Origin of the sequence: Vibrio sp. M250220, assembly GCF_036533795.1 — a bacterium.
GTDB lineage: Bacteria > Pseudomonadota > Gammaproteobacteria > Enterobacterales > Vibrionaceae > Vibrio.
The window spans coordinates 1-46,667 of the sequence record NZ_JATABI010000034.1 but is presented as its reverse complement, the minus strand read 5'-3'; the positions used below and the strand labels follow the sequence as shown (position 1 = coordinate 46,667).

The 46,667-nt window shown below is 41.7% G+C and carries 48 protein-coding genes and 3 pseudogenes; 13 read left to right on the top strand and 38 right to left on the bottom strand.

Translation table 11 applies throughout. The annotated features are described in order from the left end of the window. Window positions 1–362, bottom strand: a 362-nt coding sequence (locus QTN94_RS12775; RefSeq protein WP_331427840.1) for a hypothetical protein, incomplete at its 3' end; no start/stop codon positions are given. Continuing rightward, the gene (locus tag QTN94_RS12770) at window positions 305–649 is read right to left on the bottom strand and encodes a four helix bundle protein (RefSeq protein WP_331427839.1); all 345 of its coding nucleotides are present in this window, start codon (window positions 647–649) and stop codon (window positions 305–307) included. The genes QTN94_RS12770 and QTN94_RS12775, both read right to left, overlap by 58 nt. Before the next feature lie 233 nt (window positions 650–882). Between QTN94_RS12770 and pssA the strand changes: the two genes are divergently transcribed. Continuing rightward, entirely contained in the window at window positions 883–2,223 is a 1,341-nt protein-coding gene (gene pssA, locus QTN94_RS12765; RefSeq protein ID WP_331416742.1) for a CDP-diacylglycerol--serine O-phosphatidyltransferase, read from the top strand. Between the two features lie 66 nt (window positions 2,224–2,289). Here pssA and QTN94_RS12760 read toward each other — a convergent pair whose 3' ends face one another. Genes QTN94_RS12760 through galU form a run of 3 tightly spaced genes read right to left on the bottom strand, consistent with a single transcriptional unit; the run spans window position 2,290 to window position 4,751 of the window. Continuing rightward, on the bottom strand, window positions 2,290–2,835 hold the full coding sequence (locus QTN94_RS12760) for a sugar transferase (RefSeq protein WP_331427838.1): 546 nt from the start codon (window positions 2,833–2,835) through the stop codon (window positions 2,290–2,292). Window positions 2,836–2,889: 54 nt separating this feature from the next. Continuing rightward, window positions 2,890–3,834: a UDP-glucose 4-epimerase family protein gene (locus QTN94_RS12755; RefSeq protein WP_331427837.1), complete on the bottom strand. Its 945-nt coding sequence runs from the start codon at window positions 3,832–3,834 to the stop codon at window positions 2,890–2,892. A gap of 50 nt (window positions 3,835–3,884) precedes the next feature. Continuing rightward, window positions 3,885–4,751 carry a UTP--glucose-1-phosphate uridylyltransferase GalU gene (galU, locus tag QTN94_RS12750; RefSeq protein WP_331427836.1) on the bottom strand — a complete coding sequence of 289 codons (867 nt, stop codon included), beginning with the start codon at window positions 4,749–4,751 and terminating at the stop codon, window positions 3,885–3,887. A gap of 184 nt (window positions 4,752–4,935) precedes the next feature. Here galU and QTN94_RS12745 point away from each other — a divergent pair, with 184 nt between their 5' ends. Next, window positions 4,936–6,801 (top strand): polysaccharide biosynthesis protein, encoded by a 1,866-nt coding sequence (locus QTN94_RS12745; protein ID WP_331427835.1) that lies wholly within the window; start codon window positions 4,936–4,938, stop codon window positions 6,799–6,801. A gap of 125 nt (window positions 6,802–6,926) precedes the next feature. On the opposite strand, the gene QTN94_RS12740 is transcribed toward QTN94_RS12745, so the two are convergent. From QTN94_RS12740 to cysD, 13 genes are all read right to left on the bottom strand, one after another. Further along, window positions 6,927–7,826, bottom strand: coding sequence for a sulfotransferase family 2 domain-containing protein (locus tag QTN94_RS12740; RefSeq protein ID WP_331427834.1), 900 nt, complete (start codon window positions 7,824–7,826; stop codon window positions 6,927–6,929). A gap of 8 nt (window positions 7,827–7,834) precedes the next feature. Then, window positions 7,835–8,743: a glycosyltransferase gene (locus QTN94_RS12735; RefSeq protein ID WP_331427832.1), complete on the bottom strand. Its 909-nt coding sequence runs from the start codon at window positions 8,741–8,743 to the stop codon at window positions 7,835–7,837. A 56-nt stretch (window positions 8,744–8,799) separates the two neighbouring features. After that, window positions 8,800–9,966, bottom strand: coding sequence for a UDP-galactopyranose mutase (gene glf, locus QTN94_RS12730; protein ID WP_331427831.1), 1,167 nt, complete (start codon window positions 9,964–9,966; stop codon window positions 8,800–8,802). Continuing rightward, window positions 9,947–10,825, bottom strand: a complete 879-nt coding sequence (locus tag QTN94_RS12725) for a glycosyltransferase family 2 protein (RefSeq protein WP_331427830.1) — start codon at window positions 10,823–10,825, stop codon at window positions 9,947–9,949. Before QTN94_RS12725 ends, glf begins: the two co-directional genes overlap by 20 nt. Next, window positions 10,825–11,718, bottom strand: a complete 894-nt coding sequence (locus tag QTN94_RS12720) for a glycosyltransferase family 2 protein (RefSeq protein ID WP_331427829.1) — start codon at window positions 11,716–11,718, stop codon at window positions 10,825–10,827. Before QTN94_RS12720 ends, QTN94_RS12725 begins: the two co-directional genes overlap by 1 nt. Next, entirely contained in the window at window positions 11,715–12,710 is a 996-nt protein-coding gene (locus QTN94_RS12715; protein WP_331427828.1) for a hypothetical protein, read from the bottom strand. Before QTN94_RS12715 ends, QTN94_RS12720 begins: the two co-directional genes overlap by 4 nt. A gap of 21 nt (window positions 12,711–12,731) precedes the next feature. Continuing rightward, entirely contained in the window at window positions 12,732–13,802 is a 1,071-nt protein-coding gene (locus tag QTN94_RS12710; protein WP_331427827.1) for an ABC transporter ATP-binding protein, read from the bottom strand. Between the two features lie 5 nt (window positions 13,803–13,807). Then, a complete protein-coding gene (locus tag QTN94_RS12705) occupies window positions 13,808–14,584 on the bottom strand; it encodes an ABC transporter permease (protein WP_331427825.1) in 777 nt (258 codons plus the stop codon). 59 nt (window positions 14,585–14,643) lie between these two features. Then, a complete protein-coding gene (gene cysN, locus QTN94_RS12700; RefSeq protein WP_331427824.1) occupies window positions 14,644–16,056 on the bottom strand; it encodes a sulfate adenylyltransferase subunit CysN in 1,413 nt (470 codons plus the stop codon). Between the two features lie 9 nt (window positions 16,057–16,065). Beyond that, on the bottom strand, window positions 16,066–17,031 hold the full coding sequence (locus tag QTN94_RS12695) for a DHH family phosphoesterase (RefSeq protein ID WP_331427823.1): 966 nt from the start codon (window positions 17,029–17,031) through the stop codon (window positions 16,066–16,068). 2 nt (window positions 17,032–17,033) lie between these two features. Continuing rightward, the gene (cysC, locus tag QTN94_RS12690) at window positions 17,034–17,660 is read right to left on the bottom strand and encodes an adenylyl-sulfate kinase (RefSeq protein WP_331427822.1); all 627 of its coding nucleotides are present in this window, start codon (window positions 17,658–17,660) and stop codon (window positions 17,034–17,036) included. An 88-nt stretch (window positions 17,661–17,748) separates the two neighbouring features. After that, window positions 17,749–19,464: an SLC13 family permease gene (locus tag QTN94_RS12685; protein WP_331427821.1), complete on the bottom strand. Its 1,716-nt coding sequence runs from the start codon at window positions 19,462–19,464 to the stop codon at window positions 17,749–17,751. A 34-nt stretch (window positions 19,465–19,498) separates the two neighbouring features. Next, the gene (gene cysD / locus QTN94_RS12680; RefSeq protein ID WP_331427820.1) at window positions 19,499–20,413 is read right to left on the bottom strand and encodes a sulfate adenylyltransferase subunit CysD; all 915 of its coding nucleotides are present in this window, start codon (window positions 20,411–20,413) and stop codon (window positions 19,499–19,501) included. Window positions 20,414–20,694: 281 nt separating this feature from the next. Between cysD and rfaD the strand changes: the two genes are divergently transcribed. Continuing rightward, window positions 20,695–21,636 carry an ADP-glyceromanno-heptose 6-epimerase gene (gene rfaD / locus QTN94_RS12675; RefSeq protein ID WP_331427819.1) on the top strand — a complete coding sequence of 314 codons (942 nt, stop codon included), beginning with the start codon at window positions 20,695–20,697 and terminating at the stop codon, window positions 21,634–21,636. Window positions 21,637–21,722: 86 nt separating this feature from the next. Next, a complete protein-coding gene (gene lpxM / locus QTN94_RS12670) occupies window positions 21,723–22,679 on the top strand; it encodes a lauroyl-Kdo(2)-lipid IV(A) myristoyltransferase (RefSeq protein ID WP_331427818.1) in 957 nt (318 codons plus the stop codon). A 29-nt stretch (window positions 22,680–22,708) separates the two neighbouring features. Here lpxM and QTN94_RS12665 read toward each other — a convergent pair whose 3' ends face one another. The 5 genes from QTN94_RS12665 to QTN94_RS12645 are packed head-to-tail and all read right to left on the bottom strand — an operon-like array spanning window position 22,709 to window position 27,058. Continuing rightward, entirely contained in the window at window positions 22,709–23,677 is a 969-nt protein-coding gene (locus QTN94_RS12665) for a glycosyltransferase (protein WP_331427817.1), read from the bottom strand. A gap of 13 nt (window positions 23,678–23,690) precedes the next feature. Continuing rightward, window positions 23,691–24,173, bottom strand: a complete 483-nt coding sequence (gene coaD / locus QTN94_RS12660; protein ID WP_331427816.1) for a pantetheine-phosphate adenylyltransferase — start codon at window positions 24,171–24,173, stop codon at window positions 23,691–23,693. A gap of 23 nt (window positions 24,174–24,196) precedes the next feature. After that, window positions 24,197–25,249: a glycosyltransferase family 9 protein gene (locus QTN94_RS12655; protein WP_331427815.1), complete on the bottom strand. Its 1,053-nt coding sequence runs from the start codon at window positions 25,247–25,249 to the stop codon at window positions 24,197–24,199. After that, on the bottom strand, window positions 25,243–26,040 hold the full coding sequence (locus QTN94_RS12650; protein WP_331427814.1) for a glycosyltransferase family 2 protein: 798 nt from the start codon (window positions 26,038–26,040) through the stop codon (window positions 25,243–25,245). The genes QTN94_RS12655 and QTN94_RS12650 overlap by 7 nt, the downstream gene beginning before the upstream one ends. A 1-nt stretch (window position 26,041) precedes the next feature. Then, window positions 26,042–27,058 (bottom strand): glycosyltransferase family 9 protein, encoded by a 1,017-nt coding sequence (locus tag QTN94_RS12645; protein WP_331427813.1) that lies wholly within the window; start codon window positions 27,056–27,058, stop codon window positions 26,042–26,044. A 117-nt stretch (window positions 27,059–27,175) separates the two neighbouring features. Here QTN94_RS12645 and QTN94_RS12640 point away from each other — a divergent pair, with 117 nt between their 5' ends. Beyond that, window positions 27,176–27,919 carry a 3-deoxy-D-manno-octulosonic acid kinase gene (locus tag QTN94_RS12640; RefSeq protein WP_331427812.1) on the top strand — a complete coding sequence of 248 codons (744 nt, stop codon included), beginning with the start codon at window positions 27,176–27,178 and terminating at the stop codon, window positions 27,917–27,919. Here QTN94_RS12640 and QTN94_RS12635 read toward each other — a convergent pair. From QTN94_RS12635 to radC, 10 genes are all read right to left on the bottom strand, one after another. Then, window positions 27,906–28,652 (bottom strand): glycosyltransferase family 25 protein, encoded by a 747-nt coding sequence (locus QTN94_RS12635; protein WP_331427811.1) that lies wholly within the window; start codon window positions 28,650–28,652, stop codon window positions 27,906–27,908. The two genes, QTN94_RS12640 and QTN94_RS12635, sit on opposite strands and share 14 nt — an antisense overlap. After that, entirely contained in the window at window positions 28,649–29,947 is a 1,299-nt protein-coding gene (waaA, locus tag QTN94_RS12630) for a lipid IV(A) 3-deoxy-D-manno-octulosonic acid transferase (RefSeq protein WP_331427810.1), read from the bottom strand. Before waaA ends, QTN94_RS12635 begins: the two co-directional genes overlap by 4 nt. Further along, window positions 29,947–30,999, bottom strand: a complete 1,053-nt coding sequence (gene waaF, locus QTN94_RS12625; RefSeq protein WP_331427809.1) for a lipopolysaccharide heptosyltransferase II — start codon at window positions 30,997–30,999, stop codon at window positions 29,947–29,949. The genes waaA and waaF overlap by 1 nt, the downstream gene beginning before the upstream one ends. 3 nt (window positions 31,000–31,002) lie before the next feature. Further along, on the bottom strand, window positions 31,003–31,929 hold the full coding sequence (locus QTN94_RS12620) for a glycosyl transferase family 90 (protein WP_331427808.1): 927 nt from the start codon (window positions 31,927–31,929) through the stop codon (window positions 31,003–31,005). Continuing rightward, a complete protein-coding gene (locus tag QTN94_RS12615; protein ID WP_331427807.1) occupies window positions 31,926–33,137 on the bottom strand; it encodes an O-antigen ligase family protein in 1,212 nt (403 codons plus the stop codon). Before QTN94_RS12615 ends, QTN94_RS12620 begins: the two co-directional genes overlap by 4 nt. 108 nt (window positions 33,138–33,245) lie before the next feature. Further along, complete coding sequence (gene mutM / locus QTN94_RS12610) at window positions 33,246–34,052, bottom strand: bifunctional DNA-formamidopyrimidine glycosylase/DNA-(apurinic or apyrimidinic site) lyase (protein ID WP_331427806.1); 807 nt, start codon at window positions 34,050–34,052, stop codon at window positions 33,246–33,248. A gap of 105 nt (window positions 34,053–34,157) precedes the next feature. Then, the gene (locus QTN94_RS12605) at window positions 34,158–34,646 is read right to left on the bottom strand and encodes a hypothetical protein (protein ID WP_331416705.1); all 489 of its coding nucleotides are present in this window, start codon (window positions 34,644–34,646) and stop codon (window positions 34,158–34,160) included. Between the two features lie 129 nt (window positions 34,647–34,775). Continuing rightward, entirely contained in the window at window positions 34,776–34,946 is a 171-nt protein-coding gene (gene rpmG, locus QTN94_RS12600; RefSeq protein WP_004410866.1) for a 50S ribosomal protein L33, read from the bottom strand. Window positions 34,947–34,959: 13 nt separating this feature from the next. After that, complete coding sequence (rpmB, locus tag QTN94_RS12595) at window positions 34,960–35,196, bottom strand: 50S ribosomal protein L28 (RefSeq protein WP_004743834.1); 237 nt, start codon at window positions 35,194–35,196, stop codon at window positions 34,960–34,962. A gap of 476 nt (window positions 35,197–35,672) precedes the next feature. After that, the gene (gene radC, locus QTN94_RS12590) at window positions 35,673–36,341 is read right to left on the bottom strand and encodes a RadC family protein (protein WP_138972944.1); all 669 of its coding nucleotides are present in this window, start codon (window positions 36,339–36,341) and stop codon (window positions 35,673–35,675) included. 233 nt (window positions 36,342–36,574) lie between these two features. Between radC and coaBC the strand changes: the two genes are divergently transcribed. The 3 genes from coaBC to QTN94_RS12575 all read left to right on the top strand — a co-directional run bounded on the left by coaBC (window position 36,575) and on the right by QTN94_RS12575 (window position 39,444). Continuing rightward, entirely contained in the window at window positions 36,575–37,780 is a 1,206-nt protein-coding gene (coaBC, locus tag QTN94_RS12585; RefSeq protein WP_331427805.1) for a bifunctional phosphopantothenoylcysteine decarboxylase/phosphopantothenate--cysteine ligase CoaBC, read from the top strand. Window positions 37,781–37,894: 114 nt separating this feature from the next. Then, window positions 37,895–38,485 carry a nucleoid occlusion factor SlmA gene (gene slmA / locus QTN94_RS12580; protein ID WP_138972942.1) on the top strand — a complete coding sequence of 197 codons (591 nt, stop codon included), beginning with the start codon at window positions 37,895–37,897 and terminating at the stop codon, window positions 38,483–38,485. 5 nt (window positions 38,486–38,490) lie between these two features. Next, window positions 38,491–39,444 carry a Kdo(2)-lipid IV(A) acyltransferase gene (locus tag QTN94_RS12575; RefSeq protein ID WP_331427804.1) on the top strand — a complete coding sequence of 318 codons (954 nt, stop codon included), beginning with the start codon at window positions 38,491–38,493 and terminating at the stop codon, window positions 39,442–39,444. Window positions 39,445–39,683: 239 nt separating this feature from the next. On the opposite strand, the gene pyrE is transcribed toward QTN94_RS12575, so the two are convergent. Both pyrE and rph read right to left on the bottom strand, forming a co-directional pair. Continuing rightward, window positions 39,684–40,325: an orotate phosphoribosyltransferase gene (gene pyrE / locus QTN94_RS12570; protein WP_138972939.1), complete on the bottom strand. Its 642-nt coding sequence runs from the start codon at window positions 40,323–40,325 to the stop codon at window positions 39,684–39,686. Window positions 40,326–40,389: 64 nt separating this feature from the next. Beyond that, complete coding sequence (gene rph, locus QTN94_RS12565; protein WP_331416701.1) at window positions 40,390–41,106, bottom strand: ribonuclease PH; 717 nt, start codon at window positions 41,104–41,106, stop codon at window positions 40,390–40,392. A gap of 268 nt (window positions 41,107–41,374) precedes the next feature. Here rph and QTN94_RS12560 point away from each other — a divergent pair, with 268 nt between their 5' ends. From QTN94_RS12560 to QTN94_RS12550, 3 genes and pseudogenes are all read left to right on the top strand, one after another. Beyond that, window positions 41,375–42,241, top strand: coding sequence for a YicC/YloC family endoribonuclease (locus QTN94_RS12560; protein WP_138972937.1), 867 nt, complete (start codon window positions 41,375–41,377; stop codon window positions 42,239–42,241). Window positions 42,242–42,443: 202 nt separating this feature from the next. Continuing rightward, window positions 42,444–42,737: pseudogene (locus QTN94_RS12555) on the top strand (Arm DNA-binding domain-containing protein); the annotation flags it as partial. A 1-nt stretch (window position 42,738) separates the two neighbouring features. Further along, complete coding sequence (locus QTN94_RS12550) at window positions 42,739–43,077, top strand: hypothetical protein (RefSeq protein WP_331427803.1); 339 nt, start codon at window positions 42,739–42,741, stop codon at window positions 43,075–43,077. Between the two features lie 209 nt (window positions 43,078–43,286). Here the strand turns inward: QTN94_RS12550 and QTN94_RS12545 are convergent, their stop codons facing one another. After that, window positions 43,287–44,516, bottom strand: a complete 1,230-nt coding sequence (locus QTN94_RS12545; RefSeq protein WP_331427802.1) for a type II toxin-antitoxin system HipA family toxin — start codon at window positions 44,514–44,516, stop codon at window positions 43,287–43,289. Further along, window positions 44,509–44,820, bottom strand: coding sequence for a helix-turn-helix domain-containing protein (locus tag QTN94_RS12540; RefSeq protein WP_331427801.1), 312 nt, complete (start codon window positions 44,818–44,820; stop codon window positions 44,509–44,511). Before QTN94_RS12540 ends, QTN94_RS12545 begins: the two co-directional genes overlap by 8 nt. 760 nt (window positions 44,821–45,580) lie before the next feature. Between QTN94_RS12540 and QTN94_RS12535 the strand changes: the two are divergent. After that, a pseudogene (locus QTN94_RS12535) lies at window positions 45,581–45,769 on the top strand (hypothetical protein); the annotation flags it as partial. Here QTN94_RS12535 and QTN94_RS12530 read toward each other — a convergent pair. Next, a complete protein-coding gene (locus tag QTN94_RS12530) occupies window positions 45,756–46,499 on the bottom strand; it encodes a hypothetical protein (RefSeq protein WP_331427841.1) in 744 nt (247 codons plus the stop codon). The pseudogene QTN94_RS12535 and the gene QTN94_RS12530 overlap by 14 nt on opposite strands. Window positions 46,500–46,518: 19 nt before the next feature. Between QTN94_RS12530 and QTN94_RS12525 the strand changes: the two are divergent. Next, a pseudogene (locus QTN94_RS12525) lies at window positions 46,519–46,667 on the top strand (IS630 family transposase); the annotation flags it as partial.

The window sequence follows — 46,667 nt, the reverse complement described above, 5'->3', positions numbered from 1 at the left end:
GAGTAGCGAGTAGCGAGTAGCGAGTAGCGAGTAGCGAGTAGCGAGTAGCGAGTAGCGAGTAGCGAGTAGCGAGTAGCGAGTAGCGAGTAGCGAGTAGCGAGTAGCGAGTAGCGAGTGACGAGTGACGAGTAGCGAGTGGCGAGTGACGAGTGGCGAGTGGCGAGTGGCGAGTGACGAGTGGCGAGTGACGAGTGACGAGTAGCGAGTGGCGAGTGACGAGTGGCGAGTGGCGAGTGGCGAGTGACGAGTGGCGAGTGACGAGTGACGAGTGGCGAGTGGCGAGTGACGAGTAGCGAGTGGCGAGTTACTTGCTTCGAAGTTTGACTATAAACGCCCCAAGCATGCGACTTAAATGTAAGCACTCTTCGGCCATGTCTTCTCCAACACATTTGGGAATGTATTGGATTTCAATCGCAATAAGAAGCTGAGTTCTTAACTCAGCTAATGAGCCTTTAGCAATAGAAAGAAAGTGCGCCTTTTCTTTGTCAGTGTGCCTTTCCATTCCTTCAGCGATGTTACTGGGTACAGAAAGACCGGAGCGACAAATCTGGTCTTTAAACCCATAATCCCTATGTTGTTTAAAGGATTTGTAGACTAAACAGCTTAAAGAGAAGCTTCTTTGCCATATAGCTAACTGTTCATGTTTCATGACGAATATCGACGAATAGAGTATTTATTTATTGTTATGGTCTTTTCTTATACGAAAAAATGAAAATGGTATTACATTGTGTGACTAAGCTGGGCTTTAGAGGTACAAACCTAGAGTCACCAAGCTCGGGACTAGCAACTCAAAACTCGTCGCTCTTTTAGCTTGATACTCGAAACTTTCAGCTTTGTTTGCTACTATCCCTGTCCACTTTTAGTAAAGGCAATACATCCAACATGATGACTAATAGGAATTTATTCGAACAACTTCCTACTTTGGCGCAAGATCCTGCACGGTTTGAAACCTTGTATTCTGCCAAGGATTTTCGAACTCGCTTGATTGAAGCGATTCGTCAGGCAAGTAAACGAATTTGCCTTGTTGCTCTTTACTTAGAGGATGATGAAGCGGGAAGAGAAATACTATCAGAGCTTTATCAAGCTAAGCAGCGCAACCCTGGTTTAGATATCAGCGTATGCGTTGACTGGCATCGAGCGCAACGTGGTCTAATCGGTGCAGAACCTGGTGAAACCAATGCAGCGATGTATAAAAGCTTTGCTGAAAAGCACCAATACAAAATTCCCGTTTATGGCATTCCAGTTAGAGGCCGAGAAGTCTTTGGCGTGCTGCATCTAAAAGGCTTTATCATCGATGATACGGTTATCTACAGCGGCGCCAGCTTAAACAATATTTACCTAAACTATAAAGATCGCTATCGCTTTGATCGCTACCATGTTCTAGAGAATAAAGCTCTGGCAGATAGTATGGTGAACTTTGTCCAACATGAAATCGTTGCACACCCTGCTGTTAACGATCTTGCCTGCCCGAGCAAGCCTGAGACTAAAGAGATAAAAACTCAGATTCGCCAGCTTCGCGCAGCACTTGCAAAATCGTCTTATCAGTTTGACTCTCAACCAGTTTCCCAAGATCAAGTTGCGGTGACGCCGATTGTTGGCGTAGGCAAAAAACGCAATAAGCTCAATCAGGGTATTAACCAGCTGCTTGCTCAAGCAAAAGATGAGATCTTTATCTGTACGCCTTATTTCAACTTCCCTCGTAGTGTTGCGAAAGAAGTAAGAAAGGCCCTGAGACGCGGCGTGAAGGTGACTATTGTTGTCGGTGATAAAACGGCTAACGACTTTTACATCTCACCAGAAGAAGAGTTTAAAACCATTGGTGGTTTGCCTTACCTTTATGAACGCAATTTACGTCAGTTTGCCAAAGCAAACGAAGCCAATATTGCTAGCCGTAAGCTCTCTATCCACCTATGGAAACACGATGAGAACAGCTTCCACCTTAAAGGCATATGGGTAGATAAGCGCTACATGCTGATCACAGGCAACAACCTCAATCCAAGAGCTTGGAAACTGGACTTAGAGAATGCAATATTCATTCAGGATAACTATCACCACTTAACACCTCAGTTTGAAAAAGAGGTGGAGAACATCCTTCAGCATACTCAGTTAATCTGTACCTACAGACAGCTAGAGAAGTTTGAAGACTATCCAGACGCAGTGCAAAAACTAATGCGTAAGATTACCCGAGTGAAAGCAGATCGGGTGTTGAAGCAGATTTTGTAATAGAGTTTCGAGCGGCGAGTAGCGAGTAGCTGCTCTTGTTAAGTTTAAAAGACTAATAAACATCCTCTATACGCGATCACCAGCACCTTTACCCAGCACAGTCTGAATTATATAAGAAAAGTATGATTTAACCGTCATCGAACTGATCATACGTTCATCCCACTCAGCTAATAGCTCCGGTGTAGACATATCGATTTCATTGACTTGAGCCAAACCTGTTATTCCTGGTCTTACATCAAATACGCCCTTTTCTTGCCTAGCATCAATAAGTTCTTGTTGATTAAACAGGCACGGACGTGGACCCACAAGGCTCATTTCACCCTTAACTACGTTAATCAACTGAGGTAGTTCATCAAGTTTGGTTTTACGAAGAAATCCGCCTAGCTTAGTGACTGAACTAGCACCAACAAGGTGTGTAGCTACTGACTTAGTCTCAACAGGCATAGTGCGGAACTTAATCAGTGTAAAAGGCTGTTGATTTCTCCCTACACGAGTTTGACGGAATACCGGTGAACCAGTGTCAAAATACCCCAAGATGCAAATAACAACAAAAACGGGCCATAGCAACATGAGACCGAATAAAGCAGCAAAGAAATCTATTACACGAATCAACTTAAAACCTTTCAATAATCACTAAAGAGAACCTGAATTACGTTTAAAAACGAGCTATTGGGAATCTAAATAGGCTTGCACCGTTCTTTTTATACCTTGTTCGAAAGTAACAGGAGGATCCCAATCTAGAATCTTTCGAGTATGAGAAATATCAACCTCAAGGCTACCACATAATCGCTGTGATATCTGTGGCTTACCAATAACCTGAGCTGCAAATTCGATAATTGACATGGGGATAGGTATCAAGCGCGCTCTTTTATTCATCGATAGCGCGACAGCTTTGAGCAACTGAGTAGTCGATACATCTTTATCATCAGAGGCTAGGAATGTCTCTCCGGCTGCTTTAGGGTGCTTACAGCAAGTTAGTATTAGATCCACTAGGTTATCAATATATACAAGGCTACGACTGTTATGGATTGCCCCCAGCGGTAGTGGAATTCCTTTCTTTATCCAATGCATCATAGACAAGAAGTTGGCTTTGACACCTGGCCCATAGACTAAAGGCGGACGAATTATCACAACTTCAATACCCGTTTCTTTGGCTAACTCTCTAAGTTGAACTTCAGCTTCGTACTTACTCAACCCATATGGATCATCAGGAACATGCACTAAATCAGGTTGAAACGGATGGCCTGATGGCGAGAACTCCCCATTCACCTTAATTGAGCTAATAAAAATGAATCGTTTAACGCCCGCTTGAGCGGCTTGCCTAGCAAGATTTAACGTACCTAGAGTATTCACCTCTCGATAAGCTTCCAGTGCCTCTATTGCTGACTCGTTCATCTGATGAACACAAGCAGCGCAGTGAACCACGCAATCGACACCATCGAATGCGCCAGCCCAGTCTGTATTTGGATCAATAGAAGAAACAATATAATCTGAGCAAATAGCAGGCTTTGGAGTGCGTACAACGCTAGTGACAGCCCACTCTTGACACTTAATATTTTCAAGTAGCGCAGCTCCTACAAACCCAGTACTACCGGTGACTAAAAGGTTCATACACTCCTCAACTCAGACGATTGTCATCTTACACATAACTTAATTATTACCTAAGCCTTAACTGTGCGTTCTTTACCAATTTCTTGTGCGGGTTTATCAAGGTACTGAGTTTGATAGCAGTAATTAGTAGCATCAATAAAACCTTCAACACTACCGCAATCAAATCGCTTGCCTTTAAACTTATATGCAATAACACAGCCCGATTTAGCCTGTTCCAGAAGCGCATCTGTAATCTGGATTTCCCCCCCCTTACCTGGTTCTGTCTTTTCGATAATGTTAAAAATGTCTGGCGTTAAAATATAACGCCCAATAATAGCTAAGTTACTTGGCGCCATTCCTTGCTCTGGCTTTTCAACCATATCTTCAACACGATAGATATCATCACTAATTTTACTGCCAGCAATCACGCCATACTTATGCGTTTCTGACTCTGGAACTTCTTCTACTGCCACGATCGAGCAACGAAATTGATTAAACAGCTCAACCATTTGTTGTAAGACACCTTTATCTTCATTAACACATAGGTCATCCGCCAACACAACAGCAAATGGTTCATCCCCAATTAACTCACGTCCGGTAAGAATGGCATGACCTAAGCCTTTCATCTCTCGTTGACGAACAAAAGTGAAACTCGCTGCATCAATGATCTTACGAATATCTTCCAATAAACTTTCTTTATTGGTGTCTTTTATTTGGTGCTCTAATTCATAATTTTTATCGAAATGGTCCATTAGAGAATGCTTACCGCGCCCAGTAACAATGCACATATCTTGCATCCCGGCCTGTATCGCCTCATCAACACCATACTCAATTAGTGGCTTGTTAACCACTGGCATCATCTCTTTTGGCATAGACTTAGTCGCCGGAAGAAAACGCGTACCATAACCTGCAGCAGGAAATAAACATTTTTTAATCATTCAAAGATATTCCGTGTTCTTAGTTTAGAGTTGGTGCTGATTGTATACGAGAACCCTAAAATATTGAAGGAAACAGCTAATATCACGGGAAATACAACTAGCTCTATATAGATAAGCAGATTAGAATGCCTGAACTCCACCTTTATCAAGCCGATAGTGTCCATATATTCTTTTGAGGATTACAATGATAACGCCAGTCAAGCTTTTACTAAACGCTAGCCGAAAAAACAAACGGTTAATCAGCATTGGCTACGACACTCTAGCAGTAATCACATCACTCTACTTAGCGATTGCTTTTAGACTCGGCTCTGCAACCTTTGCAGTAGGTTTAGATGAACTAGGCAGCCTAATCGCTACTTTATTTGTTACTATCTATAGTTTTGTCCGTCTCGGAATGTATCGCGCTGTTCTGCGTTACATGATGCTACCTGCAGTTGGACACATTTTTTTAGGGGTGTTTTTTTCAGCGTTAACGCTTGCTCTAAGCGGTTTTTTCTTCCATTCATTTATTCCTAGAAGTGTGCCTTTTATATACGCAGGTCTCGCCATTCTAGCCTTAGGTGGCCCTCGAATTTTTGTCCGCACAGTTTATTACCACTATTACAAACGACAAAAGCCGAACGTATTTATTTATGGTGCTGGCGCAACAGGGCGAGACCTCGCCTACGCACTCATTCAAGGTGATGAGTATCACCCGGTTGCACTACTTGATGATGACACTACTAAGACTGGCCAAATAATGTTTGGAATTAGGGTCTACCATCCTGATGAGTTTCAAAATTTACAAAGCCTTTATCAACCCATCAAGTTATTACTAGCGATGAATAACATTAGTAAAGCTAAAAGGCTGCAGTTAGTTGAAAAGCTCTCTGAATGGCCGATAGAGATTCAATCTGTGCCTTCTGTTGAAGATATTGCGACAGGTAAAGCAGTCGCGACTGAGGTAAAAGATTTAGACGTCGCAGATCTATTGGGCAGAGCACCTGTTGATCCCAATCAGGAATTAATGGCGAAAAATATAACTAACAAAAGCGTAATGGTTACTGGGGCTGGTGGCTCTATTGGATCTGAGCTTTGTCGCCAGATCATATCTCAAAAACCAAAGACACTGGTTTTATTTGAACTCAATGAATACAATTTATACAAAATTGATCAAGAGCTTTCAAATACGATACAAACACTTAAGCTAGGTACTAAACTTGTCGCTGCGCTTGGATCCGTACAAAGACAGAACCGACTCGAAAAGCTTATCACGGCCCACAATGTTGAAACTCTCTATCACGCGGCCGCTTATAAACATGTCCCCCTTGTCGAAGATAATATAGTAGAAGGTGTTCGCAATAACGTTTTTGGTACATTAGCATGTGCTCAGGCTGCTATAACCACCGGAGTCAAAAACTTCACCTTAATCTCGACTGATAAAGCCGTTCGGCCTACCAACGTGATGGGAGCAACTAAGCGTTTGGCGGAATTAGTCTTACAAGCCTTAGCAGAAACAGAAACCACAACAACTTTCACGATGGTCCGTTTTGGTAATGTTCTCGGGTCATCTGGCTCAGTAGTACCGCTATTTAAAAAGCAAATCCGCACTGGCGGCCCTGTCACCGTGACTCACCCGGATATCATTCGTTACTTCATGCTCATACCAGAAGCCGCTCAGCTAGTAATACAAGCGGGAGCAATGGGTGATAACGGACAAGTCTTTGTTTTGGACATGGGGGAACCAGTAAAAATACTAGATCTTGCAAAACGAATGATACATTTGATGGGTATGCGTGAACATATTGAAGGCGTCGCAGCAGCCGGTGATATTGAAATTCGGTTTACAGGGTTACGCCCAGGAGAAAAGCTATTTGAAGAGCTTCTGATTGGGGACAATGTGGAAGGAACTAGCCATCAAAAAATCATGACCGCACAAGAAGATAAGTTAAGCTGGAAAGAGATGAGTGAACTAGTGAACCAACTAGATATATGTTGCCACCATTTTGATGTAGAGTGTATTCGACGCATCTTGCTTGATGCGCCTACTGGATATAATCCTAATAATTAAATCATTTATTACATTTACTGTTTTGACTTTACTAATTTCTGCAATTGGCTGACCTAGCTATTCATGCTTATAGCATCTATAAAACCTTCAACACTGCCCTTTTTGATCATTATTTCGATTTAATGTTAACGACGTAGCTGCCTATACATCTCAATTACCTTCCATGCTTTTGAAGCATAAATTGTATTTAATTTCTCTTCATAGCTCTCTTTTTGCTGAGCTAGCTTATCTTCTAAATCGGTAATAGAGCAATTTTTTTCAAATAATTCTCTTTCGAAATTTATTAGCTCTAAAGATAAACTATCCACTTGCTGCAGTAATTTAGCTGTAGGGCTCTGGCTTCCGTACTCTTCAAATGCACCATCAAAAGATAAACCATGTGGTTGAGACTTAAAATCTCCAATCATTGGATAATTAAAAAGAAGAAAGTCTTTTTCATATAAACGATTAACTATTTCAACGGATTTTTGATTATAAAAATCAATATAAGTCATTATATTATCATTCTGTGACCTATTAACCTGCTTTAACTCACCATCAATGCCTATCAGGCTTTTTATGGTATTAAAGTCGATATCGATCATCTCAATTTTACCAATAAAGTCCGCCAAACATTTTTTACCATTATAAAAAAAATAGTGCTGAGGACAAAAATGGATATAGTTATAATCATAACGAATTTTTATTTCATCTAGTTGTGCAACAAAATCATTAAAGCTCAGATCAACATTTTTCCACTGGCGTGTTTTTTCTAAATAGGCAGAGTAAACTCTTTCATATGGATTACGCACAAAACCAAATACAAAGTTCTCATTATTAACTAAATGCTGATAAAACTCCGTCTTAGCGAGGTCATTTAAAGGAATATGAGGTTTATCGACTACATGATCTATCCCTGTAATATAACCTCTGTGCCAAAAGTAGTTATCAAATGAATCATATTGAGATAAAAACTGTCTAATGCTAGTCCCTGCAACTTTAGGGTTGTGAATAAATACAAAGTTTTTACTACAAGAAATAATCATAATTCACCTTATGGAATATACTTTTCATTCAATCTGAAATTAGATGACATACCATCTTTTAAAGCATCCTGAATTATTTTAATGCCTTTAAAATTACCAGTAATTACACAGTAACAAGATACTAAAAGAGCAAGTAGATATGGTCTATGTCTAACTAACCAATTATTACCAAACTCTTTATGTATTCTAAAAAAGTTACGATATACAAAATAGCTTTTCCAATCTGTTGGTTTATAGTTAGGTTCTGTAGGACGTAAACGTGTCATTTTTGCACTAGGTATACATTTAATATCAAAACCATTACGCAAAGATTTCAGTGAAAAATCAAGATCATCACTAAAGATAAAATAACGCGCATCCGGTATTCCTATTTTTTCAAATATTGAACGTGGAATTAAAGGACCTTCAAATGGTATATTTTGAATATCAAAAGGAGATGTTTCTTCCTCAAATGGTGTCCCCATCACTGAATTACGCTTGTGATTCAAAATACAAATGGTATCCAGATCAATCTTCGTTGCTGATGCCTCTGCATTGCTACCATCCACAGCAAACCGCATTGGCTGCAGAATAGTTTTCTGATCAATGTACGGATTGAGTTGTTCTAAGCAGTCACTGTGAAAAGTGACATCATCATCTGCAAGCCATAAATGAGTAAAATTCTTACTATTTGCTAGGGCTTTTTCACAACCAAAAGCAAAGCCACCAGCACCACCTAGGTTTGCTTTTGTATTATAGTAGTGAACTTCATCAGACACTGAATCTGAAAACTGTTGAACTGTTTCGTATGTATGATCTGAGCTATTATTATCAATAATAAAATAAGTAAGGGGACCTTGATGTTTCAATGATTCAAGGTTCTGCTTTAGCATATCTGCTCGGTTAAAAGTAACCAGTACTATTGCTATTTTATTCATATATAAACAAAATGGCACATAAATGTACCATTTCCTATTATTTGTAATTTATTAGATTAGACTACGTCTACAAAAAATGCCGGTACTACTTCACCTTCCGTCATTGCCTTTAATGATTTTTCAGCCACCGTCATAGCTTCACGGATTGTTACATCCATATCTAAGTAACGATAAGTTCCTAGGCGGCCTACAAAGGTTACTTTTGACTGTTTATGCGCAAGCTCAACATACTTCGACAATTGCTCAATGCCATCACCACCAGCAAAACGAATTGGGTAATATGGGATATCCGTTTCACCCGCTAGGCGACTATATTCTTTATAGATCACACTCTTTTCATGCGATTCCCAAGGAGAAAAGTACTTATGCTCCGTAATGCGAGTGAATGGTACTTCTGCATCACCATAGTTCATTACTGCAGTGCCTTGGTAATCACCATCATGTACTTCTTGTTTGAAGTCTAAAGTTCGATAACCTAAACGACCATGAACATAGTCAAAGTAAGCATCAATAGGGCCTGAATAGAAAATATGCTCAAAGTCATCTTCCATTGCTTTATCAAACTGAGTATTTAACTTCACTTCAATATTTTCATGGTCTAAGATTTTTTCAACAATCTCAGTATAGCCATTAACTGGCATACCTTGGTATTTATGATTGAAGTAATTATCGTCATAGTTAAAGCGCACTGGTAAACGCTTCAAAATACTCGCTGGTAATGTCGAAGGATGAACCCCCCACTGCTTCTGCGTATAACCTTTAAAGAAAGCTTCATAAAAATCTTTACCAACAAAGCGCATAGCTTGTTCTTCAAATGTTTGTGGATTTTCAATCGAAGTATCAGCTTGCGACTCAATAAACTCTTTAGCTTCTGTTGGATTCAGTGTCTTACCAAAGTATTGATTAATTGTATGTAAGTTAATCGGCAGTGAGTACACTGCACCTTGGCTGGTTGTTTTTACACGGTTAATGTATGGTTTAAACTCTACCCACTTATTTACATAGTCCCATACTTCCTTATCATCAGTATGGAAAATGTGTGGCCCATAAGTGTGAACCATGACTTTGGTTTCTTTATCACGCTCAGAATAACAGTTACCCGCTACATGCTCACGAGAGTCTATTACCGTGACTTTGTAGCCTTGCTCTGCAAATTTACGAGCAATAACTGCACAAGAAAAGCCAGCGCCTACAAATAATATTTTATTTTCCTTGGAAGCCATGTAACCACCCTTTTAAAATTGATTTAATCATATTAAAGCTAAAGTCAAAACGAAGCCCTTGGAAAGTAACTTTTAATTGTGACAATAAAAATATAAAGTTAGATAAACGGTCTCCAGAACCAATCTGTTCCATTTGAGAAATATCACGCTTCACTTTAAAGTTATTACGCAATGTATAATACACTCTAAATGGATTCATATTACCGTAACCATAAATCTTCTTTCTGAAGACAGCTGGTTTTACATATAATACATTGGTATAAAAGGATGCTTTAATTCCATATACGGTGTCGTCTTGATAAATAAAATAGTCTTGTTCTGGAAAACCAATTTTTTCGATTAGTTTTGCACTAACTAACATACCTTCAAAACAAGCAACATTAACACAACACCATTCTCTTCCATTTTCAAATGCTCTATTTTTCATATCAAAGAGTCTTGCTGTAAAGGGATCATAAAACTGCTCCCAATACTGTGTTTCACCATTTTCGGTAAATACTTTTGTTGCATTTATACATTCTGACAGTTCTGTATAGCTAAGCTGTACTTCTAATGTTTCAGGTTCTGGTTCAATATCATCATCCATAGTCCAAACCCAATCAGCTCCTCTTTCTATGGCAACTTTCATACCATATGAAAATCCACCAGCACCACCAGTATTTGATTCTAATTTACAATAATGAATTAATGGATTATCTAAATAACCACTTTCTTTTAAAAGTTCATCGGTTCCATCTGTTGAAGCATTATTAACGAGAATAATTTCATCAACATTTCTAGTTTGATTTAACAATCCTGCCAAACACTCCAGTAGCATATTTTTTCGGTTATATGTAACAACAACTGCGGATACTTTCATTATTTTCTGAATAACCTTTTTACTGGAGATAACAGTTTAGTATTAACTAATTTATTTACGACACGAGCAATAACCCAAGTATTTGAAGCTATATCATGTGTTGCTTCACCTAAAGATAGCAAATGGGATATGGAAATATTTTTATTTTCCAAATCATTTCTTAAATGCTTATTTATAATTAAAGATCGATAGAACAAATGCTTATCTTTAGATTGTGTCACTGTATTACCATAATTTGAATTTTGATTTGTTCGGATATGGTAATTAGCAAGTTCTCTCTGCACAACTAAAATATCAAATTTCATTAGAAATCTAATATTAAAGTCCCAATCACCACATACTGGTAAGGATTCATCATAGTAGCCGATATTCTCAAAAACCGCTCTTTCGTATAAAAAAGAAATTGGCATAAACTTATTAATTTCACACGTTTTTTGTAATGAAATAGCAGCTAAATGAGCATCAAATGGCTGAGAATAACCGAATGTAATATTTTCTTCCGTTACTTCTTCAAAAATCTGTGTTGTATGTGTAACAACACCTTTTACACTTGGAATCTGACATTCTTCAAGAGCTGTTGTTGAAATACTTAAAAATTCTTCATTAAGACTATCATCATCATCATGAATTAAAATATACTTTGATTCAGACGCTTTTAAACCAACATTCGATGCCGCTTCCATGCCAAGAGATTGTGGGTTGTGAATTATCTTGATTCGACCACTATATTCTGAAGAATACTTTTCAGCTAACTTATCAACGCACTCTTGTTCACCACCATCATTAACAATAACGTGTATCCAATCTTGCTCTGTTTGTGATAAGACACTTTGCATAGCTCTTTCTAAAGTTATTGGACGATCTTTAGTTCTAGTGATTATTGCGACTTTCATTTAAAAAACCTTATCAGACGAGAAAAAAAACCATAATTAATACTTTCTACTTGGTTTATACTTTCATCAATATGTTCACATTCAATAGCATTCACTTTTTCGCCGTAAGAAACAATATCATGTGTAGTAATACTCCTAACTTCGGGTAAGTTATAGTCATTTGCAAGTTTACGATAATCTTCATTAATTAATAGCAATTTATTTTCCATAACTTTAAAGTTAGTGTCGTTTATCAAAGATATAGACTTAGTAAAAGCAACACTATTATCTCCTGCTATAGATCTTATTTTTATTTGTCTTTCCTTCTCTAAAACACTTTCATCTTTTTTAGAATTAACTTCAGAACTATCACAACAAAAACTAGGTAAACCTATACAGTTCAAGAAACTATTTATATGATCACTACCTTTTAATCTATACGGTAAATGATAAACTTTATCTTCACCAAAAAAACGTCGCCATAATAATATGGTCTCATACTGACAATAAAACATTACACTTTGTTCATAAAAAACCTGTACAAACTTTTTAACTGGATTATGTCCTTTATTAATTTGGTTGTACCAGGATTTCATTAAAGAAAGAGGCTGACGACTAAAAAAAACTATACTAACATCATAGTCACTTAAGGAATCAACCAAACTGTTCATTGCTAATATTCTATCCTGCTCAGGCAGTATTGATATCCTATAGAACTCTTCTGAAGATATAATATATTTATCAAAATCAGATTCATTAATTTCGTTCTTCAAGCTAGCGATACAACTTTCAAAGCTATCTTCATCAATATACCATCCAGGTTTTGTACCATTAAACTTTTTAATGAGACTTACTGATAGTTTTCCATGATTGGTTTCATTGTAACTAGGTCGTAAGCCTCTAATGTAATGAAAACCGCTGTCATTTAATTTTTCATTATTCAAATCTAAATATTTTTGTATTGCCGAAGTTCCTGTCTTAAAATGACCTATGTGCAAATATATTTTCTTCATAACGTTTTTATAAAACCTTTCTTAAAATCGGGTAATTCTCAGACAAAACACAACAATTTCATTTATATTTTCATTGAGTATACAGACATTATCTTTCCCAATATCTGCAATCATAGGGCTATACCTAGCATGTTTAGCAGAATTATTTCTCGGCCATTTTTTCTCGAATATAGGAGTGCTATATCCCTGACTATGAGATGACAATATCATCCCTGCTTCATTAATACATTTAATTGTATCTATAGAACGATCTTTTTTATCTATAATAATACAATCAAAATAAATTTGATCACCATTAAATTTTACGTTTTCTAAGTGAACACTAAAATCTTCATTTATTTCATACTTTTCAACCATTAGCCCAAAAGTAGAAAATCGTGTATTAATATTATATTCAGGGAAGATATGTTCAGGAGCCCCTTCTTTCCTAACAACACCATCTTCAATCCAGACGATACGATCAGACAAGTTTCTAACCTGTTGCTCAAAATGTGATACAAAAATCACCGTAATATCTGAAGCTATTTTTTCATGTAGAGCTTGCTCTGCTTTTTTCCTAAAGCTTGCATCACCAACCCCAAGCACTTCATCTATCAGAAGTACATCAGGTGAGACATACATAGCAATAGAAAAAGCTAACCTTGCCCGCATGCCCGAAGAGTATGTCTTCGTGGGCTTTTCATAAAATTCTTGCAGTTCCGAAAAGGTTTTGATTTCCTCTATCTTCTCTTTGATAAAATTTTTGCTATACCCCATTAGCATACCGCTAATGATCGTATTTTGACGACCAGACAAGTTAGGATCAAAGCCTGCAGCTAAAGCCATAAGAGAAACACTTTTCGTATGGTGAATTACTTCACCACCATCGGGTTTTATAATGCCGGCTAACAAACGAAGTAAAGTTGATTTTCCTGCGCCATTTCGACCAATCACACCTAGTACTTCACCCTTATAGACATCAAAACTAACATCCTTAAGTGCTTTGTATTCCGTAGACTTAAAGAAAGACTTTCGCTCTTTATAACTAACAGCTACGTTCTTTAATTCAATCACCTTCTCAGGTTGTTTTTGTTGGATTGTTTTATCTTGCATAGCCATTACTCCAACACAACCCTTGGCAAAATATACTCTAACTTTTTATATAACCACACACCAAAGATGGTTAGGCATGAGCTTAGAATAGTTACATAACCCAACAAGCCCCAGTTGGGCCCAACACCATCTACTAATACATCTCGATATGCCGCTAAAATTACAGCCATAGGGTTAAGGAAGAAAATTGACTGGGCGCCGACAGGGATATCATGATGACTGAAGAAAATACCTGAGCAAAACATTAAAAACTGTAGTGCAGTCGGAATTACAAACGACATATCACGAATAAAGGGGACAGCTAAAGCGGCTAACATTGAGCATGCAATTGTAAACAACAACTGAATAAAAATGATTGGTATACAATAAAGCCATACACTGCTTGGTGAAATTCCATACGCAACCAAGAAAGCCAAAAGCAGCAAAAAAACCATCACTTGCTTGATCGCATTCTGCACTACACAAGTCATTGGAAAGAATAACTTAGGAATATAAAGCTGATTCATGAGTTGTTTACCGGCAAGAATACTACCCATTGTATGGTTAATTGTTTTCGAAAACCAAAGCCATGGGATCAAACCAGTAAGAAGAAATGCAACATAGTTATCTCCCCCCCGAGCAAGCAGAAAAGAAAATACAACGTAATAAACCACCATATGTAACAATGGTTCAATTACCCACCAAGCATAACTCAGGTAGTTTACTGATGCTTCAGAGCGCAGATTCAGGCTGGCTTTAACCCAAATTAGCTCTAAAGTTCTTTTGATATCAACAGAATGCATAAATTAATAAGAGCAAAAAATTAGTTCTTCTGCTCTATCCTTATTTAAAGATTAACAAATTAAATTGCCTTGCAACCCCACTCGGGGAACTGCTGGCGAATCATCGCATTCAATGCTTTTTCCGATTCGGTATAAACACGGCCACTAGCATTACTTTCTTTATCAGAAATAGCACTTACCATACCAGCCCCCACAGTCACATTATTAATACGGTCAATAACAATAAACGCACCTGTTTGCGGTAATTGCTGGTACTCATCTATTGCTACGTTATCGGTTAGTTTGATATTCGTCAGTGCTATCTCATTAAGCTCTAAACTTTCTGCACGTGCAGCGTGCTTTTCAAGCGTATTTACATCCACTTTATGGGCAATGCTTGCAACCTTGCCTAAGCAGCTCTTAGTTGCAAACTTAAACAGGTACTCTTTATGAGTCAGCATCGGTTGCTCACCCATCCATACTAGGTGGGCTTCACACTGGTTGGTTACTTTTGGTTCGTGACCTGTGTGAACAATCATATCACCGCGCGAGACATCAATTTCGTCCTCAAGTGTGATGGTAATGGCTTGGCCTGGTTGCGCCGTTTCTAGCTCACCATCATGAGTATACACAGATTTTACTTTTGATGTTTTACCTGAAGGTAGTGCTGTTACGTTATCGCCCACCTGAACTTGGCCAGAAGCTAGCGTGCCGCAGAAACCACGAAAGTCTAAATTTGGTCGGTTCACATACTGCACAGGGAAGCGCATATGTTCTAGATTCTTGTCTTTATCAACTTTAACCGTTTCGAGCAACTTCATTAATGTCGCGCCCGGGTACCAATCCATTTTTTCACTTGGTGTTACTACGTTATCACCTTTCAGGGCAGAGATAGGAACGAAGCGAATATCATCGATATTGAAGTTCTTTGCCATTTCACGGTAATCCGCCTTGATCTGCTGGTATACCTCTTGGCTATACTCCATTAAATCCATTTTGTTGATCGCCACAATAATGTGCTTAATACCCAAAAGAGAGCAAATATAGCTATGACGGCGAGTCTGCGTTTGAATACCGCGGCGGGCATCCACCATTACAATCGCTAAATCACAGGTTGAAGCGCCTGTTACCATATTACGCGTATACTGCTCATGCCCTGGGGTATCGGCGATAATGAATTTACGTTTGTCGGTTGAGAAGTAACGGTAAGCCACGTCAATAGTAATACCTTGCTCACGCTCTGATTGCAGGCCATCCACAAGAAGCGCTAAGTCAAATGCCTCATCAGTGGTATTGAATTTTTGGGAGTCTTTCTCGATCGCGGCCATTTGATCTTCATAGATCAGTTTTGAATCGTAAAGTAGGCGACCAATGAGTGTTGATTTACCGTCATCCACATTTCCACACGTTAGAAAGCGCAATAGATCCTTGTTTTCATGTACTTTTAGATATGCTTCGATATCTTTAGCAATAAGGTCCGAAGAGTGTGACATGTCTTATTCCTACTTCTTATAAAATTTATTTAAAGCCTGAACGAAGTTTTCCACTTCAGACTTTGGTAATTGGTTAATACCAGCAGCGGCTTTTCGGCCCCCACCGGTTGCAAACTGGCTACATACTTCATCGGCGCCCGTTCTGTTTTCTAAAGGCGCTCTTACACTGACGGTGTAATCATCTCCGCTCGCATTCAGGGTTAACACTGCATGTGCTTTACTCGGTGATTGGTTGGCTAATTGGTTACCAAATACACCGCTAATTCTTCTTGCCCAAGCTTCACAAGGTAATACATACACTTCTGTAGACAAGGTTGAAAAGCTTGCTTCCAGCGTTTCTAGATTGCTTGCATCACTTTCATACCCTTGCTGAAGCAAGTAATACGGTGAACTCGTATCCGCTAACAAATCAAATGGTGACTCATACTGCATCAGTTGAACAAACAGCTCTGCAGGTTCAATATGCAAATCAAACAAACTTGCACCATAGCCATTGTAATTGATTAACACACCAAGTTCTTTTAAAAACTCAGTTTGTTCAACTTGCAGATCACATTCTTGAGCCAGCGCTTCTGCTTGAGCATTTAAGTTATCGCCAAAAGCGCCCGCAATCGCCCAATGTACGTAACGGCCACCTATGTGCTTATTAATCAGTAAGCTAGTACAGATTTGAGCATCTAAGTTAATCAATGCGGTAAAGTTGTCTGACTGTGGTACTTCACCTGTTCTGTGGTGGTCGCAATAAAAAACTGGCACTTCACGATCCAAAATTTCGTGCAGCGCGTCTAAGTTCTTTTCCATCGAAATATCAAGCACTGTTACACCACTGATATCCGCTTTCGCAGCTACTTGCTGCAACAGTTTAATATCACGTTTAACCCCAGTAATGAGCGTTGTGGTTTTAGGCTCGCTCTTACGCAGTTGAATAAGTGAGATAATGCCGTCAGCATCACCATTAAATACGTCGTAATGCATGATTAAATATAACTCAGTTGTTTCAGTTGTTTTACAATGAGATCAGCACACTCTTCAATAGAAGCATTGGCTGTTTTGATATGAATCTCTGGCGTTACAGGCGCTTCATAGGCTGAGTCGATGCCAGTAAAGTTTTTGATTTCGCCAGCTCGTGCTTTTTTGTATAAGCCTTTAGGATCTCTTTGTTCGCACACTTCTATCGGGGTATCAATAAAAACTTCTAGAAACTGTCCATGAGTAAGCAACTCTCTTACCTGTTGGCGATCGCTAATAAATGGCGATATAAAAGCCGTCAGAACAATAGCGCCCGAGTCGACAAAGAGTTTAGCCACTTCACCAATTCGGCGAATGTTTTCTACGCGATCTGCATCGCTAAATCCTAAATCTTTGTTTAATCCATGACGAACATTATCGCCATCGAGTAAATAACTATGCTTACCCAACAATAGCAGCTTACTTTCAACTGCATTAGCCACTGTTGATTTTCCAGATCCACTCAACCCAGTGAACCAAAGTAAAACAGGCTTTTGCTGTTTTAAATCGGCACGTTGCTGGTGAGATACGGTGGCGTTATGCCATACAATATCATCACTCACAGAGTTATTTGGTTTTTTGCTATATGGTGCCATCTACGCTTCCTAAAATACTCAATGTGCTGTAGTTTGGTTTGCAGAACTCGCCCTTTGGCTCTGAAATAATGCTAATTTTAACGGCTATCTAGAATGGAAAAAAATACGGAATCGAAACCAAAGCCACTATGATGTAACTTAACGATACCTTCCACCCCACTCGGATAAAGTCTTTAAAACAATACCCACCCGCATTCATCACCATTAAGTTAGTTTGGTAGCCATAAGGGCTAATAAAGCAAGCACTTGCTGCATACGCGACCGCCATAATAAACGGCGTCATGCTGACTTGATATGCGTTGGCCAGTGCAATACCTATCGGTAGCATTATCGCTGCGGCAGCGGTATTGGTAATCATTTCAGTAAGAACAACCGTCACCAAAAAGATCATAATTAAGGCAATATAGGGTGACCTCTCACCAAGCATGGCATAGAGTAGGCCGGTTATCTCAGTGGCTAAGCCTGAACTTGTAAATGCTTGAGCGATAGACAACGCACAAACCAAAATCACCCAAAGCTCAAATGGAAAACGGCGACGTATTGTCGTGCCATCTAACACCTTTAGCCCCAGCATAGCAATAATATAAGCCCCAATCGCTTCTAATAAGCTTATCTGTGTAACCGCTGATACGATAATCGAACTAACAAAACCCATGATTGCTGCAACGTTTTGTTGTGGCGTCAAGGTATTGTTTAACTCAATTCCACTTAAAATAAAAAAGTTTCTGGTGAGGTTTTGTCGTTTGTAAAAATCCGCTCCGATCGCCAAAACAAGCTTATCGCCAGATTGTATCCTCTGCTCACCGAGCTTTCCTGACAGTCTATGTCCCTCACGATTAATGGCAACAACAGCAGCATCAAATCGAGAGCGAAAGTCACTGCTTTTTAGTGTTCTCCCAATCAAGACCGATTCAGGGCTTACGATCACTTCTGTGAGGTTGCTGCTAAGCAGTTGGCTGCTATCTGCAAAAATCTCTACCCCATCAAGAAGTCGCAACTGCTTAATATTTTCAACATCCCCAGTAAAAACAAGTTTATCATTCGCTTCAATGACTGTATCAGGCGTTACTGGGGAAATAAGCTGTTTGCCTCTTACTATCTCTGCCAAGAAAAGCCCATCTAAAGCACGTAGCTTGTTCTCCCTTACATTTTTACCCACTAACTTACTTGATTGGCTGACCTCTGCATCAATAAAGTAACCTTTTTTATCCTCACTGCTTGTCGGGGTGTAAGAAAGCTTACGGCAACTCACCGCAATCACTGCTCCAACAATAATAACAAGCACCAATCCTACTGGGGCAAAATCAAAAAAGTGCAGTTCAGGCAAGTTAGCATCGACTAGTAGTGCATTCACCACCAAATTAGTCGCAGTGCCGATGAGCGTTAATGTACCACCAAGAATGGCAAAATATGAGAGAGGGATTAACAGACGGCTCGGGGGGTGTTCTTGGTTTCTTTGCACTCCCCCCATTAAGGTGGCAACCACTGCGGTATTATTAAGTAAAGCAGAACTTATCGCGGTAGATGCACCTAAATGGAACAGTGTTCTTGCGTAGCTGGTATGGAAGATCTTACTAGATAACCAACTCAATAGATAACTTCTCTCTAAGGCGAGAGAAGCGATCATAAGGCTAATCAAGGTTAACACTGAACTGTTAGTCACATTAGCTAGCAGTTCCAATTGTTCCACTTGCCCTGTCATGTAAAGAATAAGGGTTGCTGTAACAAATAACGACACTGCCCGATACTTTGAAAATATCAGGCAAAGTAGTAAACCAACTATAACGAGGGCGGTTATGGCCATTTCGCTAACTTAAGTATGTCTATAATTTGTGCGGTTAGAAATAACCTTCACGTTTTTTCTTCTCCATTGAACCGGAGCTATCGTGGTCAATGGCACGCCCTTGACGCTCTGAAGTCGTGGTTAGAAGCATTTCTTGAATAATTTCAGGCAGAGTTGTCGCCTCAGATTCAACCGCCCCGGTTAACGGATAGCAACCAAGAGTACGGAAGCGAACCATTTTTTCTTCGACGACTTCACCCTCTTTAAGCTCCATTCGTTCATCATCAACCATGATCAGCATGCCATCACGCTCAACAACAGGGCGCTTCTTCGCTAGGTAAAGACTTGGGATCTCAATACTCTCTAGGTAGATGTATTGCCAGATATCTAGCTCTGTCCAGTTAGACAACGGAAATACTCGAATACTTTCGCCTTTATTCACTTTCCCGTTATAGATGTTCCAAAGTTCAGGACGCTGATTCTTTGGGTCCCAGCGATGGTGTTCATCACGGAAAGAATAAACTCGCTCTTTTGCACGCGACTTTTCTTCGTCACGACGTGCACCACCAAATGCCGCATCAAAGCCATGCTTGTCTAACGCCTGCTTTAATCCTTGGGTTTTCATTATGTCGGTATGCTTGGAGCTTCCATGAACAAACGGGCTTATGTTCATCGCTAAACCTTCTGGGTTTTGATGAACAATCAACTTCATGCCAAGCTTCTCCGCCATGTAATCACGAAACTGGATCATTTCTTTGAACTTCCAAGTGGTATCGACATGCATAAGTGGGAACGGTGGTATACCAGGAGCAAACGCTTTTTTAGCAAGGTGAAGCATCACCGAAGAATCCTTACCAACTGAATAAAGCATCACAGGGTTATCAAATTCAGCCGCTACTTCTCGCATAATATGGATAGACTCAGCTTCAAGCTGTTTCAAATGTGTCATGCGCTCTGGCGTGATGGTCATAGTACTTTCATCCTTACTAAAATAATTTTGATGTTGCATTAGCCTTAAGTAGCAATATCAAATACTAAGTCTATCAAAGATACAGACAGACCTATCAATCAATTCTTGTGCAAAACCGACCGTGATAATACAACAATCCCCTGTAAGAATCGACGCCAACCTCTACCATGTAGTTAGATATCGGTCATCATTGGGTAAAATTATAAACAAACCACAATGTGCGCCCAGTTCGCATTACATGATATACTCGCATCAGTTTAACTACTTATTGGGATTTACTTATGATCATCGTTACTGGCGGCGCTGGCATGATTGGCAGCAACATCATCAAAGCACTTAACGAACAAGGCATTAATGACATCTTAGTTGTCGATAATCTAAAGAACGGTAAGAAGTTCCAAAATCTAGTCGATCTTGATATCGCTGATTACATGGATCGTGATGATTTCCTAACTCAAATCATGGCTGGTGATGACTTTGGGCCTATCGAAGCTATCTTCCACGAAGGTGCTTGTTCTGCTACGACAGAGTGGGATGGCAAATACATGATGCTCAATAACTACGAGTATTCAAAAGAGCTTCTTCATTACTGCCTTGAGCGTGAGATTCCTTTCCTTTACGCCTCTTCAGCGGCGACTTACGGCGAGACAGATACTTTCATTGAAGAGAAACAATACGAAGGCGCTCTAAATGTCTATGGTTATTCGAAACAGCAATTTGATAATTACGTTCGCCGCATCTGGCAAGACGCAGAAGAGCACGGAGAAAAACTATCTCAAGTAACAGGATTCCGTTACTTCAATGTTTACGGCCCTCGCGAGCAGCACAAAGGCTCTATGGCTTCAGTCGCATTTCATTTAAACAACCAAATGAATGCTGGAGAAAACCCGAAGCTGTTTGCTGGCAGTGAAACCTTCAAACGAGATTTCGTCTATGTAGGCGATGTTGCAGCCGTTAACCTTTGGTTTATGCAAAATGGTGTATCTGGCATTTTCAACCTGGGTTCTGGTAACGCAGAATCTTTTGAAGAAGTCGCTAAAGCGGTAATCAAGTACCACGGCCAAGGCACTGTAGAGACTATTCCGTTCCCAGAGCACTTAAAAGGTGCTTATCAAGAATTTACTCAAGCCGATTTAACCAAGCTACGCGCTGCTGGCTGTGATCACCAGTTCAAAACAGTTGCCGAAGGTGTTGCTGAATATATGAGCTTGATTAACAGCTAATCGAACTATTTGCTGATTCAAAGCCAAGACGTTATCTTAGCAATAACTCTTGGCTTTTTTCTTTTCTTGTCAGATAAAGGTTTTTCGTGACTACAGAACGCAACGACTACGACCCTAAAGCATATAACCCAACATTCCAGAAAGCATTCCTTGCTCCCAAGCATTGGGGAACATGGCTTGGTCTATTGATTGGGTTACCTATATCCCTACTGCCTAACTCCGTGCGGGTTTCAGTGGCATCTTTCGTCGCAAAGAAACTATGTAAAAAGCAAAAGGGCTCTATTCAAAAAGCTCGTATTAACTTATCGCTTTGCTTCCCAGAAAAGTCTGAGCAAGAACGTGAAGCTATCCTAGAGAAGTGCTTAACGACGGCCGGAGCATTTCTACTAGGCTTTCCAGCGATCACTCTTAGAAATAAAAAGTGGCTTGAAAAGCATTCTGAGATAAAAGGAATTGAACACCTCCACGCACTACGAGACAACGGTCAAAGTGCTATTTTGCTTGTGCCACACTCTTGGTGTATTGATATCCCAGCAATCTTACTGGCATCACGAGGGCTCCCTGTATCAGCAATGGCTAACAGCCAAAAAAACCCTGTGACCGACTGGCTAATGCATAAGCAGAGAGTCCAGTATGGTGGCCGTGTCTATGACCGCAGCGGTGGTATCAAACCGTTTATTAAATCGGTAAAAGATGGCTATTTAGGTTACTACCTACCCGACCAAGACCACGGCCCCGAACAAAGCGTTTTCGTTGATTTCTTCGCGACAGAAAAAGCCACACTACCAGGGCTAGGTAAACTGGCTAAAGTGAGTCGCGCCAAGATTGTTCCGACTTTTGCTAGCTACAATATCGAAACTGGCAAATATGAGATTGAGATAAAAGCACCGATTGAGGACTTATCTGGCGATGAGTATAAAGACGCTCGAGTCATTAATGAAGTGGTCGAACAATTTGTCCATCCGCATCCAGAGCAATATATGTGGATACTCAAATTACTCAAGACACGCAGAAATGGCAACGACCCCTATGTCGGTTACTAGTCATAGTAAGCCCACGCACATGCGTGGGCTTACTTTATATAAGGTAGACGCTTAAAGTCAGTAATAATGTTGCCTAAGTGAGGATTAATCGCCTCGCCTAAAGCCGCCTTCTCATACATAGCAACATACGCTTTCGCCATCCCATCCGCATTAAACAAATCTCGTGCATATTCATGGCAAATAGTCGGAGTAAAGTTTGAAAAGCTACCCACAGCCTCAATAAGCTCTGATTGTTTGTTAGATAAAAAGCCAACATCACGACTCACAAGTTCAGGAAGCGAACCATAAGGAGTGCCAAACACAGGGCAGCCAAAGTAAAGGCTTTCTGTAATGGCAAGCCCAAAAGGTTCATGCCAAGTCACAGGAAAGATTAATCCCTTAGATTTGGTCATCACTTGCGACTTTGTCGTATCATCCACCATCCCTAAGAAACGGACATGACGGTCTAATGTCAGGCGAAAGCCCATCTTAAAATTGAGGCGATGGCCACCAAGAACATCGAGTTGCTCACCAGCGTGCTTGGTGATATCAATCGCCCCTTGGACATTCTTAACTCGCCATGCCGCCTTGCCTAAAAAGTGAAAGCGCTCTCGGTCAGCGTTTAGGTCTGGTTTGAGGTAATTATCCCAGTTCAGGCCGTTGTGCACATAAGCTTGCGCTCCATGATTACGTGCGTGCTGTGAAGAAACAAAAATTGTATTTGGATCGATAGGTCCGTTTGAATTGCCATGTTGAGTAATCACATAAGGGCGCGAGATAGGCTCAAAATCACCATGAAAATGCACGACATCAACATCACTAGGGATTTGGTTTTCAAGTGGCACCTTTGAGTTGAACTCTATTACCCTAGCCCAATCACAAACCGTTCCTTTACCAGCAAGAAGCGTCACCTGATGACCTTGCAGGTGAAGAGCATAGACAAGATCCCATATTACACGCTCAGTGCCACCATAATTCACTACAGGCAAAGTCGCATGAGTATAAATCAGTATGTTCATTGGACTCTCTTTACTATTTAGCCGTTAACTTTTTGGTAATCGCACGGTGAACGCACTTGGGAACAAATTGCTCTACTTCACCACCATGAATCGCGACTTCACGAACAAGAGTAGAAGAAAGGAACGCATACTCTTCAGCAGGTGTTAGAAACAAGCTTTCAAGTTCTGGCTTAAGACGGCGATACATGGTCGTTAAACCAAACTCATACTCAAAGTCCATTGTTGTTCTCAAGCCGCGAACCAATATTGTCGCTTTCTTTTCTGTTGCAAAATCAACCAACAAACCACTAAAACCATCGACTGACACATTATTGAGTTCTGAGCAAGTTTCTCTCAGCAGCGCTACTCGCTCCTCAAGAGAGAACAAAGTATTCTTACTCGGGCTTTCTGCAACACCAATAACAAGGTGATCGAACATACTCGCTGCTCGTTTTACTAAGTCGTAATGACCATTGGTCACTGGATCGAAAGTTCCTGGGTAGATGGCGATACGCATAACTATCCTATATATTCCGTTTCTTATTGCACCGCTGACTTTTCAGTTTGCGGTGCAGTCAATACTTTATCTAATTGCTGCTCGACTAACTCAACAGAGATGTTCGACATTAAGTCAGCTCCTTTTACCCTCGCGCCCCAAGGTAAATCAGAGACAGCTTTACCATATTGGGCTTCTGCAACTTGATCATAAACAGAGGCCACATACGGCAAACTATTATAAGGTCCTGTTCGGCGAGGATTACTATGAGCATAAAGACCAATAACAGGTGTGCCTTGCGTCGTCGCGATATGGGCTGGGCCTGAATCTGGGGCAATCACCACTTCTGCTTTTGAGAGTACCGCCGTTAATTGTTTTAGGTTGGTCTGCCCAACGAGATTATGAATCGATGTCTCTGCAAAACCTATGATGCTATCAGCTAAGCTATGCTCTCTATCAGTAGGGGCACCACAAAGCACGACTTGATAACCTTTTCCCGCCGCATAATCGGCAATACTCGCATAACGTTCAGGAAGCCAATTGCGTTCATCTTTACTGGCTGCTGGGCAAATCACAATATAGGGTTTACCACCAAGTTGAGCCAGTGCCGAATAATCGCTCTCGGCAAGAGGGATATTCCATTTTGGTTCTTGGGCCGGGCAACCCAAGTAAAGGACAAACTGAGCGAAATTGTCGAGGACATGAGTGGCATCCGTTGCAGGCAGCTTCACATTAGTAAATAACCACTGACCTTCTTTCGCTCTACTCCAGCTAAATCCAACTCGCTTTCTTGCTTTTATCCCAAGCGTTAAAAGACTTGCTCTCAGCGCGACCTGCATATGTAGTAGGTAATCAAAACGCTGCCCTTTAAGCTGCTGCCATACCTCTTTCATCCCTTTAAAACCGCGCTTTTTATCGAAGACAACAACGTTAACACCTTCAAGGTCGCCTAATAGTTGCGCCTCAATTTTTCCCATTATCCAAGTAATGTTACAACTCGGATAACGTTGTTGAATCTGCTGCACGACAGAGAGGGCATGGCAAACGTCGCCAATCGCAGAGAGCCTCAATACACATATAGAGTTTGGGTTTAACACGGTCCATCCTCTAAAAACTGGTCAATACCATGCTCACAACGAGTTAATTTACTATCTATTGTTGTTTGATATATTTGATCATTTTCAACTAAAGAGGCTCTAGCGTTCTCTTTATGATATAAGTGAAGCCCCGCACCAGCGAACTTCAGGTATAAACGAGATACACCACTATTCAATAAGCGATGAACTAGCTCGCTGTCTTCTCTTCCCCACCCTACAAAATCATTGTTAAAGCCGTTTACTTTTAATATATCTTTACGCCAAAAAGACATATTGCAACTTCGAGTCGAAGATTCACTATTCCATACTCTAGAAAATAGGTTGGCTAATAATCGGTTTGAAATGATATTCTTACGGTTCTTCAACCCCTTAGACCAAATTGTAGGGACCACTCCAGAGTCAATCAAAGAAGATGAACAAGCTGGGTCTAGCTGCACTCGTCCCCCTTGAATAAATTGCCCCACTCTTGCATATCTACAATGCTCTTCAATAAATGTCGGAGGTAAGTAAATATCTCCATCAATAATGACCACATAGTCTCCTTGAGACTTAGCAATAGCTTTGTTTCGGCTCTCTGCGGCTCTAAAGCCAAGGTCTTCTTGCCAACTGTGAAATAGCGGCACTGGAAATAATGGTTTTATTGAATCTAAAAGTTCTTTGGTATCTTTTCTTGAACCATCATCAGCCACAATAACCTCAAAAGGAAGCTGGGTTTGATGCTTGACACTTTCAAGAACCGCACCTAATGCCTCTTTCCAGTTATATGTAGTAATTATCAAAGAAACCTTCATTTTATCCTCTATAAAGCAGTATCTTTCTTGCTACGACCTCAAACACATCGAGCGGAGTTATATCCTTTAAACATGGAGATAGTGAAGTATCGTCATCCACACAGTGACGAATAGAGCATGGTGAGCAAGATTTACTTGAAAGGAGCAAAGTGACATTGCCTACAGTCTGCTCTGTATCAAGGTTATTAAAAGGAGAAAGCTCACCTGATCTAATTTGATGCATGTACGGCCATGGAGCCCACATACTAGCAGGATCAACGGTAATTAATACCACTATAGGAATATTATGTGCAGAAGCTAAATGAGAAATCCCACTATCTAGACCAATATACCCTCGACTTTTACTTATTAGCCCTGATGTTTGCGCGACCGTTAACATACCACTCAAGTTTATAATATGTTCAGATGTATCCACTAAAGAACATAAGTCAGCTAACAAATGTTTATCTCTATCACTAGGGGAGCCAGTTAAAACTACATTCACACCTTTATCTATAATTCGCTGTAGCAATTTAGCCCAATGTTCAATTGGCCATTGCTTTAATTGATTCGATGCAGGTACATGCATGACAATATATTCTAAAGGTAATTCCGGAAGAGCGTCATCAATTGGCGCAACAACACAGCCCTTTAACGAGATTCCTAGAGGACTAAGTAAATTCAGATTACGTAAAACTCGGTGTTCTTGATTTTCATTTTCCAATACACAATGTTCAAACAACCTCTTCGAAGCTCTCCAAGTTCCCTTCATCCGCTCTTCGATAACTCGAAAGCGTCTTTGTTTGCTAAATAGCAACGTATAAAACTCTGATTTCCCAGTTGGCTTATCCGTTATTGCAAGGTCATACTGGCGATAGTATCGCCTAAACAATTTAAATCCTTCAAGCAGAGTCACTTTTTGATTAACGACAATTACTTGATCGATATCTAGATTACCTTCCAGTGCCCATCGTCCAGCAGGAGTAACCATGACATCGATAATAGCTTGAGGATATGCGTCTCTTAGCGAGCGAATCATTCCTGTCGCTAGTAAACAGTCTCCTAGAAAGCGAGTTAGTACGAGCAAGATTTTCCTTGGCGCTTTTATTGATTTCATTTGAGAGAGTGCTTTTGGTCTGTAAGAATTTTAAGTAGTATGCCACAAGCAACTCCAAAGAAGCGATTGATTATGTTGAAAGAGACCCAATACGAACATAGCCGTGTGCTGCAAGATAAAGCAGATCAATATACCCACGAACATTTCTCACCTTTGTTTTGGAAAAAACACGGACTTGTCATTGGTTCAGCGCAAGGCAGAGGAACAACATGGTTTGTAAAAAGCGGTAGTCTAGAGTTAGCACTTAGGCACTACCATCGAGGGGGATTATTTGGAAAACTCGTCAAAGATCACTATCTATTTTCTGGTTGGGCAAGAACTCGAGCCTACCAAGAATTCAATGTACTGTTACACCTAAAGCACGCTGGCGTAAATGTGCCGACGCCGATTGCAGCGCACATCATTAAGCGCAACCCTTTTTCCTATTCAGCAGACATATTGACTGAAAAGATCTCGCAAGCAAAAGATCTCGCAACTCTTCTTCAAGAAGGCCCTATACCTAAAGATACGTACAAAAAAATCGGACAAGAAATAGCCAAGATGCATAATGCGAACGTAGATCACACAGATCTAAACATTCGCAATATTTTAATCAATAACCTAAACCACGTATGGATCATCGACTTTGACAAATGTGTAATAAGAAAGCAGGGAAAATGGAAATCAGGTAACTTACACCGACTACTACGCTCCTTCAGAAAAGAAAGTGCTGATATATACTGGCAAGAAGAAGACTGGCAAACTCTAATAAACGGTTATAACAAGGAAATCAGTACTTTATAATGTTCTTAAAATGTTTTAGATGACTTAACCTCAAATTGCTCAATATATGCATTTTGTAGTAATCTTTGAAAAAGCCCCTAATCCTTGTTTTTAGTCCCGACGTTCGTCCACTGAGTTCGCTATCAAACTGGCCGTTTTTACTGCCCTGACAAACTAGTGGCGGATGAACCCAGAATAGGTTGTATCTTAATTCACTACGTAATTGACCCAATGTAGTATCTATGGGTAGATTTTGAGTAGTACTACTCATATGCTCAATAACATTTTTCGCAAATTCATAGTCATAGATCAACCCGCCAGTCAGTTTGTTAATATCAGACAGGTATAGCTTTTGATTCCGATTTCGAATAGAGAAGGGGACTAAACTAGAAGCTTCTTCAATATTTATTAGATAATTTTTCTCATTATTAAATGCTATTTCATGTTGGATTAACTCAACTTGTTCACAAAAATCCTTTCTTAAAAATGCATCATCTTCTAAAACAAGAACTTGAGGTATGCATTCTTCTACTACTTTTTTCATCACTAAATAATGCTTATAAAAGCAGGATTTTTCAGGAAGCGTTAAGGCATTTCCAAAAAAAACATTTATGACATCAGTACTCAGATCATCAATATCACCTCGAAGCATATACTCATACTCATTGATACCTCGAGAAGGAAGATGAGTATCAATATGCTTACGTCGTTCTTCATAACCTTTACTGACGTGAATGATGAATGTTTTGATCACTTAGAACTCTCTATAACTCTGTTGATAATATCGACACTACGCTGAAGCGCACCTTGGTTTTGCTCTACAACTGACAAAGCTGCCCTACCACCTTGCTCTAACTTTTTAGGTGACGATAAGCACTCAATAACCTTGCTGGATAATTGCTCTTCATCCTCGACGACTTCTAGAGCGTCTGCTGCGATAAGCTGCTGAGCGAGGTCAGCAAAGTTATAATAACTTGGCCCAGTAATAGTCAGCTTAGAAAGCATTGCGGGCTCAATAAAGTTATGCCCACCAACCTTATCTCCGAGAAGGCTACCTCCCATAAAAACAAGGTCACTGGCTGCAAAAAACTTGATCATTTCCCCCATAGTATCACCCAAATAGACATCTGTGCCTTCAGGTAACCTATCTAAACTGCCACTATTTCGCCTCACCAAAGATAACTGTTCATTTACTACAAGTTCAGCCACAGAGTCAAAACGCTCAGGGTGACGTGGAACCAGTACAAGTAGTAATTCTGGATGTTCCAATTTTGCAGATTTAAAAGCAGAAAGGACTTGTTCGTCTTCACCGAGATGCGTGCTTGCTGCAACCAAGACTTTGTGGTTATCACCAAATTGAAGCTTTAGCGCTTGGCCTTGGTGATACGCCTCTTCATCAACTTTCACATCATACTTGATCGAACCAGTATCAATAACCTTTTTACTACTGATTCCTAATTGTCGAAAGCGATCAGCATCATCACCGTGAACAGTCATTATTATCGACAGTTTCTGCAGTATTGGTGATATCAGTAGGCTAAGCTTCCGATAGTTCAAAAATGACTTCTGAGATAGACGCCCATTCACAAGCACCATAGGTACATTGTACGAAGCGACAGTATGTATAGTGTTAGGCCATAGCTCTGTTTCAATAATGAGCATTACCTCAGGCTTAATAACGTTAAGAAACTTACGCACACACCAAGAAAAGTCTATTGGCATATAGCGATGAGTAACATGATTACCCAATTTAGAGACTTGCTCAGCGCCAGTACTGGTTGTCGTAGTAACAAGTAGCTGCTTACCCGGGTATTGCTCGGCTAAGCGGCTCACTAGCCCCTTACTCGCCAGAACCTCCCCTACAGAAACAGCATGAACCCAAATTACACCTTTTCTTTGATTATCTAGTTTGGGTGTAAAGCCAAAATGCTCTTTCCATCGCTGCCCAAACTTGGGTTTATTAGGCTTTGAACGATAAAGCCTCCAAAGCAGCAAGGGGCTAACACATGCTAGTAACAAGGTATAAGCTAAGCGAACTAATATAGCCATTAACCTACAACCAAAGCATCGAGTTTAGCAATTGCCTCAATAACCTTCTCTGGCATAAGTTCTTGTAAGCATTTTAGGTGCTGTTTAGGGCAAGTACGTTCAAAACAAGGGCGACATTCAATATCTGTATTTAGAATAGCCAGCCTATCAGTGAGTGGTGGGGTGTATTTCGGGGAGCTTGAACCATATACTGCAACGACGTTACAACCCACCGCAGCGGCTACATGCATTAGTCCTGAGTCATTACTTACAACCGTTTTACATGCACCAATCAAGTCTACTGCTTGGACCAAAGAAGTGCTTCCGGCTAAGTTATGACAATATCGCTGATTCTCCGACGCGACCTGTTCGATAATGGCAGAAGTCACTTCACGATCCTTTGCTGAACCGAATAGCCAGACTTGGTAACCCTTACTAATCATGTCTGAAGCCACACGAGCAAAGTGCCCCTCAGGCCAACGCTTAGCTGGCCCAAACTCAGCGCCTGGGCATAAGCCAAGAATCGGACGCCCTTCAGTAAGCTCAAACTGCTTCATTGTTGCTTGCTGAGTTTCTGGTTGCAAACTTAAAGCTGGATACGGCAAATCTTTCAACTCACCTAAACACCCACTACCTGTCATCGCAGTTTTCGAGTGAGCTAACGCAACATAGCGCTCTAGCATGTACTGGAACGACTTTTTGTTAGTGCGAATATCATTGAGCAGGCCAAAGCGCATTTCTCCTTTCCAACCAACTCGTTGAGGAATTTTAGCGAAAAATGGGATCAGAGCTGACTTAGCGGAATTAGGCAATACATAAGCTTGAGTGTAATTTAAACTTCTTAATTGCTGACCCATTTGATAACGGGTTTTGAGATCAAATTGTCCATGACCAAGCGGCATCTCTAGTGCTTGATCAACTTGTGGCATTCTCTCTAGAATCGCTTTACACCATGCTGGTGCTAGCACATCAATCTGTGCGTCTGGATACTGTTTTTTGAGCTCAATATACAGGCCCTGAGACATGACCATGTCACCAACCCAAGAAGGGCCTACGATTAGAATTTTTTCCATTACTTACTTTTTCTCTAACTGCCCAGATAGCTCGAAGTATCGTTCTAATGTCTTAATACATACTAATTGCTCTAGCTTCTCATCTTTAAATGGAGCGATATAATCATGAGCATTTTTGACGATTTTCTCTGCATCTAGTGGATTATCAATGTAATATTGAATCTTTTCTTCAAAATCAGACCAATCATCTTTCACTTCAATATAATGCACACCTGCTTGAAGAGTGCCTTCCATAAACCAAGTTTCAAACTTCATTTTAGGAGTAACCACAACCGAATTTGAAGACATCGCCCACTTTAAGTTGGAGGCAACATCATTCCCTTCTAAACAGATCAGGAATTTGTATTGAAGTTGCTCTTCAACAGACATAAATGGCTTTTGCCATTCAGGGTGTTCATCTGAGCAGTTTGACTGGCCAGCATCAACTAAGGGGTGGTCAAACATTTCCTGCATAAATCGAATTCGATGTGGTTGGGTAACCGCACCTCGAAATACTGCTGCATCCTTTTTATCAGAAAAGTTAAGCCGATCTTCTACAAAACGAAAGTGTCTACGTTTATCAAGTTTAAACAAAACTGAATTGGCATTGTCGCCTTCAATTGGTCTCGCTTTAAAGAGCGTAGGAATTGGCTCTATATGAGTTTCATCACCAAAATAATAGTTAAATCGATATGATTTAGGAAAGTAGTGTAGGAACTCTTTTAGATCGAAGTAATAAGATGTGTAACCTTTTCGCTTATAAGACCCGATAGGAGTCTTAAAGCTTGATGGTATCAAGCCTGAACCAAGTTTACAGTAATAATTAACCCTTATCTGAATATCTTCTTTTTTATCTGAATACCTGCTCTCTAGTGATTTCTTATATCGAAAAAAAAAGAAAGAAGGTATCAGCTCTAATCCGAAATGTTTGAAGTAATAGAAAAGCTTCATGTTTCTCCCCTAGAGCGTGGCGTACTTGGTATATATATAGCAACACCAATAAAAATCAAATAAGAAACAAAGCTATGGCCATTCGTAAACGGTGTATCTGTAATATTAGCCAAAATATAAACAAGCGATACCGCCCCTGTAGCACAAACAGACCATTCACAGCTTCTATTTTTTATCGACAGAACTAAAGGGTAGAGTAATACAAGTAACATTAAAGCTAATCCGATAACTCCTGATACAACTAATTTCTCTAAGTAACCACTATGAAAATTCATCGACATAAAATGATGCACTTGTCTCGAGATTTTTTTATCATCTAGTAAACCATCAATATATGGCTGCAGTTGCTTTCCATGACCAAAAACTGGTTTTTCTGCAGATATATCAATAGCATTTTGGTACATCGATAACCGGAGGCCAATTGAAGTTTCCATATTTCCACGTTGGATATTGGCAATTTCATTAAAAGTCTGTGTAACTCGTTTTTCAAGCAGTGGGGCAGAAGCGTACCCACTTAAAAATAATGCAACACCAATTAACGCGAGCCATCTTTTCTTGATACTTTGATATGACATACATATATAGATAGCAACTATTGGTAATACTACTGCCAAAGAAACAATGATCCCTCGAGTCTGGGTCAAGATAGCTCCTACCGTTGCGGCACAAAAAGAGACAAAAAGCACAACTTTCCATATAGTATTTTTCTCCCTGCGAGTGCATCCTAAAGCAACTAAAGCAACTAAAGCTGAAAATGTGGCAAACGGAATTGCATTAACTGGCCAAAGAATTCGCTCAGTCGGAACAATAAACTGATAGTAAGTACTAATTGCTAAACAGTTTATCGAAGCTAACAACACAATCCACTTAAACCTTTGAAAAGACAAAGAAGCTCTTGGTAAAGTTGCTAGATAGACTAATGCAACCAATGAGGCTCTTAACTCTCTAGAGCCGAAGTCATAATAATAATATGATACAACTACATATGTAGCGTACGTAAAAACTATCTTTAACCAATACCCATTATTCCAATTATCGATTATGGTTCTTAGCCCATTTCTGAGTAGCGAGACAATTGCCGAGACTAAAACAAAAGCAACTAGAGTTTTATCACCACCAGAGAACCAAAACATCCCCGTTGCAATCCAGAACAGAGGAAGGTAGTAAAAGGAATCTAGAAACTTTTCTTTATTGTCTCGTTTACTCATAATTGTCTCGTTTACTCATACCTTGAACGTCAGGTCGGCTATACATCAGCCGAGCACTTTACCATAATAAGCTTTCGCAAGATAATTCATAATTCATTCAAATGCCTTCTACTTCTGACATCCACCACAAAAAAACGTATTGCGTTGGCCGATTTTAAGCTCTTCAAGTGGTTCTCCACAGCTTGGGCATGGCTCTCCAGCTTTACCGTAAACCTGAAGCTCCTGAGCAAAATATCCGGGCTTACCATCCGCTTGAGCAAAATCCTTCAGCGTCGTACCGCCTTGCTTAATGGCGGTAGCCAGTACCTGTTTAATCTCGTCGACAAGTAAAGCCCACTCTTTGCTAGTCAGCGTTCCTGCAGGTCGGGTTGGGTGGATTCGTGAACTAAACAGAGACTCATTGGCGTAGATATTACCCACACCGACAACCACTTTGTTATCCATAATAAATTGCTTCACCGCGACTCGCTTACCTTTGGCTTTTTCAGCGATATATTCACAGCTAAAATCATCAGTAAGTGGCTCTGGCCCCATAGTACCTAGTGCAGTATGAGTCCCATCTTCGGTCCATAGCCAGGCACCAAAACGCCTTGGATCGTTGTAACGCAGTACCTTGCCGTTAGTCAGTTTGAGATCAACGTGATCGTGCTTTGCTGGAGCGATCTCTGCATCCAAAACTCGTAAAGAGCCCGACATACCTAGGTGGACTATCGCGCTACCAATGTCGGTCTCAATTAGTAAGTATTTGGCTCGGCGAGAGATATTACGAATCACCTGCCCTTCCATTTGCTTAAGCTCTGTTGGAATGTCCCAACGCAGCTTAGGTGTACGAAAAGTAATTTTGGCAACCGTCTCACCGATTAAGTGAGGGGATATCCCCATTCGGCTCACTTCAACTTCAGGTAATTCAGGCATGTATGGGTCCTAGTTTCGAGTTTCGAGTTTCGAGTTTCGAGTTTCGAGTTTCGAGTTTCGAGTTTCTTTAGATTGTTGCTCGGGGAACACAGCAAATCAAAGTGATTAAAGCTCGTTCGGAACAAGATACTCACTTTGCACTGAAATCGCGATCCACTTATCCTGCCAGTTTTTTAATAGCCAAAATTGAGGCGTTTGATAATACGTGATCCTTTGCGGCTCTTCCTGATCCAAATACCAAGCTTCAATGGATTTCGGGGAGGTCAACTGAGGCTTCAAACTATCAAAGTTCTCTTGTGTCACTTCAGTTCCCACCAAACTCTGCCAACGCTGCGCAAGTTCTTGTTCAGCAATGGACGTGGGGATAGTACTGCGCCAACGACCTTGGTTCTTTTCCAGTGACCAGTTTGAGAAATGTAATGCTTGCAACTCAGCATTGGGATTGAACAAATATGGGGGCTGGCTTTGCATCACCGGATCATCAATCAAATAGGTTTTGATCAATGTCGGCAAATTCAGCAGGCCGATAAACGCAATAATGCCCAAGATAAGGATGTTGTTCCAACGCCTGCGGCGCGATGGGGAAACTCGCATGATTCAGTCTTTTCACTGCTATTAACTCGTTAAAAAATAGCAGAAAAAAGAGCAATAAAAAACCCAACCATATTTCTATGATTGGGTTTCTAATTCACGCTTCCCGAAGGAAGTTCAAAGAATAATCAATTACTTGATTTTAGCTTCTTTGTACATAACGTGCTGGCGAACTACAGGATCAAATTTTTTGATCTCGAATTTGCCTGGCATATTACGTTTGTTCTTATCAGTCGTGTAGAAGTGACCAGTACCTGCAGAAGATACTAGACGGATTTTCTCACGTACGCCTTTCTTTGCCATTGTCTATTTCCTCTTAAACGTTTACGCCGTTTGCACGGATATCAACAAGAACAGCATCGATGCCTTTCTTGTCGATGATACGCATACCTTTAGCAGATAGACGTAGTTTAACAAAACGTTTTTCGCTCTCTACCCAGAAACGATGAGTTTGTAGGTTCGGCAGAAAACGACGCTTAGTAGCATTGCGTGCGTGTGAACGGTTGTTACCCGTTACTGGACGCTTACCAGTTACTTGGCATACTCGTGACATGAATGTCTTCTCCAAAATCGTTTCAGCTCGATATCAACCTTGGTGGCCGAACCTCTCAGTTTCTAAAGTTAGAAGTTTGAGGTCTTATACCGCTATGGAAACCCATACAAGGCTATCAAAGGTCGCGCATTATACTAACTTGCGTAGCATTGCTCAAGACCCGAACAGATCCTTTTTACAGGTTTTCCTGATCTTTTTTAGGCAGAGCTGATTTATGTGCTAAAAAATGTCGGGCGATTGTAGCAGAAATCGACGTTCCCACAACCAAAACTTAAACAAAATCACAGAAAATAGCCGTTTCGAGGTTCTGGAAGCTCGTTCATAGAAAGATTTCAGCTACTTAACAGTTGCAGATTTGCTGCTAATCAACCCCGAAATCGTCTTATCTACTTCTCTAATCGATCCACTAGCCTCTCTCGAAACTCGAAACTCGAAACTCGAAACTCGAAACTCGAAACTCGAAACTCGAAACTAAATTATATCCACCCTCGTTCCGCGAAAGACACTATCTCACCGTCTCCGATAACAAAATGGTCAAGCACTCGAATGTCCACCAGCGCCAGCGCATCACTGATTCGGCAGGTAATTCTTCTATCGCTTTGGCTAGGCTCTGCAATGCCTGATGGGTGATTGTGCGCGAGAATAAGTGCCGCTGAATTAAGTTCTAATGCGCGTTTTACCACCTCTCTCGGATAAACTGATGCGCTATCGATCGTACCTTGAAATAATGACTCACCATGTATCACTCGATGCTGATTGTCTAAAAATAATACGTAGAATTCTTCTCTCTGCTTATCTCTTAGTAGACCAGATAAGTAAAGTTTCGTCTGCTGTGGACTGGTTAAAGCATCGCCTCGCTGCAAGGACTCAGACAAATAACGTTGAGTCATTTCCAACACGGCTTGCAGTTGAACATATTTGGCAACGCCTAAGCCTTTATAGTGACAAAACTGCTTCAGTTCCGCAGAAAAAAGCCGACGTAATGAACCAAACTCGCCGATCAAGTGATCAGATAAAGCCAGCACATTCATTCCTTGCGTACCCGTTCGAAGAAAAATCGCTAATAACTCAGCATCCGTCAGTGCTTGTGGTCCGTGTGACAATAGCTTTTCACGTGGCATCGACGATTTCGGTATGGATTTCATTGTGTTCTCATCATAGTTATCAACCAAGCTAGGCTAGTATCACTCAAAAGGCACTCTGAGCACGCAATGAAATACTCTAACCGCGACACTTCAGACATTCTTGAGCAACACCCTAGTCAATTAAGTAGGAGATGTTTTGCTCCACTTCCAAATTCAATAACTCAGATAGCGACTCTAGGCACGCAATTGTTAGCCGTGTTATCTTACGGGCAGAAATTTTAAGGAAGATCATCATGCAAACACTCGCAGGTAAAAAGATCCTTTTAGGTATTAGTGGTGGCATTGCTGCTTATAAATGTGCCGAACTTACACGTCGATTGATTGAACGTGGTGCACAAGTTCAGGTTGTTATGACAAATGCAGCCAAAGAGTTTATTACCCCACTTACTATGCAGGCAGTCTCCGGCAGACCGGTATCAGATAGCCTGTTAGACCCTGCGGCTGAAGCGTCAATGGGTCACATAGAGCTTGCTAAATGGGCAGACTTAGTTCTACTGGCTCCAGCAACCGCAGATTTAATTGCTCGCATGAGTGCGGGTATGGGTAACGACCTGTTAACGACTTTGGTGTTAGCGACAGACTCTCCGATCGCGGTTTCACCGGCAATGAACCAACAGATGTACCGAAATATCGCCACTCAAGAGAACATTGCAACGCTAGAACGTCGTGGCATGCACATCTGGGGCCCGGCTGCGGGTGAACAAGCTTGTGGAGATGTCGGCCCTGGCCGCATGCTTGAACCAATGCAACTCGTCGGACTCTGTGAGCAATTCTTCGCTGAAAAACCATTAAAGGGTCAATCAGTGGTTATCACCGCAGGCCCAACACGTGAAGCAATCGACCCTGTCCGATATATTTCAAACCACAGCTCAGGGAAAATGGGCTTTGCGCTCGCACAAGCGGCACACGCGCTGGGTGCAAAGGTCACCCTAATTGCTGGCCCTGTTTCACTGGCAACCCCTGCAGGTGTTGAACGTATTGACGTCGATAGCGCGCAAAGCATGTATGACGCCGTTATGGAAAATGCACCTAATCACAGCGTATTCATCGGATGCGCAGCGGTGGCCGATTACCGTCCAGCAACCATCGCAGAGCAAAAAATAAAGAAAACCGATGATAGCGATCAAATGACCATTAGTATGATCAAAAACCCGGACATCATCGCCTCCGTTGCCGCTCTGACTGAAAATAGACCCTTTACTGTTGGCTTCGCTGCTGAGACTCAAGATGTTGAAAGCTATGCTCGTGGGAAATTGGTCAAAAAGAATTTAGACCTCATTTGTGCCAATGATGTCTCAGTTGAAGGTCAAGGCTTTAATAGCAACAACAATGCAATCACCGTATACTGGAAAGATGGTAAGCAGTCACTTACTCTTGCATCAAAACAACAGATAGCACATCAAATAATGATGACAATCGCGGAGAAACTCGACGCTTAAAGCGCATTCATCTCTAGAGATGGAAATACCGCAGAACAAGGGGTTGTCAGGTTTGAGCACAAAGAGATTCAAACCCTTTTTTATTCAGAATGGTAACAAAATAAGGAAAGCTTCATGGCCGGAACACGAAAAACCAACCGCCGAGATGAAATTTTGCAAGCATTAGCCGAAATGCTGGAGTCAAATGAAGGTGCTTCACGCATTACAACCGCAAAACTCGCTAAACAAGTTGGCGTTTCAGAAGCTGCGCTATATCGTCACTTTCCAAGTAAAGCGCGAATGTTTGAAGGCTTAATCGAGTTTATCGAAGAGTCTTTAATGTCACGTATTAACCGAATTCTCGATGAAGAGAAAGACACTCTGACGCGAATTCGCCTAGTATTACAATTAATCTTGGCCTTTGCTGAGCGCAACCCAGGTCTGAGCCGAATTTTATCAGGCCACGCTCTGATGTTTGAAAATGAGCGCCTGCGTGATCGAATCAACCAGCTGTTTGAACGCATCGAAACCTCACTTCGTCAAATTCTGCGTGAGCGTATGCTGCGCGAAGGAAAAGCCTTTCCAGTGGATGAAAAAGTATTGGCGGCCCAGCTATTGGGACAAGTTGAGGGAAGCTTGAACCGATTTGTTCGCAGTGACTTTAAATATCAGCCAACCGCTAATTTTGAGGAATACTGGGCGCTACTGAGCGCACAAATAAAGTAATAATTATGAGTAACAGAACCACCGTCGAAAAACCTAAGTTTTCTATTGCCTTAATGCACCCTAAATACTGGGGGGTTTGGTTTGGCTTTGGATTACTGGCCCTAATCGTTAATATCCTCCCATATTCTGTGCTATTTCGCATAGGACGTGGTATTGGACAACTTGGCATGCGAGTCGGTAAGTCACGTGTTCATATCGCCAAACGCAATCTGGAACTCTCTTTCCCTGACCTATCAGAGTCAGAGATCGACAACATGGTGACAGAGAACTTTAAGAACACGGGTATGGCGCTGATTGAAACGGGTATCACTTGGTTCTGGCCTACGTGGCGCTTTAAACGCATTCTTGTTGCTAAAGATATCGAAGAGCTAAAACGACTCGATAAAGAAGGTAAAGGGGCTCTACTTTGCTGTGTTCATGCTCTCAACCTTGAAATTACCGCACGCGCTTTTGGTGTACTTGGTCTACAAGGTTATGGGGTTTACCGTCCACACAGTAATCCAGCCTATGAATTTATTCAGTACCGTGGTCGCAGCCATAATGGTAACCAATTGATATACCGTCGTGATATCAAACAGATGATTCGAGTACTGCGCGATGGGCACCGATTGTTCTATTTACCAGACCAAGACTATGGTCATAACAAATCGGTATTTGTTCCTTTCTTTGCTGTAGAAGAGGCGTGCACAACCACAGGAACGAGCATTATTGCTTACACAAGTAAATGTGCCATCGTGCCAGGTTCAGGTTTCCGCAATGCTGACGGTAAATACGAGATCATCGCTGATCGTGATATTTCGGCTGATTACCCGAAAAAAAATGAAGTTGCCGCCGCAGCCTACATGAATAAATTTGTTGAAGAGATTATTATGCGCGCACCAGAACAGTGGATGTGGTTACACAAGCGCTATAAGACCATGGCAGATGAAAGTGTCGAAAGAGGGATTCGATATAAATAGAGTTGCGAGTTAAAATATTTAAGGGTTGACGCACAAACGTCAACCCTTTTTGTTTAGCTACGCTATGGAGGCGAGAGCTGGATTATTATCTCTTCGAGGGAACAAGTCCTGCCAACACCTTTGCACTAAAGTTTCTTTCACCGTTCTACCAGCTCAAACCTCTCGGTGGACGAAGTCAGTTCTAGAATCTCGCAGGGCGTAGCCCGATCTCGGAGCGCAGCGTTCTCGAGACTCAGTCTCTAAATCCCATACTCAGCTCGGTACGCTTTCACTGCTTCAAGGTGCTCTGCATCGGTACCTTTCTCTTCTAGAAATGTCACTAAGTCCGTTAGGCTAACGATAGAGATAATTGCACAACCAAAGTCACGCTCCACTTCCTGAATCGCAGAAAGCTCACCCTTACCTTTTTCTTGACGGTCAATAGCCACAAGAACACCCGCAAGGTCTGCACCATTTGCCTGAATGATTTCCATTGACTCACGAATTGCAGTACCAGCGGTAATGACATCGTCAACTAACATGATACGGCCTTCTAGTGCACTACCGACTAGGTTGCCACCTTCACCGTGATCTTTTGCTTCTTTACGGTTGAAGCAGTAAGGCGTATCTAGATCGTGGTGATCCGCTAGCGCGACTGCTGTCGTTGTCGCAATCGGGATACCTTTATACGCAGGGCCAAATAGTACATCGAACTCAATGCCAGAATCTGCTAGTGCTGCTGCGTAGAAACGACCCAGACGCGCTAAGTCACGACCAGTATTGAAAAGACCAGCGTTAAAAAAGTAAGGGCTCTTACGACCGGACTTCAGAGTAAACTCACCAAACTTCAGTACTTCCTTTTCTAATGCAAACTCAATAAATTCACGCTGGTATGCTTTCATTACTTTCTCCGTTTATTAGTTTCTAGTTCCTAGTCTCTAGAAAAGATAACTCAGACTATCTAAATCAATTTTCTAACGCCGCCTTCTGCGCCGCTACGATCTCGGTAATACCTTTGGTTGCCGACTCGAGCAATTTCATCAGCTCTGCATGGGTGAACGGTTCGCCCTCTGCGGTGCCTTGAACTTCGATCATGCGACCATCTTCGGTCATAACCACATTCATATCTGTGTCTGCTGCTGAATCTTCGGTGTACTCAAGGTCACAAAGGATATTCTCACCTAAGATGCCAACAGAAACCGCTGCTACGTGGCCTTTCATTGGATTCGCTTTGAGCTTGCCCTTCTCAACTAAGTGTTGGAATGCATCTGCCATCGCTACGCTCGCACCAGAGATAGACGCAGTACGGGTACCGCCATCAGCCTGAATAACGTCACAGTCAACCGTTACCATGATTTCACCCATCGCCTCTAGATCAACAACGGCACGCAAGCTACGTGCAATCAGACGTTGGATTTCCATCGTACGACCACCTTGCTTGCCACTTGTGGCTTCACGACGCATACGTGAGTGCGTTGAGCGTGGCAACATGCCGTATTCAGCCGTTACCCAGCCTTTACCCTGACCTTTTAGCCAGCGTGGAACGTTCTCTTCAACGGTCGCATTACAAAGTACTTTTGTATTGCCGAATTCAACCAATACAGAACCTTCTGCATAAGCTGTGTAGTTACGAGTAATTTTGATTGGGCGAACTTGATCCGCCTTGCGATCGTTTGGACGCATGGGCATCTACCTTATATGAAGGGGGAGACGTTTTAGGTTGGGGCAGGATGATAGCATACCGAGTGGCGAGTGGCGAGTGGCGAGTGGCGAGAAGGATAACACCACTTTCACTTGCGTCACCCTGAAGGAAGCACAATCGCAATTCAGAATCTAACTTCCGCACAAGCTGCTTTAGATTCCAGATAGCTCGAAGCTCGAAGCTCGAAGCTCGGAACTGTGTTACTATTGCCTCGCGTTATTTTCAAAGATGATTAAACAGGAAAATTCGATGATCTATAGTATGACAGCCTACGCACGCCAAGAAGTGAAAGGCGATTGGGGTACAGCCGTATGGGAAATCCGCAGTGTTAACCAACGCTACTTGGAAACCTACTTCCGCCTGCCAGAACAGTTCCGTGGCTTAGAACCAGTACTGCGTGAACGCTTCCGTAAGCGCTTGGCGCGCGGCAAAGTAGAGTGTGCTTTACGCTTTGAAGCAAACCCTTCAGCAAAAGGCGAACTGAGCATCAATGAAAGCTTGGCAAAGCAAGTAATCGACGCTGCTAACCAAGTGATGAAAATGACCGGTGAAGATAGCCGCCTTAACCCTTTCCAGATTATGAACTGGCCAGGTGTGATGGAAACATCTGAACAAGATATGGACGCGGTAAACAAAGACCTACTCGCTGGATTTGATCGGGCTGTAGACGAGTTTATTGAGGCTCGTGGTCGCGAAGGCGAAAACATGAAAGACCTGATTGTTCAGCGCTTAGATGCTATCACAGAAGAAGTGGTCAAAGTACGCGCTCGCATGCCTGAAATTTTAGAATGGCAACGTGAACGTCTGTTCTCTAAGTTTGAAGAAGCAAAAATTGAGCTAGATTCATCACGCGTAGAGCAAGAGCTGATCTTACTGGCGCAAAAATCTGACGTGGCAGAAGAACTTGACCGCCTCGATTCACACGTCAAAGAAGCGACTAATATCCTCAAAAAAGGCGGCGCTTGTGGCCGTCGTTTAGACTTTATGATGCAAGAGTTTAACCGTGAGTCGAACACACTGGCCTCTAAATCTATCAGCACTGACATCACCGCATCAGGCGTAGAACTTAAAGTGCTTATCGAGCAGATGCGCGAGCAGATCCAAAACATCGAATAGATTCTTGGGTAGCAAGCTACCCGTCCAAGCATGTCTTAAAAGCCCTGTTATTTGATTGTAAATACAGGGCTTTTTTATTTTCCCGTCCAAATCGGTTTGCAGATGTCCGTTACCAACTACCTGTTTAGTGGTGGGCAGCCCCCTCATTTTGGCTCAATAAGCGCCCCCTCCATTATTTCAGCAAAGCCGACCCAAAAAATATTCATATGGTGAAGGGCTATACTTTTGCGTCCGCAAACAGGGCTCGCCTTATTGGATGATCCGCTACACCACAGCCAAAGGACGACGAGAAGCAACCTTGGGGCAATTTCCTTTGATGTCGTTGGCAGACGCACGAATTGCCGCCGCTTATTTTCGAAAAGAAGTACGCGACGGCATAGATCCTCTTCTAGAAAAACAGAAAATCGAGTTACCTGATATTGAAACCGTGGCTGATGTGATCGAACCGCTGGTGAACTTTGAGCCCGCTTCACAACACCACACAGGAGGGCGTTAACATGCAACTGATGATGCGACTCGCCCCCATTACCTTTCCAATAGCCATGCTGGCAGGCCTTGGCTGGTGTATTGGCATTGCCTTACTCGAGAAATCTCATGGCGTAGGCTACACACTTACCCGATATTGCCTGACGACATTGGTGGTTCTCGCCCCGTGGCTGACGCTAAAACTTACGTTCTACGTGATTGTCAGCCTAGGACGTAAACTAGGACTCATCCCGCCTGCACGCCCAACGTATAGCCTAGGTTATGAAGAATCCCTCTATTGGTTCAGAGTATTGGCGTTCTTCGATGGCAAACGCAGCCGTATGCCAAAAAAGCCATACAGGCGAAACTAACTAGCCACCCATTTGCTCACTTACTGTGGGCAGTTGGGACAATGGGGCAACACTTGATACCACAAGCTTTAGAAGGTGAATAAGAGGGATTTGAACCGCCCCAAGGAATGGGGCAATCAGGGCTTTGATTGACAAAATAAGTCACTAAACATAATCTTCAAGCCACTATGGCCGACGCCTCTGCATTTTTGTACGCATCGGTTCTCATGTTAACGTAGCGGTATACTTCGCAAGTGTGTTTCGATTGCTTCAATCATCGACTTGGTAAGCGGTAAATGCGCTTTTTCTTTCGCCCAAATTTCGTAGAATCCTGCCACGGTTTGCTTGGCGGTATCTAACACCAATTTTTCTGGCAACATGGCTTTAGCGGCTAAGTGTGATAACTCATCCAGCGTGAAATCACTGAATTTCTTGCTACGGCTAACCTTCAGCGACGCACTATCATCGGGGATATAAGGGATGGTCGAGACAAAGTCATAAGCAGGTGCTATCGATGCAGTGCGCTTGTCTTTGTAAATCACAGACCAATTCTTCAAATGCATATCCGCATTACCAATTAGGCTATTGAATACCAATCTGCGAGTAAATTCTGCGATGTCCTTGTCTTGGCCTTCGATGCCGATAACCTGAGCAATATTACGCATACTGGCTTTTTTGTACTTATCTTGAGGGTAGACACCAAACACTTGCGCAAAGTCCTCAATGTGCACGGCTTGACCACCTGCACGGTCAAAACGCTTGATCACAAAAGCCTGAGCATTTTTAAAAGAGAGGCCAAACTTGCCAATCCCTTCTGGGATGTTAGCTATCTGGTTAATCGGTAATAGCTGCGTTTCTGGCACATCCATTCCCAACATTCGAGCCAGCTCCATCATCGAATATTCATTTTCTGGCACAGCGTCAAATCGAGACGACGGCAATTTCACAATCCAAGAGCCACCTTTACCGGTTGCTGGAATGGTCAAACCGCCGTTTGCCTGTTGCACGGCTGAAAACTTCAACTGCACACCCGCCAATGAAAAGCGCATTGGCGCTTCAATTTTCGTTTCATCTTCAATGTCTTGATGCACATTAGGCGGCAGCGCTTCACCATCGGCCGGTTCAACCGTGATCGCGCCTGCTAAATCCTGCCCTAGCACCCACAATAGAAAAAACTCCCGCGCAGGGTTCACACCGGCAAGCTCTGCTAGGTAATTACGCATGGTTTCTTCAGGCAAAAGGTTAGAGAAAAACGGGGTTAACTTGGTCTGGATCGGTTTAAAGTTAGTCAGCAAGCCACCCAGAGCATCTTTAAAACCCAGCCCCAACACAGGCCGCGATTCGTCATTAATGTACGAATCCATAAAAGCAAAAAGGGTTCTGTCATTTCCCACGTTGGTAATAGTTGCGATGGGTTCGCCATAGAGCAACACGTTGAGCGTAGAGACATGGTTAGTCATCGTCGTCTTCCTCTAACTGATATGCGGGCAGCATTGCCTCACCTTCGTCGATGCTCCCTTGGCTGCTTCGAATGATCGACTTAATGGCAGGTACCGATTTTTTTGGTGCGACAAATAACTCTAGGTCGAGTACACGGGCAAGTGCAATCAAACTGGACATTCTTAAATCAACGCCGCCAGACTCGATTTTCGATATATGGCTTTGAGGCACACCGGAACGTGCGCTCAGCTCTCTTTGGCTAAACCCCTTACGTACCCGAGCTTCTCGAAGGCTTTGTAGTATCTGCTCTGTTACATAGCTCATTTCGATATACCTTAATGCATCACTGAAGATTAATTATATGCAAAAACATATCACCCTGATCCAATGAACACAAGGTCGATTATTTATTATATATCATAAAGTGCATTTTGATATGTAATTATATATAACCATTAAGGCGCGTACTCACTTGCTGTGGACAGATGGGACAATGGGGTAGTAATTAGAGTGGCTAGTTTACAAAATACCTCGCTTTAAGACGATTCAACCACCCCTATTACCCACTTTGGTCAATTGATGCAATCTCCCCCCTGTGCGTCATTTGCCATTTCATGAGTTTAAACAGTCGCCACACACTTCCCCATGCCTTTACCCCCTTACGCCAAAACCACTATCCGTTTGGCTTTTGGATCGAGAAGCCAAACAGGGAAATTAGCCCATTTACTGTTTGGCGTCTCGATTGAAATCCAAAGCCAGTAGGCCTTGCCGGTTCTGGCACAAAGCAAGATTTAGCACTTTTTGCACTCTAAACCAACCTCGACTCCAAAGTACAAACCGTTTGATTTTTTAAACCCAGAATGCAAACGATCGTTTGGCGTCTCGATTTTTTTGCACTAGCCAAATGCCGCCAAACAGCGCCGTATTGGACTATGTATATCAAACAATTAGCCACGCACAGGTCATCAAAAAAACCGTTTTGACTGGTTAGTTTGATGGCCATTTCTTTCATCTATTTCACCACCGAGTCTGCATCCGACCACTGAAAATAAACGGCATGAAGAACCAAAAGGTGATAAGTGACGTGTTATGGGCAAGTGGCAACGATTGGGATAGAGAATGGATAAAGCAGGTGGTCGATTTACTCGTTGGGCATGGCGCGTTTACCCTCTACCCAGCATTGAGCCAGTGCGATAATGCAGCCGAACGTTTAACCCGCTGGCTGACCTATCAGTTACCGCGCGTTAAACAAGCACACCCTAGCTGCCCGATACTTGCCACGCCCACAGAGCATAAGGATCTGTTTCCTTATCATTTGTACGAAGGTGAGAAGATGCTCTCAATAAGGCAGGTTGAAGATGAAAACCTGATTTTACGGAACCGATAAAGTCAGACAAAGCCTCAGCTGCATATTCCTTTAACTCTTGCAATGGCCCACTGAAACTATCAAAGTAGCCACGCTTTCGCATTTCAGCTATCGGGAAGGCTTGCCAATCTACTTCTCTTTGAATTGCGTGCTTTTGCTCTGGCAATTGAATCAAAACATCAGCTGATATACCTAACCCACTGCTTAGCTTTCGGATCATGTTCAAACTGAGGCTACGTGTTCCATTCAATATCTCGGAAACTTTTGGAGCTGACCCAATAAAAGGAACAAGGTCTCGATTTTTTAAACCTTGTTGCTCCATTCTAAATTTTATCGCTTCTATTGGATCGGGCTTACTGATTGGAAAATGATCTTCTTCGTACTTTTCAATTAATAATGCCAATACATCCATCTCATCAGATTCGGCTGAACCTGGCTGCGGATCCAAGTCCATTAATGACATTAATCGCATCAATGCTGACTCATGATCATGTGCTGATTTGATTAATTTAATGTGACTCATCTTCCCCTCCAAAAAGCGTTGCTTATCATACTGAGCATGAGTACCAACCCACTCAATAACAGCAATGCCATTTTGATATCTGACTTTTACAACTAAATAACTGTTCCTAAATATAGATCACTGGTTTGTAGAAAAAGAAGCAAAACTCGCCAGAATCAAAAAGGCATTGGAGTGTTGCGATGCTGACAATCCAGTGTTTTATGAAGATGAGGTCGATATCCACTTAAACCCTAAAATTGGAGCAGATTGGATGCCCAAAGGTCAGCAAAAGAAAGTGGCGAC

Bases quoted from the DNA above. Each gene is read 5' to 3' on its own strand.
- QTN94_RS12770 (WP_331427839.1), bottom strand. From the start codon at position 649: ATGAAACATGAACAGTTAGCTATATGGCAAAGAAGCTTCTCTTTAAGC.
- pssA (WP_331416742.1), top strand. From the start codon at position 883: ATGATGACTAATAGGAATTTATTCGAACAACTTCCTACTTTGGCGCAA.
- QTN94_RS12755 (WP_331427837.1), bottom strand. From the start codon at position 3,834: ATGAACCTTTTAGTCACCGGTAGTACTGGGTTTGTAGGAGCTGCGCTA.
- galU (WP_331427836.1), bottom strand. From the start codon at position 4,751: ATGATTAAAAAATGTTTATTTCCTGCTGCAGGTTATGGTACGCGTTTT.
- QTN94_RS12745 (WP_331427835.1), top strand. From the start codon at position 4,936: ATGATAACGCCAGTCAAGCTTTTACTAAACGCTAGCCGAAAAAACAAA.
- QTN94_RS12740 (WP_331427834.1), bottom strand. From the start codon at position 7,826: ATGATTATTTCTTGTAGTAAAAACTTTGTATTTATTCACAACCCTAAA.
- QTN94_RS12735 (WP_331427832.1), bottom strand. From the start codon at position 8,743: ATGAATAAAATAGCAATAGTACTGGTTACTTTTAACCGAGCAGATATG.
- glf (WP_331427831.1), bottom strand. From the start codon at position 9,966: ATGGCTTCCAAGGAAAATAAAATATTATTTGTAGGCGCTGGCTTTTCT.
- QTN94_RS12725 (WP_331427830.1), bottom strand. From the start codon at position 10,825: ATGAAAGTATCCGCAGTTGTTGTTACATATAACCGAAAAAATATGCTA.
- QTN94_RS12720 (WP_331427829.1), bottom strand. From the start codon at position 11,718: ATGAAAGTCGCAATAATCACTAGAACTAAAGATCGTCCAATAACTTTA.
- QTN94_RS12715 (WP_331427828.1), bottom strand. From the start codon at position 12,710: ATGAAGAAAATATATTTGCACATAGGTCATTTTAAGACAGGAACTTCG.
- QTN94_RS12710 (WP_331427827.1), bottom strand. From the start codon at position 13,802: ATGCAAGATAAAACAATCCAACAAAAACAACCTGAGAAGGTGATTGAA.
- QTN94_RS12705 (WP_331427825.1), bottom strand. From the start codon at position 14,584: ATGCATTCTGTTGATATCAAAAGAACTTTAGAGCTAATTTGGGTTAAA.
- cysN (WP_331427824.1), bottom strand. From the start codon at position 16,056: ATGTCACACTCTTCGGACCTTATTGCTAAAGATATCGAAGCATATCTA.
- QTN94_RS12695 (WP_331427823.1), bottom strand. From the start codon at position 17,031: ATGCATTACGACGTATTTAATGGTGATGCTGACGGCATTATCTCACTT.
- cysC (WP_331427822.1), bottom strand. From the start codon at position 17,660: ATGGCACCATATAGCAAAAAACCAAATAACTCTGTGAGTGATGATATT.
- QTN94_RS12685 (WP_331427821.1), bottom strand. From the start codon at position 19,464: ATGGCCATAACCGCCCTCGTTATAGTTGGTTTACTACTTTGCCTGATA.
- cysD (WP_331427820.1), bottom strand. From the start codon at position 20,413: ATGACCATCACGCCAGAGCGCATGACACATTTGAAACAGCTTGAAGCT.
- rfaD (WP_331427819.1), top strand. From the start codon at position 20,695: ATGATCATCGTTACTGGCGGCGCTGGCATGATTGGCAGCAACATCATC.
- QTN94_RS12665 (WP_331427817.1), bottom strand. From the start codon at position 23,677: ATGAACATACTGATTTATACTCATGCGACTTTGCCTGTAGTGAATTAT.
- coaD (WP_331427816.1), bottom strand. From the start codon at position 24,173: ATGCGTATCGCCATCTACCCAGGAACTTTCGATCCAGTGACCAATGGT.
- QTN94_RS12650 (WP_331427814.1), bottom strand. From the start codon at position 26,040: ATGAAGGTTTCTTTGATAATTACTACATATAACTGGAAAGAGGCATTA.
- QTN94_RS12645 (WP_331427813.1), bottom strand. From the start codon at position 27,058: ATGATTCGCTCGCTAAGAGACGCATATCCTCAAGCTATTATCGATGTC.
- QTN94_RS12640 (WP_331427812.1), top strand. From the start codon at position 27,176: ATGCCACAAGCAACTCCAAAGAAGCGATTGATTATGTTGAAAGAGACC.
- waaA (WP_331427810.1), bottom strand. From the start codon at position 29,947: ATGGCTATATTAGTTCGCTTAGCTTATACCTTGTTACTAGCATGTGTT.
- waaF (WP_331427809.1), bottom strand. From the start codon at position 30,999: ATGGAAAAAATTCTAATCGTAGGCCCTTCTTGGGTTGGTGACATGGTC.
- QTN94_RS12620 (WP_331427808.1), bottom strand. From the start codon at position 31,929: ATGAAGCTTTTCTATTACTTCAAACATTTCGGATTAGAGCTGATACCT.
- QTN94_RS12615 (WP_331427807.1), bottom strand. From the start codon at position 33,137: ATGAGTAAACGAGACAATAAAGAAAAGTTTCTAGATTCCTTTTACTAC.
- mutM (WP_331427806.1), bottom strand. From the start codon at position 34,052: ATGCCTGAATTACCTGAAGTTGAAGTGAGCCGAATGGGGATATCCCCT.
- QTN94_RS12605 (WP_331416705.1), bottom strand. From the start codon at position 34,646: ATGCGAGTTTCCCCATCGCGCCGCAGGCGTTGGAACAACATCCTTATC.
- rpmG (WP_004410866.1), bottom strand. From the start codon at position 34,946: ATGGCAAAGAAAGGCGTACGTGAGAAAATCCGTCTAGTATCTTCTGCA.
- rpmB (WP_004743834.1), bottom strand. From the start codon at position 35,196: ATGTCACGAGTATGCCAAGTAACTGGTAAGCGTCCAGTAACGGGTAAC.
- radC (WP_138972944.1), bottom strand. From the start codon at position 36,341: ATGAAATCCATACCGAAATCGTCGATGCCACGTGAAAAGCTATTGTCA.
- coaBC (WP_331427805.1), top strand. From the start codon at position 36,575: ATGCAAACACTCGCAGGTAAAAAGATCCTTTTAGGTATTAGTGGTGGC.
- slmA (WP_138972942.1), top strand. From the start codon at position 37,895: ATGGCCGGAACACGAAAAACCAACCGCCGAGATGAAATTTTGCAAGCA.
- QTN94_RS12575 (WP_331427804.1), top strand. From the start codon at position 38,491: ATGAGTAACAGAACCACCGTCGAAAAACCTAAGTTTTCTATTGCCTTA.
- pyrE (WP_138972939.1), bottom strand. From the start codon at position 40,325: ATGAAAGCATACCAGCGTGAATTTATTGAGTTTGCATTAGAAAAGGAA.
- rph (WP_331416701.1), bottom strand. From the start codon at position 41,106: ATGCGTCCAAACGATCGCAAGGCGGATCAAGTTCGCCCAATCAAAATT.
- QTN94_RS12560 (WP_138972937.1), top strand. From the start codon at position 41,375: ATGATCTATAGTATGACAGCCTACGCACGCCAAGAAGTGAAAGGCGAT.
- QTN94_RS12550 (WP_331427803.1), top strand. From the start codon at position 42,739: ATGCAACTGATGATGCGACTCGCCCCCATTACCTTTCCAATAGCCATG.
- QTN94_RS12545 (WP_331427802.1), bottom strand. From the start codon at position 44,516: ATGACTAACCATGTCTCTACGCTCAACGTGTTGCTCTATGGCGAACCC.
- QTN94_RS12540 (WP_331427801.1), bottom strand. From the start codon at position 44,820: ATGAGCTATGTAACAGAGCAGATACTACAAAGCCTTCGAGAAGCTCGG.